At 59.5% G+C, this 57,671-nt stretch carries 42 protein-coding genes and 1 pseudogene (1 of these 43 cut by a window edge); 23 read left to right on the top strand and 20 right to left on the bottom strand.

Annotation, left to right across the window (positions count from 1 at the left end; genetic code table 11):
* Nucleotides 1-207: 207 nt before the first annotated feature.
* Entirely contained in the window at nucleotides 208-1,815 is a 1,608-nt protein-coding gene (locus JQK15_RS15700; protein WP_251007779.1) for a site-specific integrase, read from the bottom strand.
* Between the two features lie 203 nt (nucleotides 1,816-2,018).
* Here JQK15_RS15700 and JQK15_RS15705 point away from each other — a divergent pair, with 203 nt between their 5' ends.
* Nucleotides 2,019-2,987 (top strand): hypothetical protein, encoded by a 969-nt coding sequence (locus tag JQK15_RS15705; RefSeq protein ID WP_214866353.1) that lies wholly within the window; start codon nucleotides 2,019-2,021, stop codon nucleotides 2,985-2,987.
* A gap of 3,080 nt (nucleotides 2,988-6,067) precedes the next feature.
* On the opposite strand, the gene JQK15_RS15710 is transcribed toward JQK15_RS15705, so the two are convergent.
* From JQK15_RS15710 to JQK15_RS15720, 3 genes are all read right to left on the bottom strand, one after another.
* Entirely contained in the window at nucleotides 6,068-7,198 is a 1,131-nt protein-coding gene (locus JQK15_RS15710) for a replication initiator protein A (RefSeq protein ID WP_214866354.1), read from the bottom strand.
* Nucleotides 7,199-7,272: 74 nt separating this feature from the next.
* Nucleotides 7,273-8,346 (bottom strand): ParB/RepB/Spo0J family partition protein, encoded by a 1,074-nt coding sequence (locus JQK15_RS15715; protein WP_214866355.1) that lies wholly within the window; start codon nucleotides 8,344-8,346, stop codon nucleotides 7,273-7,275.
* On the bottom strand, nucleotides 8,343-9,539 hold the full coding sequence (locus JQK15_RS15720) for an AAA family ATPase (protein WP_214866356.1): 1,197 nt from the start codon (nucleotides 9,537-9,539) through the stop codon (nucleotides 8,343-8,345). Before JQK15_RS15720 ends, JQK15_RS15715 begins: the two co-directional genes overlap by 4 nt.
* A gap of 748 nt (nucleotides 9,540-10,287) precedes the next feature.
* Between JQK15_RS15720 and ligD the strand changes: the two genes are divergently transcribed.
* The 4 genes from ligD to JQK15_RS15740 are packed head-to-tail and all read left to right on the top strand — an operon-like array spanning nucleotide 10,288 to nucleotide 13,773.
* A complete protein-coding gene (gene ligD / locus JQK15_RS15725; protein ID WP_251007780.1) occupies nucleotides 10,288-12,021 on the top strand; it encodes a DNA ligase D in 1,734 nt (577 codons plus the stop codon).
* Nucleotides 12,018-12,827 carry an exodeoxyribonuclease III gene (xth, locus tag JQK15_RS15730; RefSeq protein ID WP_214866358.1) on the top strand — a complete coding sequence of 270 codons (810 nt, stop codon included), beginning with the start codon at nucleotides 12,018-12,020 and terminating at the stop codon, nucleotides 12,825-12,827. Before ligD ends, xth begins: the two co-directional genes overlap by 4 nt.
* Nucleotides 12,827-13,324: a cupin domain-containing protein gene (locus JQK15_RS15735; RefSeq protein ID WP_214866359.1), complete on the top strand. Its 498-nt coding sequence runs from the start codon at nucleotides 12,827-12,829 to the stop codon at nucleotides 13,322-13,324. Before xth ends, JQK15_RS15735 begins: the two co-directional genes overlap by 1 nt.
* Complete coding sequence (locus JQK15_RS15740; RefSeq protein WP_214866360.1) at nucleotides 13,321-13,773, top strand: GFA family protein; 453 nt, start codon at nucleotides 13,321-13,323, stop codon at nucleotides 13,771-13,773. The genes JQK15_RS15735 and JQK15_RS15740 overlap by 4 nt, the downstream gene beginning before the upstream one ends.
* Here JQK15_RS15740 and JQK15_RS15745 read toward each other — a convergent pair.
* Both JQK15_RS15745 and JQK15_RS15750 read right to left on the bottom strand, forming a co-directional pair.
* Nucleotides 13,770-13,997 (bottom strand): DUF3072 domain-containing protein, encoded by a 228-nt coding sequence (locus JQK15_RS15745; RefSeq protein WP_214866361.1) that lies wholly within the window; start codon nucleotides 13,995-13,997, stop codon nucleotides 13,770-13,772. The two genes, JQK15_RS15740 and JQK15_RS15745, sit on opposite strands and share 4 nt — an antisense overlap.
* Nucleotides 13,998-14,063: 66 nt before the next feature.
* Nucleotides 14,064-15,116, bottom strand: a complete 1,053-nt coding sequence (locus JQK15_RS15750) for an ATP-dependent DNA ligase (protein WP_214866362.1) — start codon at nucleotides 15,114-15,116, stop codon at nucleotides 14,064-14,066.
* A gap of 612 nt (nucleotides 15,117-15,728) precedes the next feature.
* Between JQK15_RS15750 and JQK15_RS15755 the strand changes: the two genes are divergently transcribed.
* Nucleotides 15,729-15,893, top strand: a complete 165-nt coding sequence (locus tag JQK15_RS15755) for a hypothetical protein (RefSeq protein WP_214866363.1) — start codon at nucleotides 15,729-15,731, stop codon at nucleotides 15,891-15,893.
* A 506-nt stretch (nucleotides 15,894-16,399) separates the two neighbouring features.
* Here the strand turns inward: JQK15_RS15755 and JQK15_RS15760 are convergent.
* On the bottom strand, nucleotides 16,400-17,470 hold the full coding sequence (locus tag JQK15_RS15760; protein ID WP_214866364.1) for an AI-2E family transporter: 1,071 nt from the start codon (nucleotides 17,468-17,470) through the stop codon (nucleotides 16,400-16,402).
* Between the two features lie 462 nt (nucleotides 17,471-17,932).
* Between JQK15_RS15760 and JQK15_RS15765 the strand changes: the two genes are divergently transcribed.
* Nucleotides 17,933-20,293, top strand: coding sequence for a PAS domain S-box protein (locus JQK15_RS15765; protein ID WP_251007781.1), 2,361 nt, complete (start codon nucleotides 17,933-17,935; stop codon nucleotides 20,291-20,293).
* Nucleotides 20,294-20,726: 433 nt separating this feature from the next.
* Here JQK15_RS15765 and JQK15_RS15770 read toward each other — a convergent pair whose 3' ends face one another.
* The 6 genes from JQK15_RS15770 to JQK15_RS15795 all read right to left on the bottom strand — a co-directional run bounded on the left by JQK15_RS15770 (nucleotide 20,727) and on the right by JQK15_RS15795 (nucleotide 27,324).
* Nucleotides 20,727-21,566, bottom strand: coding sequence for a transglutaminase-like domain-containing protein (locus tag JQK15_RS15770; protein WP_214866366.1), 840 nt, complete (start codon nucleotides 21,564-21,566; stop codon nucleotides 20,727-20,729).
* A 252-nt stretch (nucleotides 21,567-21,818) separates the two neighbouring features.
* Nucleotides 21,819-22,367, bottom strand: coding sequence for a lipocalin family protein (locus JQK15_RS15775; protein ID WP_214866367.1), 549 nt, complete (start codon nucleotides 22,365-22,367; stop codon nucleotides 21,819-21,821).
* Between the two features lie 437 nt (nucleotides 22,368-22,804).
* Nucleotides 22,805-24,100, bottom strand: a complete 1,296-nt coding sequence (locus JQK15_RS15780; protein WP_251007804.1) for a glycoside hydrolase family 32 protein — start codon at nucleotides 24,098-24,100, stop codon at nucleotides 22,805-22,807.
* A gap of 349 nt (nucleotides 24,101-24,449) precedes the next feature.
* Nucleotides 24,450-25,445 (bottom strand): class 1 fructose-bisphosphatase, encoded by a 996-nt coding sequence (locus JQK15_RS15785; protein ID WP_214866369.1) that lies wholly within the window; start codon nucleotides 25,443-25,445, stop codon nucleotides 24,450-24,452.
* A 27-nt stretch (nucleotides 25,446-25,472) separates the two neighbouring features.
* Nucleotides 25,473-26,312 (bottom strand): shikimate 5-dehydrogenase, encoded by an 840-nt coding sequence (locus JQK15_RS15790; RefSeq protein ID WP_251007782.1) that lies wholly within the window; start codon nucleotides 26,310-26,312, stop codon nucleotides 25,473-25,475.
* A 4-nt stretch (nucleotides 26,313-26,316) separates the two neighbouring features.
* Nucleotides 26,317-27,324: a LacI family DNA-binding transcriptional regulator gene (locus JQK15_RS15795; RefSeq protein ID WP_214866371.1), complete on the bottom strand. Its 1,008-nt coding sequence runs from the start codon at nucleotides 27,322-27,324 to the stop codon at nucleotides 26,317-26,319.
* A gap of 132 nt (nucleotides 27,325-27,456) precedes the next feature.
* Between JQK15_RS15795 and ptsP the strand changes: the two genes are divergently transcribed.
* The 4 genes from ptsP to JQK15_RS15815 are packed head-to-tail and all read left to right on the top strand — an operon-like array spanning nucleotide 27,457 to nucleotide 33,989.
* Nucleotides 27,457-29,958, top strand: a complete 2,502-nt coding sequence (gene ptsP / locus JQK15_RS15800) for a phosphoenolpyruvate--protein phosphotransferase (protein ID WP_214866372.1) — start codon at nucleotides 27,457-27,459, stop codon at nucleotides 29,956-29,958.
* Complete coding sequence (locus JQK15_RS15805; protein ID WP_251007783.1) at nucleotides 29,955-30,905, top strand: 1-phosphofructokinase family hexose kinase; 951 nt, start codon at nucleotides 29,955-29,957, stop codon at nucleotides 30,903-30,905. Before ptsP ends, JQK15_RS15805 begins: the two co-directional genes overlap by 4 nt.
* Complete coding sequence (locus tag JQK15_RS15810) at nucleotides 30,902-32,602, top strand: PTS fructose transporter subunit IIC (protein WP_214866373.1); 1,701 nt, start codon at nucleotides 30,902-30,904, stop codon at nucleotides 32,600-32,602. The genes JQK15_RS15805 and JQK15_RS15810 overlap by 4 nt, the downstream gene beginning before the upstream one ends.
* Nucleotides 32,603-32,639: 37 nt before the next feature.
* Entirely contained in the window at nucleotides 32,640-33,989 is a 1,350-nt protein-coding gene (locus JQK15_RS15815) for a carbohydrate porin (protein WP_251007784.1), read from the top strand.
* 138 nt (nucleotides 33,990-34,127) lie between these two features.
* Here JQK15_RS15815 and JQK15_RS15820 read toward each other — a convergent pair whose 3' ends face one another.
* A complete protein-coding gene (locus JQK15_RS15820) occupies nucleotides 34,128-35,279 on the bottom strand; it encodes an ROK family transcriptional regulator (RefSeq protein WP_214866374.1) in 1,152 nt (383 codons plus the stop codon).
* Between the two features lie 687 nt (nucleotides 35,280-35,966).
* Between JQK15_RS15820 and JQK15_RS15825 the strand changes: the two genes are divergently transcribed.
* The 6 genes from JQK15_RS15825 to JQK15_RS15850 all read left to right on the top strand — a co-directional run bounded on the left by JQK15_RS15825 (nucleotide 35,967) and on the right by JQK15_RS15850 (nucleotide 45,033).
* The gene (locus JQK15_RS15825) at nucleotides 35,967-36,947 is read left to right on the top strand and encodes an ROK family protein (protein WP_214866375.1); all 981 of its coding nucleotides are present in this window, start codon (nucleotides 35,967-35,969) and stop codon (nucleotides 36,945-36,947) included.
* Between the two features lie 31 nt (nucleotides 36,948-36,978).
* The gene (locus tag JQK15_RS15830; RefSeq protein WP_214866376.1) at nucleotides 36,979-38,328 is read left to right on the top strand and encodes a sugar porter family MFS transporter; all 1,350 of its coding nucleotides are present in this window, start codon (nucleotides 36,979-36,981) and stop codon (nucleotides 38,326-38,328) included.
* Nucleotides 38,325-39,833, top strand: a complete 1,509-nt coding sequence (locus tag JQK15_RS15835; protein WP_251007785.1) for a glycoside hydrolase family 32 protein — start codon at nucleotides 38,325-38,327, stop codon at nucleotides 39,831-39,833. The genes JQK15_RS15830 and JQK15_RS15835 overlap by 4 nt, the downstream gene beginning before the upstream one ends.
* Nucleotides 39,834-39,957: 124 nt before the next feature.
* Nucleotides 39,958-42,777, top strand: coding sequence for a TonB-dependent receptor (locus JQK15_RS15840; RefSeq protein ID WP_214866377.1), 2,820 nt, complete (start codon nucleotides 39,958-39,960; stop codon nucleotides 42,775-42,777).
* Between the two features lie 196 nt (nucleotides 42,778-42,973).
* Nucleotides 42,974-43,714, top strand: coding sequence for a dienelactone hydrolase family protein (locus tag JQK15_RS15845; RefSeq protein WP_214866378.1), 741 nt, complete (start codon nucleotides 42,974-42,976; stop codon nucleotides 43,712-43,714).
* A 704-nt stretch (nucleotides 43,715-44,418) separates the two neighbouring features.
* Entirely contained in the window at nucleotides 44,419-45,033 is a 615-nt protein-coding gene (locus JQK15_RS15850; protein WP_251007786.1) for a hypothetical protein, read from the top strand.
* Nucleotides 45,034-45,114: 81 nt separating this feature from the next.
* On the opposite strand, the gene JQK15_RS27675 is transcribed toward JQK15_RS15850, so the two are convergent.
* Nucleotides 45,115-45,408: a hypothetical protein gene (locus JQK15_RS27675; protein ID WP_214866487.1), complete on the bottom strand. Its 294-nt coding sequence runs from the start codon at nucleotides 45,406-45,408 to the stop codon at nucleotides 45,115-45,117.
* Nucleotides 45,409-45,662: 254 nt separating this feature from the next.
* Here JQK15_RS27675 and JQK15_RS15860 point away from each other — a divergent pair.
* The 6 genes and pseudogenes from JQK15_RS15860 to JQK15_RS15885 all read left to right on the top strand — a co-directional run bounded on the left by JQK15_RS15860 (nucleotide 45,663) and on the right by JQK15_RS15885 (nucleotide 52,702).
* Nucleotides 45,663-48,261, top strand: a pseudogene (locus JQK15_RS15860) (PAS domain-containing protein).
* A 121-nt stretch (nucleotides 48,262-48,382) separates the two neighbouring features.
* Nucleotides 48,383-48,619: an acyl carrier protein gene (locus JQK15_RS15865; RefSeq protein ID WP_251007787.1), complete on the top strand. Its 237-nt coding sequence runs from the start codon at nucleotides 48,383-48,385 to the stop codon at nucleotides 48,617-48,619.
* On the top strand, nucleotides 48,619-49,815 hold the full coding sequence (locus tag JQK15_RS15870; protein ID WP_214866379.1) for a beta-ketoacyl-[acyl-carrier-protein] synthase family protein: 1,197 nt from the start codon (nucleotides 48,619-48,621) through the stop codon (nucleotides 49,813-49,815). Before JQK15_RS15865 ends, JQK15_RS15870 begins: the two co-directional genes overlap by 1 nt.
* Complete coding sequence (locus JQK15_RS15875) at nucleotides 49,812-50,891, top strand: type III polyketide synthase (protein ID WP_214866380.1); 1,080 nt, start codon at nucleotides 49,812-49,814, stop codon at nucleotides 50,889-50,891. The genes JQK15_RS15870 and JQK15_RS15875 overlap by 4 nt, the downstream gene beginning before the upstream one ends.
* Before the next feature lie 42 nt (nucleotides 50,892-50,933).
* A complete protein-coding gene (locus tag JQK15_RS15880; protein WP_251007788.1) occupies nucleotides 50,934-51,596 on the top strand; it encodes a methyltransferase domain-containing protein in 663 nt (220 codons plus the stop codon).
* Nucleotides 51,593-52,702: an NAD(P)/FAD-dependent oxidoreductase gene (locus JQK15_RS15885; protein WP_214866382.1), complete on the top strand. Its 1,110-nt coding sequence runs from the start codon at nucleotides 51,593-51,595 to the stop codon at nucleotides 52,700-52,702. The genes JQK15_RS15880 and JQK15_RS15885 overlap by 4 nt, the downstream gene beginning before the upstream one ends.
* A 622-nt stretch (nucleotides 52,703-53,324) precedes the next feature.
* Here JQK15_RS15885 and JQK15_RS15890 read toward each other — a convergent pair.
* From JQK15_RS15890 to JQK15_RS15910, 5 genes are all read right to left on the bottom strand, one after another.
* Nucleotides 53,325-55,385, bottom strand: a complete 2,061-nt coding sequence (locus JQK15_RS15890; RefSeq protein ID WP_214866383.1) for an NAD(+) synthase — start codon at nucleotides 55,383-55,385, stop codon at nucleotides 53,325-53,327.
* On the bottom strand, nucleotides 55,372-55,896 hold the full coding sequence (locus JQK15_RS15895) for a CinA family protein (RefSeq protein WP_251007789.1): 525 nt from the start codon (nucleotides 55,894-55,896) through the stop codon (nucleotides 55,372-55,374). Before JQK15_RS15895 ends, JQK15_RS15890 begins: the two co-directional genes overlap by 14 nt.
* A gap of 705 nt (nucleotides 55,897-56,601) precedes the next feature.
* Nucleotides 56,602-56,802, bottom strand: a complete 201-nt coding sequence (locus JQK15_RS15900) for a hypothetical protein (RefSeq protein WP_251007790.1) — start codon at nucleotides 56,800-56,802, stop codon at nucleotides 56,602-56,604.
* Nucleotides 56,799-57,584, bottom strand: coding sequence for an SDR family NAD(P)-dependent oxidoreductase (locus JQK15_RS15905; RefSeq protein WP_214866384.1), 786 nt, complete (start codon nucleotides 57,582-57,584; stop codon nucleotides 56,799-56,801). Before JQK15_RS15905 ends, JQK15_RS15900 begins: the two co-directional genes overlap by 4 nt.
* 12 nt (nucleotides 57,585-57,596) lie before the next feature.
* Nucleotides 57,597-57,671, bottom strand: partial view of a DUF4142 domain-containing protein gene (locus JQK15_RS15910; protein ID WP_214866385.1) — the final stretch only. 513 nt of this gene lie beyond the right edge of the window; the window shows 75 of its 588 coding nt (coding positions 514-588); its start codon lies beyond the right edge, outside the window; the stop codon is at nucleotides 57,597-57,599.

Consider the following 57,671-nt stretch of genomic DNA (forward strand, 5'->3'; position numbering starts at 1 on the left):
CCCCATCAGGGCCAGCAGTCTGCACCGACTGCATCAACAGGCCGGACAGACGACTGCACCCGACAGAACGTCAGATCATCACCTTATGCTTGCAACGCGGAGCCATCCACAGACGACATTCCGAAATCAGCCAGCTCCGGCCGGAAAGCGGCCTCCGCTTTGGCACGTCTCTCTCCAAGAAGGGCAGCCAGCGGTCTTCCGACACCCTTACTTCATGCGGCTAAGCAATCGCCCTGCGGCACCATGCTCAGCAGCCAGATTGCGATTATAAGCGAGCGGCATTTTGGGCGAGCGCCAGCGCAGCGCGTCCATGATGCCGGCGAGATCTTCGCCGCTGGCAAAAAGGTCGTTGGTGATCCCGACGCGTGTCGAATGCGCGCTGATCCCCTTGTGCCAATGGACAAATTCCTCCGGCGTCAGGTCGGGCAGAAGCCCCTGCTCCCAGGCCCCTTTCAAGCGCGCCTTGAAAATCTGGGTGACCGCCTGGGGCCGCAGCGCTTGGGTTCCTACCGTCACCACGGTCCTAGGATCAATGCCAGTGCGACGGGGTTCCGGATCGCGGTCCGCGCCCAGGGCAAGACCGAGATGGCGTTCCGCTGCGCGGCGCCGTTCGCGCGCCTGCACCGCGCGCGGGTCTGCCGGTTTCAGGCGCTTGATGAAGAGGCGGCGGAAGATCGGCCCCGTCGTTACTTCAGGAACATCGGTGAGCCCCGCCAACACCGACAGCCAGGCCTGCAGCGCGAGCACGCTGCGCTCGGACAGAAAGGCGGTAGCCCCCTTCCCCTCCTGGTCACCCTTGTGCCGCGGTATGGCGAGCAGCCGGCTATGCGGATCACTGGCCGCCAGTATGTGGGCAAGCTCGATCGCCACTAGTTCGGAGGCGCGCAGCCCCGTATCATAGGCGATCGAGAGCAGAGCGAAGTCCCTCAGCCCTTTTTCATCGGCGCCACATGCCTTCAGCAGTGCCTGGAGGCTGACGCCGCGCGCCGGTTCCTGGACCGGGTCGCGCACAGCGCCCTTGAACCGAAGGGGCCGCGCCTGTGTCTGCGCAGTACCGAGGCGCCGGCGCAGCGCCTTCATCTCGAGGCGCACCAGGTCGTCCCTGGTCGGATCGTCGAGCTTGAAGAGCCGATGGAAGGTGGCGATCGCCCAGAGAATGCGCGAGAGGGTTGCAGGCTTGGCCCCCTTACCCCCTTGCCCGTCTGCCCGCGTCCGCAGAAAGGCGATCACCGAGGCTGGCTGTGCCGGCAGCGCGCTGACTCCCTGCCGCCGGCAGGCCTCGCCGAAGCCGCGCATGTCGGCGAGCAGGCCGCGCACCGTGTTGGCCGCGCTTGCGGCGAGCGTCGCCGCGACGAGATCATGGTCGAGTGCGGGCCGCCCTGTGGTCGGAAGATAGACGAGTACCGTCTCGAACCGCTCAAGCAGGGTCCGCGCCTGCCCGGCCTCGCGCGATGCGCGACGCGCGGCCATCTCCTGCTTGCGCGCGCCATAGGCCCAGCGCTGGCCCGGCGCCGGCAGCACAAAGGGGGCGGGAGTCTTAACAGGGTGCGCGGAAACGACGGGCGATGGGTCTGTCCCCGGCGGCAGGTCATCGCGATCGTCACCTATCGCCGGAAGAGTGGCCTTAGCCGCCTCCCCCGCCAGTGCATCATCTGCGTCCGCCAACGGCGCGCGATCGGCCGCATTGTCCGGGTCGACCGATGCGAGGGGATCCAGCGCGCCTGTATGCGCTTCAACCTCGCGCGCGTGCCCGTCCTCGGGCAACGCCAGAAAGGCGCGCAGCCCGCGCAGCGGCGGCCTCGGCGCATCATTCATTGCTGTTTCTCACCCAGAGCCATCTGCCGCCTTATATAAAGCACCAGATTTTGGATCAATGATAATGGCCCTTGTCAGTTATCCATTTTTTTAAACATCATTTATCGTTTTCTTAACAGCGTTTACAGTTGAATTACGCCTTATAATCGTCCAGCTAATATGGATATTATGACCGATTCCGCACCATGAAAAATGAGCTCCGAATGGAGGCAGAAAGCCATTTGCTCGCCTACGCAAAATCCCATGGCGCGTTGGAGCGCTTGGATGATCGGTACGCCATGTCTCCGGTCGGGCCGGCCTGGCGTGCACGTATGGCCTGGACCGAGCGACATGCTTTGGCCTGGGCGGACAGCTTCGATATCCCACGGGAGGCGCTCGTCTTCGGCAAGGGCGGACGGCTGCAATCCACGCAGTTTGATCTCACCAATTGTAAGGAGGCGATCGGAACGCCAATTAGTCGCAGGGCCATTCTGGAAGACCCGGAACAGCTTCTCACATGGCTTGGCTGGGGTCAGACCGGCGCCGGTCTGCGGTCGCGATGGGACACGCTTGCGGCTATCGAGGACTGGTCGAAAATGTGTGCGGCCCTCCCCCCTGCCCCGCCATTGATCATGGCTGCTCGCCTGTCGTCTCTTTGGCGCCTCCACGCTCCTCTTGGACGCGGGGATATCGTTGCCAGCCTGCTTATCGGCGACCGATGGAGCATGGGTCGCCGACAAGGATCGCAAGGTGGCCTTGTTGCGCTTGGCATGCGACTTAACGGCGGACGATGGAAAGTGGCGACGGCGGAGGAAGCTGAGCATCTGTGGCTCGGCGCTTTACGCGAGGGCGCAAGGGCGCATCTCGAAATTGAAAGCCGATTGCGCGCATTTGCCGTCCGTGCCCGGCACGTCCTCGAACGCCGCCGACGCAACGGTCATCTGGGTGACTTGCTGGCCTTTGCGATGGAGCGTCCGAACATTAATAGCAGCGATGTGGCCCTGCGGACCGGACTCAGCCACGCTGGTGCGATCAAACTTCTTTCCATTGCTGAGGGCGAAGGCCTGCTGATCGAAACGACAGGCCAGGCCAGCTATCGACGGTATGCAATACCACTTAGCGAGCCGGGAAGGACATATTCGGGGACCGAGCCAAGCTCCCGGAGTGGTGACGGCCTATTTACGATCGAATAACGCCAAAAATTGCCTTCGCCAGGAGCGTCCGTGAGAGCCAAAATGAGGGCGAGACGACCCATTTATCGTCAGCGCCTGAAAGGCTCTCCAGCCCCCTTTAAAACGCCCTAGGAGCATTTTCGTGTTTTGTTCTCGCCCCGCTAGCTCCCGGGAACTATTTGCGGTTGGGCTAAGATAGCGATCGGCAACAGTCGCCCTTCCAGGGGCCGCGTGATGTCTTTCTCGGTGCGGGCAGCAGCTGGGGCATAGTGGCCAGAAGAGGTCGTGCACCTGCCTGTGCCTTTACTGGTGGCTTCTGAAGGACCGATCGCACCGTATGGCACCATTATGTTCAAATCCGGCATGTCAACGCTGCCAGACTCGTAGCGGTCGGCTGATAACCAGCGTACGCTCGTTAGTGCCCACATTGCTCGGCCATAGCCACCTAGTTCGTAGTGGCGGATCGGTTGGTTCGGCAAAGTTGAGGCCGTACCGTTCCTACAGGTGTGGAAGGCGGAATAAAAAAGCAATGCGGTTGGCCGATATTGCTGCCATGCGCGGCTACCGACATCGCCAGTGTCTCTACATCCTACATTCTGGCGTCACAGCATCAGAGCCCTACGCCGGGTCTGGGCAGAGGCTAGCAAAGCGAGCTAAGCCTATCATCTGGACCGGCCTGCACGTCTGGCTCATGAGCTTTATTCGCCCTTGGCTCAGTTTCGAAGACACTGGTGCGCGGACGAACCGCTCAGTGTCCGCAGGCTTGTTCACCCTCCCCTACCGAGCTTGCGTGAGAGCTGACCATTGCTCGCAGACACGGTCTTGTCGACATATTTTACCAGTCCTGAGCGCGCGCTACTGGGCACAGCACCATAGGCGGTGGCGGCTCTGTCTTTCAGTGAAACAGCAAATGGCGTTTGGATCGTCATCGTCACGGCGACTGCTTTCTTGTCTCCGTTAGTAGCTGCGCGCAGTGCATTGCGAGCAAAATGATGTGACGATCTAGCCCGCCCTACCCCGGCGATCCGCCGCACGGACTGGCCTATTTGACGGCGGCCAACATGTTTTTGTCAGTCATTCGGCCCATGTTTGGCGGACGGCGCTCGTTAAGTCGGATCTGGCAGCGATCGAGCGGCTCAGCGCCACCCCAAGATATTGATGCCTCCAGGTTTAGCAATCTGCCCACGGACGGGCTGAACTCACGGTTCTACAGATTTTCGGTCTGCCGCTCGCTGCTGCCATCCAGATGCAACTCCCCTCCCCTTTCCCGGGCTGGCGCGACATTTGCTTTGTCGCTGCGGTCGGTGTCGTGGCTAAAGGGCGCGGGGCAATTCTCATTTGATTATTCTCATGAAGGAAGCGCCGCGAGGCGCGCCTTATAGCTTTAGAAGAATCTATAAGAAGTTAGCCGTGCCGGTGAACCCTGGCGAATCGCCGAGTCAGCGCGATTCGCTCATTATGGTCCGTTCCTAAAGTCCCGCTTCTCTGTTCCTGAAGTCCCGCCACCGGCGTTCCTGATACCCCGTAGATGCGTTCCTAAAGTCCCGTAACTCGTTCCTGATATACCGTGCTCGTTCATTAGGAGCCAAATCCCAGGCATGAGTAAAACATGTTTTACTCCCTCATAAGCTACCGAAAACTGGGCGTTTTTGTTCAAGGTCGGTCTGTTCAACTGGCTCTCTCATAGAACCGGCATGGACGCCAAAGGCCCTGGATGCAACAGGCAGCGACGCGGCTGTGGACCTTATACACGGTATTTGGGGAACGTCTTCTCCAACCACGCCGATCGGCGTAGAGCTCCGTCAATGCGCTGTGAAGCAAGGCCGTCGGGAGTTTGGGCCCCTTAGCCTGATATCGACTAACGGGACTTCAGGAACGGCTTATGAGATGCACGACGATTCCCGTTCCTGATATCCCGAAGTCGGTTTGTTGAGAGGAAAATCCGGAGCTCGGGTAAAACATGTTTTACTTTGCGATAACTGCCCGAAAAATGGGCGTTTCCTATGCTTTATAGGGCTATTGAGACGAGCGGATCGTGGGATCGGTACGTGCGCCCGGGCACTTGGCGTCAACGCACCGCTGCGCGGTGAACCGCGGACATCGGTACTGGGAAAACTTCCTCTCCAACGGCAGTGATCGGCGAATATCCCCATCAAATCGACGCTAGGCCAAGGGGCGAGGGCGAATTTGGCCATTTTTGGCTGAGACGGACCAACGGGACTTCAGGAACAGCCGTCTGAGAGAGTTGGCATATAGCATCGAATGTTCGGGATTTCAGGAACGGGGCTTTTAGATATCGCAACGCAGATACGCCATGCACCTGAGCCCCCTCCCCTCCCCTCCCCTCCCCTCCCCTCCCCGCACAAATTTCCTGCAGATGTGGCGCTGGTCACCGCCATCGGGGCGCCGATACGGAGCCGCAAAAAAATGCCCTGGGAAGATCAACTTTCCTAAGATTCCGGTGGGCTGATCTTGCTGTTGCTCTTCCCGTAGGGGAACACTCAGTTCGCTTTTACGGCAATCCGCTGAAGTGTTGCCACGCTGAGTTTCGAGAGTTGGCGCCCTTTTTGTGGTGCCATTGCTGAGCTGTAATCGCGGCACCGCGATCACCCCGGGGCGATGATGGCGCTGGATGCAGGCCGTTCCTGAAGTACCGCATCTAGCCGCCGTAGAGAATGCAGAGCGGGTGAATGTGTCGGGACAGTATAATGATGCTGGCGCAAGGGAGGCTACCGCCTACGTTTGATCATAGGGACGGCACGTGTGGAGAGGGCCGCTATATTGTGAGCCTGATCTAGACGGGGAGGGGAGGGGAAGAGAAGGAGCGATGCCCGCAGTCGCAGGAAACACGCTCATCATATTTGATCAGCGCTCCGCGCGACCAGCCTTGCCTGCTGCGGCGCACCTCCTCGTTTGGCGTTGAGAGACATAGGGCGGCCGGAAACAGGTGAAGACGACCCCTTAGCCAAGCGTTGTTGACCGGATCCAGCACGTCAGGGCAGGGACGGGGGGATAGGTCAGCGCTCCTCGACGCGGTATTTCAGGAACGAGGAACTTTTGATTTTAGAAGATGGATCACAGGCGTCGCAGCAACGACGGCTTCAGGAAGCGGGTCGTTGCTTCGCGCAAAAGGATGCAAAGATAGTTGTGATGTTTCTGGCGTCAAATGCGATGTCTCGGGCGCGCAAGAAGGCGCGGAAATCATCTGCAACGCTATTATGATCGCGCTGGGGCGCGGGCAGGTTAGCGCGCGCTATCGCTCCGAATGCTCCATACCCGATATGGCCTTGATCTGGAAAGCGTATGAGCTCGTCTTTGCCCCTGACGGCCTCCTTAGCTTTAGGAGACGGCGGGCTCGCCGATTTGGTGTCTGGGGAGGAGAGGGCAGGGGCCCTGGCCTCGGAGTCGCGCCTCGCCATGCGGATCATCGGCTCGGCTCCGTCCCTTTGGACAAGGTCGAGGCTATAGCCTGGCAATGCATTTTCCCTGACGATCTTCGCCATTTCAAATTTAAAACGACGATAGTCGCCCTCTGCTCCTGATTTCTCGAAGAGCGTAGGCATACTGATCGAGAAGCCTTCTGAGCCTGCACCACCTGCATGTTTGCGCGCAACACGGTAGAGCCAGCGCTCGCGTCCGCCTGTGAGTGAGAAATAGGCGGGATCGATCGCAAGAACGCCGCCTTCCATCAGGACGCCGTCATAGAACCATTTGGCGAGCGTGATTCGCATACCACGGACCTGGCCGTTCCTGTCTTTGAGCTGGCTATAGCTATCGATCCAGGAAAATGTTGTCTCTACGGCGTCGCCTGACCGGATGTTGGTCTTGACGGTGGTCGATTGAAGCCGATCAAGTGCATTGCCAAGCAGCTCATAGGAGCGTCCGCCCGCATCGCGCTTGAGCGTGGTGAGCATGTCATAAGGGACGATATGGAGCGTCTGGGGGATATCATTCGCGCCCCGTCGCTTGTGCTCGATCAAAACAGAGGCACAGTAGATCAGAATGTCGAGATCGTAAATTGTCGCCAAACCATATTCGGAGTTGGCGCTCACATGAACTGTGACCTTACGATCGGGACTCACATAGTCGATCGGCTTGAGCCGTTTGCGCTTGGAGAGCGAAAAAAAAGGCCGCTCCATGGTCTCGCGCTGATCGCGCATGGGCAGGCTGGTGAGCTGCGGTAGGAACAGATCAACCTGAATTTCGTCTCGGGCATCCTTCCGTGAAGCCATGTGCGTCCCTGAACCCTCTTAGAGTAAAACATGTTTTACTCTCGAATAAGTATCTGAATTAAAACGATAAAATCCTATCGCGATGTGAATTTTGCGCTTTCAATCACAGGCCGCAATGCGGCAAGGATTTCCTCGACATCAAGCCTGGTGCGAGGGTTTATCGTCAGCGTCATACCCTTGGTGCGACTGTCTGTAACAATTTCGCCGAATTCCTCGCCTTTGCTGGTGGCGAGGCTCGAGCGATGGCGAGGCGCGGCCTTAGCCTGCGGGCGAATATTAGCCGCTGCCAAACGCTGGAGGACCTGCGGGCCATCGATCATCGGTTCGCCCGCTGCCCGGCGACGCGCTTGTTCCGCCTTTATGACCGTGGCTTCCGCCATGATGGCGTCGCGCAACGCCGGCTGCTTGAGGAGCGGCGACAACTTCATGCCATGACGCACTTTGAGGTCGGAGAGAGCTGCAAATGCGTCTACCACCTCTTGTGGAAGCTCAGCCAGCTGCAAAAGATTGTGCAGGTTCTGCTTCCCGATAGCGAGCCGCTCAGCCATATGCGCCCGCACGCCACCATAATAGGCGTCGACTGCATGCTGGTAATTGCGGGCCCGCTCGACATCCGATACGTCCTCGCGTTCGCGGTTCTCGATGTCCGCGAGACGGAAGGCGCCTTCATCATCCAGCGTCTCGATACGCGCGATGAGATCGATCTGAGCATGATTATTCGCGCGTAACCAGGCGACCGAGAAATGACGCCTTGTTCCAACGATCAGTTCATAAGGCTTTTCACCATCCTGTGTTCTGCGAATGACAACCGGCTCGCGGTTACCATTCTCCTCCTTGATGGAGTCGATAAGCGAAGCGCAGCGCTCATAACTCAGGCTTGCATAGTCGCGTGCATTGCCCGGCCAAACGGTGCACTCGTCTGGACGGATGCGGATCGTGGGCCGTTTGACAGTCCGCGCAATCTCGTCGAACGCAACGCCGCGCCGCTCGAGAAAGGAGGGCGTTGCTGGCTCAGGTCGCGTAGGCGATGGACTTGCCGGGGCAGGGGCCACCGCCAAGCTATCCTGTTCAGCGACAGGCGCCACAGTATCGAGGCTGTCGATTGCGCTGGCCAAAAGGCTCCGGCGGCGTCCCCCGGCGGTGCTCATGCGGCCTCCGTCAGCCGGTCAGTGCCCAGCTGGGCAAGGCGAGAGGGCCATTGCTTGCAGATATCTTTCTCAAGCTCCTTGAACACCGTGTTGAGATTGTCCCTGCAGCGCGTGTAAGTCTGATGAGACCCGTAAGGCTTGTTGATTTCGTAGATCGAAGACATCGCGATGCCGGCATTCTTGATTTCTTCCGACAGCAGGATTGGGGTCGAAAGCATCTGCCCAGCATAGGTCTTCTCCATGACCTGCAGCATCTGCGCCTCGTTGGTGCGATTAGGCTGAAACATCGTGCACACGACCCTGATGAAGCCATAATCAATCGAACTATCGAACTTTGACACCAGGCTCATTGCCTCGCGGCAGGTCTGCATGAAGTGGATCGTCGAGAGATAGTCGAGCTGGCGGGCAGGCACCGGAATGAGGAGGCCGTCCGCCGCGCTCAGCGTATTAACGCCAAGAAAGCCCATGGCCGGCGGGGGATCAAGAATGATGACGTCATAATCGTGACGAACCTCCTCCAGACCGACGCGCAGCATTCTGAAGGCTCCGGCGATGGCGTGCGGCCCTTCCTCGATAGTGGCGGTCAGCTCCCACTCCGTATCCTGAAGCCCGAGATTGGCCGGACAGATGTCGATGTTAGGCCACGCGGTGCGCTTGATCGTCTTACGGAAGGAATCCGCCTCATCGATGCGCGGCGAGAGATAATTGGAAAGCGTGTGTGTCTCTTCGACCAACTCTTCTAGATTGACATCGAACATGACGCTCATCGAAGCTTGGGGATCGCAGTCGACGACCAGCACCCGGTAGCCCCGCAAAGCCAGATAGTCGGCCAGATGCTTGGACGTGGTCGATTTGCTGACACCGCCCTTAAAATTCTGGACCGCAACCACAACCGCGCGTTCCTCTGGGAGCTTGCCTGCCTTGATGCCGAGAGCCTCGCGGATCGCTATCAAATCCTCGACCGTGTAGAAGCGCCGGCCGTTATTTGCGGTCTTGGGCGCGGGCAGGCGACCGCGCGCCTCCGCCTTTGCCAGTGCCTCAGGAGTGCGTCCGAGGAATTCGGCAGCGACCGATGCGCCCATGGTGATGCTCAGCGTCTTGCGATCAGACGGATCGATGGCCGCTCGGCGCAATACGCTCTTGGCGTTTTCGCACGATGTGATCATGGTGTCCAAAATCTGGCCGGACAACATCGGCACGTCCCCTTGTTACGGTCTCGAATCAGGAGGGTTCGTAAAAAATGTCGAAATTGAACCCCCTATCCCGGACATCTATGTCAAAAAGGCGATGGTTAGTCAAACCTGCTGGCGGGCGGATGATATGCGGGACAGCCGAGCATTCAAGATATCTGTCGGGTACACAGCAGACAGCGGCGACCCGACATTTTTTTCGGCCTACCGCAATATCCCGACTGCAACCAGATGAGGCTTAAGCTTGCCGGCAAGGGCAATTGGCTGACGTGCCGAAATTTAATGGCGTTGGCGCGCACTATATCCTTACCTGGAGATTATGCAGAGCGGATTATCACCGAGCTGATCGGCCGGCTGACCAAAAAAGGCAGTCGAGATTGTGAGGCTGCCGGGTCCCAATGGAAGCTCTGGTGGTGGCCATTGTTCAAGGCCCAGCGCTGGCGCTGGTACAGGAGCGCAGCGTTGCGCTTGCCCGGGGTAAAGATCAGGAAGGACAATTCGCGACGTTCGATGCAGTTGCCATACTCGGCGAGCCCATGGAAGCACCGGTCCACACGCGCAGATATCGCGCGATGGAACGAGTCTGTCGCTCGCGCACTTTGCCTATTATGATCAGTAGCGGCCGTCCATCATGGCGCGCGTGACCCCGACGCACCGAAAAGTAGCTTCGAGGGGCGCTCCGCCGTTTCGAGCGGTGCAGCTTGCTACGCTGGTCGACACCGTTCCCACTGGCAATCGCTGGCTGCATGAGATGAAGTATGACGGCTACCGCGTGCTGCTGAGCGTGGGCAGCGGCGAGGCCATTGCCTATACGCGTTCGGGGCTCGACTGGTCGGAGAAGTTCGCCGGTCTGGTCGCAGATGCGGCAAAGCTCAAGGTCTCCTCCGCGCTCATCGATGGCGAGGCGGTGGTGCTCGATAGTGATGGTCGCTCGAGTTTCCAGGCACTGCAAAATGCGCTCAAGGGCGCTCCAGGAGCGATCGACTATTTCGCGTTCGATCTGCTGGAGCTCGACGGTGAGGACCTGACCCAGTTGCCGCTGACCGAGCGCAAGGCGAAGCTCGCGAAAATCCTGCCCAAGGGTAAGTCGCGGTTGCGCTATTCTGACCACATTACGGGCAACGGCGAGAAGCTGCTTCATCAATTTTGCGCTGCGGGCCTGGAGGGGGTCATCTCCAAGCAGGCTGACGGCCGCTATGTTGGTTCACGATCGGGCGGCTGGCTCAAGACCAAATGCATCAAGCGGCAGGAGTTCGTCGTAGTTGGCCGGACACCCTCTACTACATCGCGATTGTTCCGCTCGCTGATCCTGGGCGTGCATGAGGATGGCGTCCTGCGCTACGCCGGCAAGGTCGGCACCGGTTTCGACAACCAGGAGATCGTCGACCTGATGGCAATCATGGCGCCGCTCGAACAGGAGGCGCCGCCCGTCAAGGCGCCGCGTGCGGAAGTGCGCGGGGCGCACTGGCTGCGCCCAAAGCTGGTCGCGGAGATTGCCTTTACCGAGATGACCAGGGAGGGAACGCTCCGGCATCCGTCATACCTCGGCCTGCGCGAAGATAAGAAGCCTGAAGCGGTCGTGATGGAGAAGGAGGCGCCGGTCGAGGCGGCGATCGCTCAAGCCTCGTCGATCACCATCAGCAACCGCGACCGCGTCATCTTTCCCGAGGGCAAGTTCACCAAGGGCCAATTGGCGGATTATTATGCGCAAGTCGCTCCGATCATGCTGCCCTGGGTCGGCTCACGGCCCATCAGTCTCGTGCGCTGCCCCCAGGGACGTGCGAAGAAATGCTTCTTCCAGAAGCATGACGCGGGCAGCTTCGGCGACGCTGTCCGGCATGTCGCGATTCGCGAGAAAGACGGACATGACGAGCCCTATCTCTACATCGACACGGCAGAAGGGCTGCTTACCTGCGTGCAGATGGGCACCATCGAGTTTCACGGCTGGGGCTCCAGGATCGAGGATGTCGAGAAAGCCGACCGGCTGGTGTTCGATCTCGATCCCGACGTGGGCCTCGACTTCGAGAATGTGCGCAGCGCCGCCTTCCAGTTTCGCGAAATCCTCAAATCTATCGGGCTCGAGACCTTCCCGATGTTGACCGGCGGCAAGGGCGTCCATGTGATCGCGCCGCTGGTTCCGCAGGCGGAATGGCCGGAGGTGAAAGACTTCGCGCATCGGCTGGCCCACGCTGTCGCCCAAAGCGACCCGGAGCATTTCACCGCCGCCTTGCCCAAAGTGCAGCGCAAGGGCCGCATCTTCGTGGATTACCTTCGTAACCAGCGCGGCGCCACGGCAGTCATGCCATACGGGGTCCGCGCGCGCGAAGGCGCGCCAGTCGCCGTGCCGATCACTTGGAAGGAAATGGAGACGATCGACAAGCCTTCGCATTGGAGTATCCGCGACGGCGCTGAGCTGGTGAAGCGGGCCGGCTCGAAGGCGCTAAGCGGCTGGGGCCGCGCCGATCAGACATTGCCTGACCTATGAAGATCGCCACCTACAATGTGAATGGCGTAAACGGCCGACTGCCGGTGCTGCTGCGCTGGCTCGAGGAAGGGGAGCCCGATGTGGTCGTGCTCCAGGAATTGAAGGCGCCGCAGGAGAAGTTTCCGGAAAGCGCCATCCGTGACCTTGGCTATGATGTCATCTGGCACGGCCAGAAGTCCTGGAACGGCGTCGCGCTGCTGAGCCGCGTCGGGGAAATCCACGAGACGCGTCGGGGCCTGCCCGACGATCCCGACCCAAGCCAGAGCCGCTATATCGAGGCCGCCGTCAACGGGATCCTGATCGGCGGGCTTTATCTGCCTAATGGCAATCCGCGTCCCGGTCCGAAATTCGATTACAAGCTGCGCTGGTTCGACCGGCTGATCGAGCATGCCGCCGGGCTGCTGGAGAGCGGGCTGCCGGTGATGCTGGCGGGCGACTTCAATGTCATGCCGACAGATCTTGACGTCTACAAGCCAGAGCGATGGCTTGATGATGCCTTGTTCGCGCCCGAAGTCAGGGCGGCCTATTTCAGGCTGCTGGACCAAGGCTGGACCGACGCGCTGCGCACGCTGCACCCAGGCGAGGTTATCTACACCTTCTGGGACTATTTCCGGAACGCCTACGGCCGCAATGCCGGCCTGCGCATCGATCACCTGCTGCTCAGCCCCGCTCTTGCCGATCGACTGCTCGATGCGCAGGTCGACAGCCATGTGCGTGGTTGGGAAAAGACCAGCGATCACGCGCCGGTCTGGATCGAACTGGCCGACAAGCCCAAGCGCAAGCGAGCCCCGAAGGCGAAGATGTGATGGAGATCGAGAGCTTCCTCCTGAGCGAAAATGGCTGGGTACCTAACAATGCTCGGTTGCCCGTGGTCGTCTATCGCGGGGCGCTGGGGGGCGAAGGGAACGACTTGGCTGACCGGTTCGAGGCATTGTTCGACGAGCATGGCTGGACCCCGGACTGGCGCGACGGGGTGTTCGACTATCATCACTATCATTCGACCGCGCATGAGGCTTTGGGCGTATTCGCAGGCGAGGCGACCCTGGAGCTTGGGGGGCGAGGCGGGCGGAAGGTGTCCGTTACAGCTGGCGATGCGGTCATGCTGCCGACAGGCACCGGCCATCGTGCAGTTTCTGCAAGCGAGGACTTCCGGGTCGTGGGCGCCTATCCGCAGGGACAGACGTGGGACATTTGCCGTGACGCACCCGATGACGCAGGCCGCGCGCGGATGGGGGCGCTTCCTGATCCCAAGCGCGACCCAGTGACCGGCGCGGCGGGGGCACGAACCGGCGGTGAGCCATGAACGAGTGGACGGGCGGCTGCGCGTGCGGTGCGGTCCGCTATGCGCTTGGCTCGCAGCCTTTCGACGCGGGTTACTGCCACTGCCGGATGTGTCAGCGGACTAGTGGTGCACCCGTCATGGCGTTTGCGACGGTGCTCATTGACGAGTTTCACATCATCGAGGGACATCTGGCGCTGCGTCGATCATCAGATTTTGGCGAGCGGGGATTTTGCGGCGCGTGCGGCACCCCGCTCACCATGCATGTGAAGCACCAGCCAGACACGATAGATTTCACGATCGCGACGCTCGACGCGCCGGAAAGGGTCGTTCCGCGATTTCATATCTGGTGCGCAAGCAGCATCGGATGGTTCGAGATTGCCGACAAGCAACCACGCCATGCTCGGTTCAGACCTAATACCGTAGGATTGACTGCAGGCCGCGCCGAGCCCGGCGACATTACCCGTGACTAGGCTCGACCAAGCTTCGATTTGAGCGCGTCAATCCGCTGAGACGCATCGGCCTTGGTCAGATTTTCAGGTGGCAGTTCCTCGCCGGCTTCCTCGCTCAAGGTCGTCAGATAGCTTGCCTGCGCTCCGGTCATGGGTTCATCGCCGGAAACCCAGTCGTTGGGATTCTTTTCGGTATTGGAGCCGGGGCGGTCTTCGAGCTTGGGGTTGTGTAATTGATCGGTCATGATCGCTCTCTCGTTTCCTGTTTGTTCTATACAAACGGGAGCCCGGCTTTACAGTTCCCCAGCGCTTCAATTCGGTGCGATCAGCTCCATCAGTTCGGCGGGCTTCAGCTCACGGATGAGCTGGTCATAGCGGCATTGCCGGCCCGCTTTGTCCGGGCGCCAGCGATGGAAGCGCGTGCCGTGGCGGAAACGGCCGGCTGTTATCTGGTCGTAGATCACCTCAACGACCAGATCATGATCAAGTGAGATATAGTCGCCGCTCTTGTCCGGGTTCCAGCGACTTGGGCCTCCCGGCGACTTGCCCGTAAAGCCCGGGCCGCCTTCATGCGGCTCGAGGATCGCGCCAAGCGCCTTTCGCTCTGCTGCCGGGAATGCCGAGCTGAACCCGACAAGGTCCAGCTTTCCGGCTTCATTAAAGAGCCCGAGCAATAACGACGCGACCTCGCCCTTGGCATTGGTTCGATAGCCACCAACCACGCAGTCCGCAGTGCGCAGCTGCTTGACCTTTCGCATGACCCGCTCGCCCTGCTGATAGGGTTGATCGAGCGGCTTGGCGATCACCCCGTCGAGCGCGCTGCCGGTCGCGGTCAGCCAGGTCCTTGCCTGCTCAAGAGATTGCGATGCGGGAGACAGGATCAGGGCGGGGTTCGCGATTGTCTTGTGCAGCGCCTCGAGCGCGGTGCGCCGTTCCGCGAGCGGCTTGACGCTGAGATCGATCCGGCCGATCCTGAGAGCGTCGAACAGGATCAATTGCGCGGGCGTGTCGCGGGACAGTTTGGCGACACGCGAGGCGGCCGGGTGAAGCCGAGCCTGCAGCGCATCGAACGAAAGACGATCGCCGATCGAAATGACAAGTTCCCCGTCCAGCAGCAGGATCTTTTGGTCCAGCGTGCGAATATGCTCGATCACTTCCGGAAAATAGCGACCCAGCGATTTACCCGACTTCGACCAGATCGCGATGTCGTCGCCCTTCCGATCGACGAGGGCGCGAAAGCCATCCCACTTGGGCTCATATTGCCATCCCGGTGGCTCCGGAAGCGTTTTGACCAGCAGCGCCTCCATCGGCGCGAGCGGGGCGTCGGTATGTTCGGTCGATGGAGAGGATCGCGTGCGGGCCATGCTAGGATAACCCCAGATAGCACCGGCGGTTGCCCGACAACGGTCTCACCATATCGGCCAGCCTCCCAGAAGCCACTCCAATTACATAGCTGGGGTGGGACGACATGTTTGACAGACGTCCCCAAATGCTTGACCGCCATATTGATGATTTCCTGCGTTACAGCCTGGGGCCCTGGCCTACGGCAGCGAGGCGGGCTAACGCCATGCGCTGCATCGGAAGAACAAGATCGGGAGTTGGGCCGCTGTGCATGGCGAGCCGGCGGGGTTGTCGCGCATGTCAGATGCGGGATCATTCTATGCCGGTTCATTTAGTCGGCGAGACGATCGATGCCAAGCGCACGCATGCGCGTAGTCGTGCGAACTTATCCAGCTCATGCGTGGCATCTATGTTGAACAGGAGGCCGATGCCGAGGCCGCCTTACCTACTCATCCAGTCCGCACAGCGCTTTGTAGCTATCCCAAGGCCCATCTGTCGTCGGCGAGCGCGGAGCTGTTGATGCCCACACCGGATGGAGGGCTGCTCATCAACGGGCGTCGCAACCAGCGGACTCGCTCGCGCGGCCTAGAAATCATCCAGACCGAGGCACCGTCGTATCCTCCACGGCTGCAGCGGTGGTCGGCGCGTACCTCGGCGAGTTGCGGATCAACGCCTCTTCGCCGAGGCAGCGCCTTCTCGAAGCCTTGCCTCATGAATTTGGCAAACAAAACCCGGACGACTTCGTCGAGCTCGCGCTGCCTGGCTGCAGGAAGGTGGTCGCGGTCGGTACGCATCAATGATTTGCAACAAGATGAACTGGGTCCTTGCCGCCGCTCACCCCCCTAGGCGAGAGCCGCCGGCCGAACGTTGCGAGCTTGCCCTTGTTGGCGACCGCTAGGGCGAGGAGATAGGTGTCCGTCGCCTGCGCGGACGTAAGGATCTGACTGATGTTGACGTGTTCAGCCGTTAGCAGGCTGATATCGTCCGCCCAAAATCTGTGGCCGGGAAGCCCGCACATTTGTGACATGATCGTCGCGACTTCGGCTGGCGAGTCAGGCGTCGAGGGATGTCGGACATTGCCCACGATCCGGATAACGCCATTTTCCGTGACAAGACAGGTTGCCCATGCGTGCTACAGTCCCGATCGGGAAAGGTGGTAGCGATGGATATACAGTAAATTGGCAAACCGTACGCAATAGCGCTACTTACCATGTCCCAATGATGTGTCGCAACCAGACAGCTAATGCCCACGAATGTCGCAAGAGCAAATAGCTCTGGGGTATCTTTGGGTCCATTTAGCCATAGATCAAGGAGCAGGCGGCGGGCTCGCAAGGCGCTGCTCTGTCAGTATTTGCCATCCCGTCATGAACAGCGCACCCGCTAGCGGTCCTACCACTATGCCGCTCAAGCCAATCAATTCGATCCCGCCTAGCGTTGTGACCAAGACCAGCCAATCGGGAATACCGGTATCTCGCCCGACCAGCATCGGACGAAGAATATTGTCTGCAAGTCCGATAACGAAAACCCCAGAGGCGATGACGACAATGCCCTGCCATATCGCGCCTGTGGCAAGAAGATACACCGCGACCGGTCCCCAAATGATGGCTGGGCCGATCGCAGGTAGGAGGGCAGCTATCGCCATCAACATTCCCCAAAGGATCGCCGCTGGCAAACCCACGATCCAGAAGGTGATCGCGCCCAGGGCACCTTGAGCGAGCGCCACCAGACCCGAACCTTTAACAGTCGCGCGCACCACGGTGACGAACCGGGTGGCGATCCGCTCGGCTGCCGACGGCTCGAGGGGGAGGGCGCGCACAATGGCGGGCCCGAGGGTCTCGCCATCGCGCAGAAGGAAGAAAGTGACATAGAGGCCGACGCCAAAAGCGAGCATAAACGCCGCGGCATTTGCGCCAATGGCCAAGGCACGCTGCGTGAGCACGCTCACGCTATTGCTGACCGCTTCGGAAATCTTGGCCTGAGCGCGTTCAAATGTACCAAAGCCCGCATGTTCCACCAGAATCTGTATCCGACGCGGCAGGGCATTGTGGATCTGCTCGAAATAGAAGGCGAAATTGATCTGCCCGCTGCGGATTTGCGCATAGACACCCGTTGCCTGCTCCGCGACGAGGCCCCCTAAAATCAGCGAGGGGATGATCACCGACACAGTGATTGTCAGCAACGTAAGTGCAGACGCAAGGTTGCGGCGGCCCGGCCATCGCGCAAGCAGATGTTGATAAAGCGGCTGGAACAGTAACGCTGCGAGCGCGGCCCACAGGAGGGCGCTCAGGAAGTTCGAAACGACGAGCGTCAATCCGACTGTCACGACTGCCAGAAACAGGATCAGGCCGCCATTTTCAACTTTTTGCCTGACTATCATGTAACGTTCCCCCCAAGTTCGGCCAGATCACAAGCCTTAGCAAGATAACCCACGGTCGCCTGATTTCGTTTCGGCGAGGCGGAAATAAGCGGATGCAGGACAGGACGTGGCGCGGTTCGTGGCGGCGGAATGATAGCGCGTAAGAAGAGTAAAAGCGGCGGCATCCAGTCTGAATGTGAATGTTGGTCAAAGGCCTGGCGCATCGCTATTTTGCCTGGGCATTGCTGCTTCCAAGCCATTTGAGAAAAAGTGCGCGTTCCGCTAGATGTCAGAATCGCTAACCATGGGTCGGATCCGGCAGCTGGCGGCTTAGACACGCACATCAAAGGTCGCATTAAAATGCCGGATATAATGGTGGGACACCGCCTCTCCAATCCTTCCCACCAGGCATTCCTAACTGGTGGGGGCATGTGTGCGGATCTGATCGCGGCGAAGGATTGGTCTGCAAGTCCGCTAGGGGCGATGGACGAATGGCCCTCTCATCTGCGGACCGCTATTTCCATCATTCTCCGGTCGCAAGTGCCGATCGTGATGCTCTGGGGCAAAGAAGGCGTCATGCTCTATAACGACGCCTATTCGGTTTTTGCGGGTGGACGCCATCCCGAAGTCCTGGGATCAAACGTACGCGAGGGCTGGCCAGAGGTCGCCGCCTTCAACGATAATGTTATGGCGGTATGCCTCGCCGGCGGCACGCTGCATTATCACGATCAAGAGTTGACCCTGCATCGCAATGGCGCGCCGGAGCAGGTCTGGATGGATCTCGACTATTCCCCTGTCCTTGACTACGCAGGAAATCCAGCGGGCGTTATTTGCTTTCTAGCGGAGACGACGGACCGCGTCGCCGCTGAACGGCGAGAGGCATTCCTCTTGTCGCTCTCCGATGATCTGCGAGCCCTCAGCGCGCCCGCAGAGATCATGGACCTTACCGCTGACCGCCTCGGCCGGCTTCTTGGCGCTAGCCGCGTTTTCTATGCCGAGATCGCGAGTGGCGTCATGACGGTCAAGCGCGACTATGCCTGTGGGGTCAGCTCTATTGTCGGCGTGCATTCGCTCACAGACTTTGGCCCCGATCTGCTCGCTGCATACAAAGTCGGCACTCCTGTCGTGGTCCGCGACGTCGGTGCTGACTGGAGGCTTGGGGCAAGCGCGCGGGCGGGACTGCAGTCGCGCGAAGTGGGTGCCTTCGTGGACGTCGTGCTCTTCGAGGAAACGCGGTGGGTAGGTCTGCTGGCGGTGCAGAGTTCGACTCCTCGCACATGGACAATAGAGGAAGAGACTCTGGTCCAAGAGGTTGGCGAACGCGTCAAGCTCGCCATTGAACGGGCGCATGCGGAGCGCGACAGGCTCTGGAACCTATCTCAGGACATGCTTGCAAGGGCCAATTACGAAGGCATGATCTCTGCGGTCAATCCGGCATGGTCGCAAATCTTGGGCTGGACCGAAACTGAGCTTCTCACCCGTGGCTACGCGAGCTTTATGCACGCGGACGATGTGACCCCGACATTGGAGGCAATCGCGACAATGGCCGCCACGGGCCAGCCGACGCGCTTTGAAAATCGCATCGCTACCAGCGTTGGCGGATGGAAACCTATTGAATGGACGGTCGCACCCGAGCCTGACGGTGTTAATTTTGTCGCCGTTGGAAGAGACCTTAGTGATGCCAAGGCGAGGGAAGCCGAACTTGATTCAGCGCGCGAAGCCCTTCGACAGAGCCAAAAGATGGAGGCAATGGGCAGCTTGACCGGCGGCGTAGCCCACGACTTCAACAATTTGCTCACGCCCATCCTTGGATCGCTCGACCTTTTGATGCGCAAAGGCGTCGGCAGCGAGCGCGAGCAGCGGCTCATCGAAGGGGCGTTCCAGTCGGCCGAGCGCGCAAAAACGCTTGTCCAGAGGCTGCTTGCTTTCGCGCGTCGCCAACCACTTCAGGCAGTGGCAGTTGATCTGGGGCAGCTCGTCGAAGGGTTAAGGGGCCTGATCGGCTCGACCTTGGGCCCGGCAATCATATTGGATGTTGATGTTGCCGCTGACGTGCCTGCTGCAAAGGTCGATCCTAACCAGCTCGAGATGGCGCTCCTTAACCTCGCAGTGAATGCGCGCGATGCCATGGCGGACGGCGGACGGCTGACGATTGCCGCCAGCATAGCAGCGGTGCATCCCGGCAATTCAGACGGCCTGGCGCCAGGCCGGTATGTTCGTCTGTGTGTAAGCGACACCGGCATCGGCATGGATGCCGAGACCGTCAAACGTGCTGCAGAACCCTTTTTCTCCACAAAGGGCGTTGGCAAAGGCACGGGGCTTGGCCTGTCGATGGCGCATGGTCTTGCCGCTCAGCTAGGTGGTCGGTTGGCAATCAGCAGTACGCTGGGCCAAGGCACCAGTATCGAACTGTGGTTTCCGGCAAGCTCTGGCGCTGTGGAACCGGTCCGACGCAAAACCGAACCTTCCCCGATTGTCAGGGAACAGGGGGTGGCGATACTTGTGGATGACGATGCCTATGTCAGGACAAGCATAGCCGACATGCTCGAGGATATCGGTTACGTCATCATCGAAGCAGGGTCCGCCGAGGAGGCTTTGGACCTGATCCGAGGCGGGGTGGAACCGGACCTACTCGTCACGGATCATCTGATGCATGGCATGAGCGGGACCCAGCTCATTCATGAGATCAAGTCATTGCGTCCCTCTCTCCCAGTGCTGATCATCTCAGGTTTCGCGGAAGAGGAGGGGATCGATCCGGACATCCCTCGACTCACCAAACCCTTCTGCCATTTTGAACTGGTGGAAAGCCTGAAGGCTCTGGCCGCGGTACCAGCCGCGGCGTAACCAGATGCTGGTTTGTTGAGGAGGCCGCCTACGTTCGAGAAATCTCCATCTTGACGGTAAGGCGGACAACCGTCGCTTCAAGCATATGGGCGCGCTGCGCATGTCTTGCGAAAGGAGGCCCGAACTCGCCAGCGGTTGCCCGTCGTCGTCCTTCACGGCATGCCCGACGCCCAGCACCCTGCGCGCCAGGGTGACCATCTCACGGCTCACATTACGTCCTCAATGTGAAGCTATCTCGACGATGGTCAAGGCCGGGAGGCAATCGAGGCCGGAGCGCGAGTTGCCGGACTGCAAATAGGTCGCATAGGGATAGCAATATTCAACGCGCGTGATGACGGGCGTCCTTGCTAAGCGAGACTGCTCGAAGCGTCTTTAGGCCCATCAGCACGACAAGGGGGGCTAAGCGGAATGGGTTTAGTTGCACTCCAGATCCTCAGGCCGCCAGCCTGCACGGGCGGACCACATCATCCCTGACTTCGTCGGTATGGACCTTAAAGCCGATCAATTGAACCGAGCCGAAGGCAGTGGTTAACGCTGTGTCGGCCGCGTCGCGGCCACATGCCATGAGGATTCTGCCAACACGGGGCACTCGATGTCGCGCGTCGAAGCTGTGCCATTCGCCGCTCAGATAAACCTCGAACCAGGCATGAAAATCCATCGGGATGTCTACCGGATCTATACCGATGTCGCCGAGATAGCCGCTACAGTAGCGCGCGGGAATATTCATGCAGCGGCACAGCGCCACAGCCAGATGCGCGAAATCCCGGCAGACGCCCACGCCCTCCTGATATGCCTCATAGGCGGTACGCGTAGCGCGCGCATATTGATAGCCGTAGGCAAGATGCTGGTGGACGAAATCCACGATCGCCTGCACCCTTTGCCAGCCGGCGGGCACGTGACCGAACAGCCCCCAAGCGATGTTCGAGAGATGTTCGGTTTCGCAATATCTGCTGCCGAAAAGATACATCAACACATCAGGTGGGAGGTCTGCGACCTCATGCTGGAGGGCTCCAGGCGACTGACGGTCAACGGTACCGTCATCCTCGATCACGAAGTCACAGGAAAGCGTTGTAACACCCGGCGGCATCGTCATGCGCGAGCACAAATTGCCGAACGCGTCATAATAATGATCCATGGGTACGTCACGATCCGCAGAGATGACGTGACCGGTTTTCAAATCGATGACGCGTTCGGGACGGATGTTGAGCATAGCGATCATGGGTGTCGAGGCGAACGCACGGAACTTCAGATCGTAACCGGCTCTAATCAACATGGACTAACTCCAGGTACCAGTTGAGGACTGGCAACAGTGTGGACGTCCTGCCAGAATGCTTTAGTCGAGGGTTCGCTCCTTTAAAATCGCTCATGGCGAAAAAAGCTTCGAGCGCCGCCTTGTCCCTAGTTGATCTCTACTGTTCTCGCATCGAAGTTTTTGCGTTGGCGAGTTCAGATATGGCGCTCCCTGTGTCAGACCCTGTGCGACCCTTTAGCCCCTGCCGTGAAGGCAATATCTGTGATCAGGCTGTTACTGGCGGGTGGGCCTGACCAGCGACCAGTCATAACCCAGCCCCCGAACCCGAGCTTCGAGCGCCGCCATGGTATCGTCATCTGGATGCTTTTCCCGGGTCAGGACCCAGAGATAGCGGCCGGAAGGCTCCCCGACTATCGACCAGTCATATTGGTCGCCATGGTCGAGAACCCAGTAATTGCCGAAAAACGGGCCGAAGAACGAGACTTTGAGCTTGGCGCTGGTATGAGCGTCCACCACCTTCGCCTTGCCGACGGATTCTTTCCATTTCCCCGCGCCTACTGCGCTCTTGCCCCGATTGACCACTTTAACCGTGCCATCCGTGTTGAGAGAGTAGCGAGCGGTAACCAGATCCATATTTTTCTGAAACGGGGCCTCATAACGAAACTGCTCATACCACAGGCCCATATATTTCTCGACGTCCACCGGCTTTGCGGGCTGCGGTACGGCGCGATTTCCCACGGGTCCTGGCTTAGACATAGCCGCACAGGCCCCAAGGAGCACGGAAACTCCTAAAAAGCCGCCAATCGCTATTTTTCTTCGCATGGGTGCTCCTTCTTATCGACCATGGCTATACGTTCTCATCCAGGGAGGGTTGCGTATGATGAAGGTCACATCAGGGTGATTGCTGGTGGCTGCCGAACGACTTCTATGGCCGATTTGAGGGCAACTCTCAGAACTTTAACGGTCGTGGGCCGGCATTGCTCGCAGTCACAAGGCGGATAGACTGACGGTTTTTTTCAGGTCACGTCGCGGTTGTCGGGCCAGCGCATGTGGATCAACAAGATTGCAGACCTATTCGATGATTATGATCAGGTAAAGACTGTCAGCTCGAAGTCTGGCGCATAGGTAAGCCATTGTCGCTGCTCGGCTTCATCACCGCTCATTTCGGAGGACAGGCCGGGCGGGCGAGCTCAGGTCCTTCAACATGAGTTAAAGTCGACTGTGACCCAATGGCCTACATTTTCAGGCGACCTTGGGTGTCATCTGTAGCGACCGCACCTCGGTGATCGTTGGTCCGGAAAGGGCGACCATGCCCTCGATCTGATTGTAGCGGGGGTGGAGCTGGTAATCGCGGTGCTGCCAGCGCAGGACGGCGCCGGCAAGGCGGATGCTGTCCTCATGAGGAAGATGCCGACGAGATCGGCGGGGGGCTTCAATTTCCTGTTCACGCGCTGCAGCGGCTTGGTGCTGTGGAGTTTGACCCGGTGCCGTTTTAGGAAGATCATGTGAGCAAGTGCGTCGCGCTGGGCATCGTCCAGGCAAGGCAACGCGCTTCGGCCGGAAGCTGCGAAACTGGTCGTCGACCTGCCGACTGGCCTGCGTCGTGGCGGCATGGTCGGGCTGAAGGAAAAATCAGCTCCGCCATCTAGCCATTGGCCGTCGGGAGCGCTGGCCGTGAAGCTCGTGCCATCGAATTCGCCCACCCAGTACCAGGTTCCACCCGTGAAGCCGGAAGCCGTCCCATCTCCGCCTACCAGCAAAACCCATTTATCTGCCGAAGTTGTGCCGTCTGGATTGTATAGATGCAGTTTGAAGAGATGCGAGCATTCCATCACGCCACCGACGACCGTTGACAGAAAACCGCTGGAATAAGTCCAGTGCTTGAGATCTGGCGAAGTGTAGATGCCGATCTTGCCTTCCTCTGACAGCGTCATAATCCAATTACCGCTGGTCTCGTGCCAGAAAACCGTGGGGTCGCGAAATTGCCTGTTGCCTGGGAAATTGAGTAACACGATGTCGTGAAAGCTGAAGCTGGCACCCTCATCAAGAGAGTACCAGAGTGCGCAGGACTGGTTTTGCCCGGCGGCATTGTCTGCGGGCATGGTAACGAGTGCGATCAGTGCACCGGGGCCGAATCCGGCGGTATTGGTGACATCGACAACCGCGCTTCCGGTCCAGATGTCTCCAAAGGATGTTGTGCGGCGTGGGATCGATATACCTTGATCCTGCCAGGTGACTAGGTCTGTTGAGGTCCAGCGGCGCCATTCAGTGCCATCGGTGGGATAGGTTGGATTGAAGAGCGCCCAAATTGTCCAGCGATCTCCCATTCGCACGGGGCGCTGTGGGTCGTTGATCCAGCCTCCTGCCGGGGCCGCGATATGGTATTGCGGTCGTCCACTTATTGGGGTGGCTGTTGGTGAACCAGTAGAGACGGGAGCTCCACTCGATACAGGCATTGTGCCAATTGCAGGTTCTGCTTCGCCGCCGCAGGATGAAAGCATTGGAAAGCCGACGAGCATTTCCAATGTTTGCCTGCGCGAGTAAAAGGGGGGCATCGCCACCGGCCTACTCCTCTCTCAAACTTTCTTTGTTTTTTAATTGTCGTTGGCATGCACGCTTGTGGTGCATCGCAACGAGGTTTTTATTCCATTCAGGTTGAGGGAGGGGCCCGTGATATCTGCGTGCCGGTCAGATAGCTGCCTCTGACGGAATGCACCTTCATCATCCCTTCGTCCTGTGCGGCGTCATGCTTTCCATGACCGACGCCACTAAATCTATATATGTGATTTAGTGGCGTCAAGATCGCTGGCAGGATTGGGTGTTCGAGGCTTATTTTTAGTTAACATGTTGAAGCTATGGATATTATATAAAGGAAGAGGGCTCGCTCCTTTCTGTTTTGGGTGTTCAGTTTCTCAGCAGTGATGTGACCTCTTCCTTGTCACCCAGAATCACTCCAATGCGCTGATGAAGTTTTGATGGCGGGACTTCCATTAGTCGCTGTTCGCCATCGATCGCTGCGCCGCCTGCCTGCTCCACCAGAAAGGCCATCGGATTTGCCTCGTACATCAGGCGTAGTCTGGCCGTACCATCCGGGCGGGCGTCTTTAGGGTAGAGGAAGACGCCCCCTCTTTTCAGGATGCGGTGAACATCGGCTACCATTGAGGCGGTCCAGCGCATGTTATAGTCCTTGCCCAAAGGCCCTTCCGCGCCCTGAATTCGTTCGTCGACATAGCGTATGATTTGCGGCGACCATTGGCGGCGACGCGCCATGTTTATGGCAAATTCGCGATTGCCCTGGGGCATCTGCATGGGACCGTCGGTCATCCGCCAAGAGCCGATTTCACGATCGAGAGTGAATTCATAGACGCCAGATCCGATTGTCAGAACCAGCAGCGTTTGCGGTCCATAGATGGCATAGCCAGCTGCGACCTGATGCATGCCGGCTTGCAGAAAGTCCTGCTCTGTTACCTCGCGCCCTGAAGCATTTTCGGGTGCCTTGAGCACGGAGAAGATCGTACCGACGCTCAGGTCGACATCAATGTTGCTTGAGCCGTCGATCGGATCGAACAGCAGCAGATATTCGCCTTTGGGATAGCGGTTGGGGATGGGATAGAGGGTCTCCATCTCCTCGGAAGCCATGGCTGCCAGATGGCCCCCCCATTCATTGGCATCGAGCAATAGCTCATTGGCAATGACATCGAGCTTTTTCTGAACTTCTCCCTGAACATTCTCGCTGCCAAGGCTACCAAGAACTTCACCCAGTGCGCCTTTGGATACCGCGTGACTGATCGTCTTGCAGGCGCGTGCGACCGTTTCGATGAGCAGGCGTAATTCGCCTGGCAAAGCCTGGGCCTGGCGTTGCTGCTCGATCAGGAACCGGCTCAGGGAGATGGCTTGCATGGAAGGCCTTTGCATTGAAGGGGGAGGTTAATCAGCTATTCGTGCAGCTACGTCTGCGCCGTGGGCATATCGCGCTGCTTCACGGATGTCGTCGGCTTCAGGTCTCACGCCTGTGTATAGAATAAATTGCTCCACCGCCTGCAGGACGATGACCTCTCCGCCGGAAATCACGCTCTTTCCAGCAGCTCTGGCTGTGCGAACGAAAGGGGTGTCGACCGGTTGGGCAACGACGTCGAAAGCGGTGCTGCAGGCAGCGATCTGCTCTGCGCGGAATGCCAAGGCGTCCTGGTCCTTGCCCTCCATACCCAATGGCGTGACATTGATCAGCAGCGGCGCGCTATCGGGTGGTAGATCAGCCTGCCAGCAGAAGCCATATTGGTCTGCGATCGCCTGACCGGCTATTTCGTTGCGCGCGATGATCGTGCCGTTGACGAAGCCTGCATCTCTAAGCGCAGCAGCAACGGCTTTCGCCATTCCGCCACTTCCCCGGAGCAGAAATGGTACTGGTTCTTCGACCCGCTTCTCGAGAAGCTGGCGAACCGCAACATAATCCGTGTTGTAGCCAGTCAGGTGGCCATCATCATTGACGATGGTGTTGACGCTGTCGATCGCACGGGCTGAGCATTCAAGGTCATCGATCAGAGGAATGACCGCTTCCTTGAAGGGCATGGAAATGGCGCAGCCACGTACGTTCAATGCGCGGATGCCGCCGATTGCAGCTGCCAGATCCTGTGTACTGAAACTTTTATAGACATAATCCAGCCCCAAAATCTCATAGAGGCAATTGTGGAAGCGGGACCCGGCGTTACCAGGGCGACCTGACAGCGACATGCACAATCTGGTGTCCCTGCCGATTGGCGGTTTCATATCCTCATTCCCCATTATGGCTTGCTGGTTTTTGACGACGGATCGTGGATCCCCGGGTGATGAGACGCCCGCTTAGAACCACCTTACGAGCGGCGGCGTTGGGATGGTCGAGGCGGTCGAGCAGCATGGCCATGGCGGTGCGCCCGATCTCCTCCACGGGTTGTTCGATAACGCTCAGCCCATCAGCTGCAAATTCCGTCCAGCTGTCATTGTCGAAGCCGGCCAAGGCGAAGTCGCCAGGAACGCTCAGGCCCAGCGCATGTGCCGCTCGCAACACCGACATCAGCATCAGGCCATTGCTCGCAATGATCGCTTCGGGCCGATCAGGCGCTTGCAGGAGAGCGCTGACCAGCTTCTCCGCTTCACCCTCTCCATGCGGCACAGACAAGGATCGCGTGGGGATGCCGATCATTTGGGCCGCCTGCTCAAAACCGGCGCGGCGTTCGGCACCCGTCGTGCTGGCTGCGCCGAACAGGCCGGTAATCGATCTGAACCCCTGCGCATGCAGATGGGCAACCAGTGTGCGAGCCATCGCATCATTGTCGAGCACGACACAGTCCGTGGTCGTCCCGGCTACGCGATCGATCAGGATGATGGGATGCTCTGCCTTTGTCTGCGATGCCTTCTTTGCGCCTTGCCGAGTGGGCGCCAGGATCACCCCTGTCACCCGTTCCTCCTGCATCAACTGGAGATACATCGCCTCTTTGGCGGGATCTTCATCCGTATTGCACAATATAACCCGCAGGCCGCGTTCATAGGCGATATCCTCGACCGTGCGAGACACTGCAGTGAAAAAGGGGTTGCGGATATCTGCAACGATGAGGCCGATCGTGTTGCTGTGGCGCGAACGGAGCCGACGGGCTGCGAGGTTGGGCCGGTAGCCTGTTGACCTGACCGCGGCGAGCACTCTGTCGCGCATGGCTGGATCAACCGCACGCCCCGAAAGTACCCGGGAGACGGTGGCAGGCGATACTTCGGCCACTCGCGCTACGTCCTTGATGCCGACCGTCATGGGAAAATCGTTTTCCTCATCCTCTCTCAATTCCGCCCGAGATATGGCCGATCGCGGGGGGTAAATGCAAGCGTATTGACAGAATCATGAGAAAACGTTTTCTTGAGAGAAGAGAGAGGATACTGAAGAGCCATGACTGCCGACCTCCTAAGTGTACTTCGCCATGAAGACCTGATCCGCATCGACGCGCAGGCGTCCGACAAGGAAGCCGCCATCCTGCAGGCTGGCCAGATACTGGTCGCCGCTGGCTGCGTTTCGCCCGGCTATGAACAGAGCATGGTCCGGCGGGAGGCGGTGGCAAACACCTATTTGGGGTCGGGCGTCGCCATTCCTCATGGCCTGGGTGAGGACAAAGGGCTGGTGCGCCACGATGGGATCGTGGTTCTGCAACTGCGCGAAGGGATTGAGTGGAATCCCGGGCAGCGCGCCCATCTGGTTGTCGGTATCGCTGCCAGCTCCGACAGTCATATCGCGATCCTGCGCCGCCTCACCCGCCTGATTCAGGATGAGGCGCGTCTTGCGGCCCTTCTCGCCACCGACGATCCGGCGGATATTGCCGCCGCCCTCCATGAAGACGCCAACCCCAGCGAGGCCCGTCCCGCTGCCGAGGATCTGGCCGAGCGGATCGAATGGACGGTCGACTATCCTGCTGGTCTGCATGCCCGGCCCGCCTCAGCCTGGGCGGAAGCAGCCAAGAGCCTGGCGACGCCCTTACGCATCCGACATGACGAAGACATGGCCGATCCGCGCAGTATCGTCTCGCTGCTGCAACTGGGGCTGAAGGCAGGCGAACGCGCTACCATTTCGTCGAGCGACAGGAACACGCTGGACCAGTTCATGCGTACCGTCACCAGCCTCACGGTTCGTGAGAAGGCCGATGCCGCCCGTGCCGCCGAAAAGGCGAAGGCTCCGGTGCGCGGCTGGCAACCGGCCGGCAATCCCGCGATGATCGCCGGGGTCGCCGCCAGCCCGGGCCTCGCCATCGGTCCCGTCCATATCCTGGCCTCAGCGGAACTGGACGTGCCCGACCAGCCGGTCGATCTGGTCGCGGGCGGCGCGCTGCTGAACGATGCGCTGGTGCGCACCCGGGCGCAGATGAAGGCGCTGGTCGATGACACCACCCGCCGTCTGGGGGCGGAGGATGCCGCGATCTTTGCGGCGCAGGCCGGGCTGCTGGACGATACTGACCTTATCACGCTTACCTGCCAGTTGATGGTGGAGGGCCATGGCGTCGCCTGGTCCTGGCATCAGGCGATCGATCGCATGGCAGGACAGCTTTCGGCACTGGGTAATCCGGTGCTGGCTGCACGCGCCGCCGATTTGCACGATGTCGGTCGGCGCGTGCTAGCCCAGATTGATCCGGCGCTCAGCATTGGGACATTGGCTGACCTGCCCGACCAGCCCTGCGTGCTGGTGGCGACCGATCTGTCGCCATCGGATACGGCGACGCTCGACACGCGCCGCGTGGCCGGCATTGCCACCGCACTGGGCGGGCCGACGTCGCACAGCGCGATCCTGGCACGGACGCTGGGCCTGCCCTCTGTCGTGGCGGGCGGGGCCGATCTGCTGACGCAGGCGGCCGGCACGACCGCCATCGTCGATGGCGACAGCGGCCGTATCTGGCTCGATCCCTCGGCGCAGGACATTGCCTCCGCCCGCGCTTGGATCGAGGAGATCGCGGCACGACGCGCTGCCGAAGAGGCGGAGCGAGCTCTGCCGGCACGGACCAGCGACGGTCATGATATGGTGATCGGCACCAATGTGAACCGCCCGGATCAGGTGGCCTTCGCGATGGCGCAGGGCGGCGAGGGGGTCGGGCTGATGCGCACCGAATTCCTGTTCCTCGAACGCGGCGACAGCCCGAGCGAGGAGGAGCAATGCGCCATTTATCGCGGGATGATCGAGGCTTTGGGCGATCGGCCGCTGATCGTCCGTGCGCTCGACATTGGCGGCGACAAGCAGGTGCCGCATCTCGACCTGCCTAAGGAGGAGAATCCCTTCCTGGGGGTGCGCGGCGCGCGCCTGTTGCTGCGACGGCCCGACCTGCTGGAGCCGCAATTGCGCGCCCTGTATCGCGCGGCGAAGCTGGGCGGCGACCTATCGATCATGTTCCCGATGATTACATCCTCGGCCGAACTGTTGATCCTGAGGGAACGTTGTGAAGCGATCAGGGCGGAGCTGAATGCGCCGACAGTGCCGATCGGCATCATGATCGAAGTCCCCGCGGCCGCCGTTCAGGCCCATGCGCTGGCGGAGCATGCGGATTTCTTCTCGATCGGCACCAATGATCTGACGCAATATGCACTCGCCATCGACCGTCAAAATCCGGAATTGGCGAGCGAGGCCGACAGCCTGCACCCGGCCGTTCTGCGCCTGATCGCCATGACCGTGGAGGGCGCGCGCCGCCATGGCCGCTGGGTCGGCGTGTGTGGCGGCATTGCCGGCGATCCGTTCGGCGCTGCGTTGCTGGCGGGGCTTGGGGTCCATGAATTGTCGATGACCCCGCGCGACATTCCTGCCGTAAAGGCACGCATCCGCGCCAGCAGCCTTGGCGATCTTCAGGCCCTTGCCGCGCGTGCGCTCGACGCCACAAGCGCCGCCGATGTACGCGCGCTGGACGGGGAGGGGGCATGATGGCCGTCTTCACCGTCACGCTCAATCCGGCGATCGACCAGACGGTCATGCTCGAGCGTCTCGTTCCCGGGGAGGTCCATCGTGCGGGTTCCGTGCGGCAGGATGCTGGCGGCAAGGGGATCAATGCAGCCAGTTGCCTCGCCGACTGGGATGTGCCCGTTACCGTCATGGGTCTGTTGGGCAGGGCCAATGCGGCGCCCTTCGATGCGCTTTTTGCCGCCAAGTCGATCATTGACCGCTGCCAGCGCCATGGCGGCAGCACGCGTGTCAATCTGAAGCTGGTCGACGCCCATGGCACGACCGACATCAACATGGATGGCTCACCGGCAAGCCAAGTGCATATCGATGCCGTCATTGCGGCGCTGGATGAACAGGTCCGGGCGGGAGATCTTGTCATCCTCTCCGGCAGCCTGCCACCCGACTGCCCGGCCGATATCTATGCCTCCCTTACCGCCATGCTGCGGGCGCGGGGCGCCCTTGTCCTGCTTGACAGTAGTGGCCCGGCGCTGCGCCATGCGCTCGCCGGCCCCGTTCTGCCGACTATCCTGAAACCCAATCTGCATGAACTGGCCGAATGGCATGATGGTCCGGTCGATGCGCCGCATCAGATCGTCGACGTCGCACGCGGGTTGCTGGATCGGGGTGTAGACCTGATCGCCGTGTCGATGGGGGCGCAGGGCGCGCTGTTCCTGACCGGCTCGGAAATGCTGCGCGCGCGCCTGACCGCGCACAGCGTTGAAAGCACGGTCGGTGCAGGCGATGCCATGGTTGCCGGTCTGGCCGCCGCCCTAATCGCAGGGGCGGGGCTGGATCGTATCGCGCGTCTGTCCACCGCCTTTGCCGTCGGCAAGTTGGGCCGTGCCGGACCGCATCTGCCGACAAGGGATGAGATCGAAGCCCTGGCGGCCAGCGTGGAGACGGATTTTCTGATGGGAGAGACGCAATGAGCAGGATTTTCGCGGTGGTGGATGCCGGCGAAGCCGGTGTCGCCGGCGTCCTGGCCGGCGAAGCGCTGCGCAAGGCCGCACAGGCCAGTGGGCAGGCCATCGAAATCGAATTGCGGACCGCACAGGGGATCGTCAATCCCTTGCCGAGCGACGCGGACGGCGATCTGCTGCTGATCGCTCCGGACGGCGTCGACGGCCCGTCGGAAAACCGACCGCATCGCCGCCTGACGCTGGAGGCGGTTCTGGCCGATCCCGTCGCCGCGCTGCACGGGGGCAAGGTCGCGAACGTGTCGAATGCCGTGCCGCGCATCGTCGCCATCACCTCCTGCCCGACCGGCATCGCCCATACCTTCATGGCGGCCGAGGGGCTGACCGAAGGCGCGCGCCAGCTTGGCTATGCCATTCGGGTTGAGACGCAGGGGTCGGTCGGTGCGGGCAATGCGCTGACGGCCGAGGAAATCGCGGCCGCCGACATCGTGCTGATCGCCGCCGATCGAGAGGTGGATCGCAGCCGCTTTGCCGGCAAGCGCGTCTTTGCCGGCAATACCAAGCCCGCCATCACCGGCGGCGCGAAGCTGATCGAGCGGGCGCTTGCGGAGGCGACCATACAGGGTGGCGAAAAGGTAGCATCGCAATCGGCCGATTCTGCCGCCGCCGCATCGGGCGCGAAGCGCGCGGGCCCTTATAAACATCTGATGACCGGCGTGTCCTTCATGCTGCCCTTCGTGGTGGCAGGCGGCCTGCTCATCGCGCTCGCTTTCGCGCTGGGCGGCATCCACGCCAATAATGCGGCGGCGCAGGGCACGCTGGCCTATGCCCTGTTCGAAATCGGCGCCAAGGGCGGCTTCATGCTGATGGTGCCGGCGCTGGCGGGCTATATCGCCTATTCGGTTGCGGATCGCCCCGGCATCGCACCGGGCATGATCGGCGGCATGCTGGCCACCAATCTCGGCGCGGGCTTCCTCGGCGGCATCGTCGCCGGCTTTATCGCGGGCTATGGCGTCGACTGGCTCAATCGCCTGATTCAACTGCCCAAGAATTTGCAGGGACTGAAGCCGGTCCTCATCCTGCCGCTGCTCGGCACGCTGCTGACCGGGCTGCTGATGCTCTATGCGATCGGCACGCCGGTCGCCGCTGCGCTGGCCTTCCTGACCGACTGGCTGCGCAGCATGCAGGGGTCGAGCGCGTTGATGCTGGGGCTGATGCTGGGCGCCATGTCGGCATTCGACATGGGCGGGCCGGTTAACAAGGCGGGCTATGCTTTCTCGGTCGGCCTGATCGCCAGCCAGGTCTATACGCCGATGGCCGCCACCATGGCGGCTGGCATGACGCCGCCGCTCGCCGTCGCGCTCGCCACCCGCCTGTTCCGCAATCGCTTCACCCCTGAAGAGCGCGAAGCCGGCGCGGCCGCCGCGGTCCTCGGCCTGGCATTCATCACCGAAGGGGCGATCCCCTTTGCCGCACGTGATCCGCTGCGGGTCATTCCGGCGCTGATGGCAGGTTCGGCTGTGACCGGGGCCATCTCCATGGCGATGGGCGTGGAGCTAAAGGTGCCGCATGGCGGGCTGTTCGTGCTGCCGATCCCCGGCGCGGTCACCCATGTCGGCGTCTATGCGCTGGCCATTCTGGCCGGAACGCTGGTGAGCGCGTTGCTGGTCGGGCTGGTCAAGCGACCCATATCGGAAATCAAGGCCTGACGCCCCGAACGCGTCACCATAATCGGAGAGGCTGTTCATGTATTTCAGGAAGATGGGTGCCGCCTGCATGGCCGGCGCAATGGCCTGTACCGTGCCTGTTGCACTGGCACGAGATCAGGTGGTTGCCGATCTCGATCCGCCATCGGTCCAATCGGAGCCGCCGGCCCAATGGCAACCGCTGGCGGCGGAAGGGGTGACATTAGCGCTCAGCTATACCGGTGAGGCGGCGACCAATGTCTCGGGCGGTCTTCGCCATGACGCGGCCCATGCCGGGCAGGTCTATGTGGGCGCTGATCTTGATCTTGACCGGATGATCGGCATCGATGGCGCGACGCTGCATTTTGCTGTCACCAATCGCCATGGCAAGAATCTGGCCGCCATGGCGATCGGCAATAATACGTCGGTGCAGGAAATCTATGGTACCCAGAATACCCATCTGGCGATATTGACCTGGCAGCAGAGCTTCCTCGACGGGCGACTGGATATCGAGGCGGGGCGTAGTCAGGCGAACATCCATTTTCTAAACTCGCCGCTCTACTGTCATTTTCAGACCAATTCGGCCTGCGGCAACCCAGCCTTCGTCTTCAAGAACAGCAATTTCACCTATTTTCCTGCATCCAGCTGGATGGCCCATGCCAAGCTGCATGTAACGCAGCAGGTCATGCTGCATGCCGGCGTTTACGAAGTGAACCCAGACCGCAAGCGCGCAAGCGACCATGGTTTCAATTTCAGCACGAAAAATGCGACTGGGGTGATCATCCCCTGGGAACTAAGCTATGGCCGGGATTGGCCGGACAGCAGATTGCCGGGCCATTATATTCTGGGCGGCTGGTTTGATCGTGGCGATTATGCTGATCCACTGCGGGACGACCAGGGTGGCATCGCGATCCTGACCGGGCGGCAGGCGGCGACGCGGAACGGGCGGTCGGGCCTTTATGCCCGCTTCGATCAGCAGCTGACCCGTCCTAATCCCGCCTCGCCGCGGGGGCTGAGCATCTTTGGCGTGGCGATGACCAACCTGTCCGGCAAGGTCGAGGAAAGTCGTTATCTGGGGATGGGGATCGTACAGACCGGCACCTTCGCCGGGCGCGATCAGGACACGATCGGTTTCGCCATAAACGATCAGCGTTTCAGCGACTTGGCGATGCAGCGGATGACCGCCGCGCGGGTTGCGGCGGGCGGGCGCGCCGATATTCGTCGCCATCAATATATGATGGAACTGGCTTATGGATTTGAGGTCAACGCGGCAATCCGTCTGTCGCCCAACCTGCAATATATTCTGCATCCAGACCAGACCGGGGCGCCCGATCGCACGCGGAATATCCGGAATGCCTTCATTCTGGGTTTCAAATTTACCGTGGATGCCATGCCACTATTGTTCCGCTAATACTGCCATTATTGCATTCATATTCAATTATCATTTCGGTGATTATGTGATTTAACCGCCAATAGGCTGCATTGGAATGCGACTGGCGCGGAATTACACTTCCAAAAATGAGAACATCTGGTGAAGAAAAATCGAGGATTATACTTCCGCCAATGGGACGACGGCATCGCTTTTGAGCAAGGAAATCAGGTTCGGTGCGTAGGTCGAAAATAGCGGAAGGAGGCCAGCGCCCATCGCGGGAGCCTTTTCCCCATTTTCGCCAATCTTCAATTCTGGACAGAAGAAATCGCGGGGCGCGGTCTTTTGAATAGTATTTTTGACGCGCTCTGAGAGATTGCGAAGCTGGGCTTGCGATAGTCCGCCCCCGATGACCACGGCATCAAGGTCTAGTAAGCTATTCGCGCTAATAATCACGAATGCCAGTGCCTCAGCGCAGCGATTCAACCAAGCTTCCCAAGCCGGATCATGTTCGTCCTGCCCACTGGTGGTCATCTGGTATAGGGAGGCGGCGTGTAGCAGGAAGTCTGTGCTGGTGCCTTGAGGAATTGGCATTGAGGCAAGAGCCCCAGCATTGCCGTTTTTACCGCGCTTGATCTCTCCATTCAGGATAAGACCACCGCCCACGAAACTCCCGATATGAACATAGAGGAAATTGGTCAGCCCCACGGCTGATCCCGACATGAGTTCGGCAAGGGCGCCTGCATTACCGTCATTTTCGAAGATGACCGGGCCATCCAATTCCTTCTGGAAAAACTCTTCGAGCTCTGGTGCTGCCCAGGCAGCGGCCTGCTGGGCCGCGATGCCCGCCTCTTCGCGCCATTCCCCGATGAACCAGGGCATGGCGATGCCGAAACCCAGAAAGCCTTCGCGCTGTTCTTCCCGCAGCTGCGGCAAATGTTTTCGCGCAAAGCATTGGATAAGCTCCACGGCACTGGCTGGGCTGGGATAGGATGTGGTCGTGCTTTCGCATGCGATGATGCGGCCATCAAAATCGAGCATGGTGCAAACCAGCCGGTCGCGGCCGATTTCAGCTCCGATGGTGCAGCCACTGCCTCCGTTGATCCGGTAGATGATCGAGGGCTGTCCCATGCCTCCTGTGCGCTTCCCGGCCTTTATCAGTCGCCCTTCGTCCGCAAGGCTTTCGACAATTCGGACAGCCGCCTGCGGTGAGAGGCCGGTTATCCGGGAGAGGTCGGCTTTGGAGGCTCCGTTGAGCCGTCGTACCGTCGAGAGAATGAGGCGCTCATTATACCGCCGCACGCCCACCGCATTGCTGCCACGCTTATTCACCTGCAACTCCGCTCAACATATCGGCAGCAAGATGATGCGCGATAGGGGTGGTGATTTGGAACAGCCCTGCTCCAAATGGCAAGGGCGAGTGACGACAAGAGCTGCTTGACAGACTAAATCACATCGATAGATTTAATGGGTCAGGTAGCAGATTCGAGCTTGAGACTATGGCAGGGCGGGCAGCATAGTTCCTTGTCATTTGGCTTCGTTCGGACCTGCGGGCGCGCGGCGGCTGAGAACCTCTCCTTTCTTCCTCTGCGAGCGCCTGACCAACCCGACAAAGCTCGTCCAAATCAGACGGGAAGTGCCCAGTTTCCAGACTGCACGCTGGAAATGTAAGGGGGGAGGATAGGGGCTTTCAGCTCTGATCCTCCCCCATTTTTTGGCAGTATGGGTTCCTCTCACAATCGCGAAGAATGTTATTGACAGACTAAATCACATTTGTAGATTTAATGGCGTCGCAAGGTCGACTGGCAAGCACGAATACGTGCTGCAGGACAGGGAAGAGGATGATCGTGGAGGCTGATCCACATGCTTTGTTCCGCAGTTTGCATGGCGCCTCGACGGTGTCCTGTTTCTGGTCATGTGTGGAGCAGGCGGCCCGCCATGCCCACAGTCAATTCTTTCTCCTTAAAGCTTCATCCCCGGCCCTGTTGGGTGCGGAACAGCTTGTCGTGCGAGTAAAACATGCAGAATGACGATCTTCTTCTGGGCGGTATTGAAGCGGGGGGCACGAAATTCCTCTGCGGCATCGCTGACCGCAATGGGCGCATAATCCGGCAGCAACGGATCGCCACTATGCTCCCTGCGGACACGCTGGGCGCGGCCAGCGCGTTCTTCGAGCAGGCCGAACTGGACCTGGGACGATTGTTCGCTTTTTCGATCGGCAGCTTTGGTCCCCTGTCTCTCAATCCAGTCGCAAAGGATTATGGCTCCATTACATCGACGCCCAAGGCAGGGTGGCAGCATGTCGACCTGCTTGGTCATTTTGCGCGGTCGATCGATGCGCCGATGGCGCTCGATACCGATGTCAACTGTGCGGCAGTCGGCGAAAAGCTGTTCGGCAGCGGACAGGGCCTCGACACCTTCTGTTATGTGACGGTTGGGACCGGCATTGGCGTGGGTCTGCTGATCGATGGCGCGCCCCATGGCGGTGCCAATCACCCCGAAGCGGGGCATATCCGACTGCCGCGTGCTGAAGGAGACGAACTTTTTTCGGGCATTTGTCCTTTTCATGGCGATTGCCTTGAAGGTCTGGCTTGCGGCCCTGCAATGCGCGCCCGCTGGGGTGTTCCAGCTGAGCAACTTCCCCCAGATCATCCTGGCTGGGAGATTGAAGCGGACTATCTTGCCGGACTATGCGCGACACTGACCTACATCGTGCGCCCGGACCGTATCATCATCGGCGGCGGCGTCATGGAGGCTCCCGGCATGTATGAGCGCGTCCGGCGCGCTCTGATCGCTAAACTTGCCGGCTATGACGCCAGCATGTGCGTCCTCGATATGGACGACTATATCGCAGCGCCCACGGCGGGTGCATCGGCGGGACTGACCGGCGCGCTCGCGCTCGCTTATCGGACCGCAACACGCCAGTGGCCGATGCACTGGTCTGTCGAACTTGCGTCATCTTCCAATCAATCCTCTCTCTTAGGAGCTGCAGTTGCATAGTCCCTCTTTATCGGATCACGCGGCTCACAGGATGGCAGCGCCAAGCGATGCTCGGGTGACCGGTGCAGTCGTCCTGAGCGCAGCCGGCGCGGCGCTCGGTGGCCTCTTATTTGGTTTTGATACTGCCGTGATTTCTGGAACGACCACGGCGCTGCAGACGCGGTTTGGCCTGAGCGATGGCATGCTGGGCTTTACAGTTGCATCCGCTCTGATCGGGACCGTACTCGGCTCGCTGGTGGCCGGGGCGCCGGCTGACCGGTTCGGTCGGCGCGCGGTCATGCTTGCGGTCGCGATCTGCTACGTTGTGTCGTCGCTTGGCACAGGCCTGGCGGGCAGCTGGGGCACGCTCCTGGCCTTTCGGTTCCTGGGAGGTCTCGCGATCGGCGCTGCCTCGGTGGTTACGCCGATCTATATTGCCGAGGTCTCCCCGGCACGTTTCAGAGGGCGGTTGGTTGCGCTGAACCAGCTCAACATCGTGATGGGCATCTTGATAGCCTTTCTCTCTAATTATCTGATCGCCAATCTCGCCCCTGCAGAGACTGCCTGGCGGTGGATGTTCGGCATCGTCACTCTTCCCTCAGCACTGTTCCTCGCCGTCAGTCTCCTATTGCCGGAAAGCCCGCGCTGGCTGGCGATTCATGGGCGGGGTCCGCAGGCGCTGCGTGTCATGAAAAGGCTGGGATTTCTCGATCCGGCGAATGAACTTCGTCATATCCAGGAAGCTGAGGTCCGTCTTGATCGATCAATCGCACCAGGCCTGTTTCAGGCCGCCTATGCTCGCCCGGTCGCCTGCGCCATCGCAATTGCGATGTTCAACCAACTTTCGGGTATCAACGCGCTGCTTTACTACGCGCCGCGTGTCTTTGAACTGGCTGGAGCTGGCGCCGACAGCGCGCTGCTGCAGTCTATCGCCATTGGCGGGACCAATCTGGTGTTTACCATTTTAGCGCTGTTTCTGATCGATCGCTTTGGTCGCAAGCCGCTCCTGTACACCGGGTCGATCTTATGTGCTGTAGCCCTGCTTCTCGTGGGCTATCAGCTGGAAAGCTCTGATCCCGACGGAACGTTGATCCTTGTTGGTCTGTTGGGTTTCATCGCTGCCTTTGCGGTGTCGCAAGGTGCAGTCATCTGGGTATTCATTTCCGAGGTCTTTCCCAGTGCTGTGCGCGGCAAGGGACAGGCGCTTGGTAGCACGACCCATTGGGTCATGGCTGCTGCGATCACCTGGGCCTTTCCCGTCTTTGCAGCCCGGGTGGGCGGTTGGGTCTTTGCCTTCTTCGGCGCAATGATGCTGCTCCAGTTCGTCTGGACCTGGAAAGCGATGCCCGAAACCAACGGTGTCGCGCTCGAAGACATGGATCTTGGGAGCGCGCAGGCATGATCAGGACGCTTTTCATGATGACCGCTACAGCTCTGATGGTTCCAGCTGCGGCCCAGGCGCAGCGAGCAGATCCTCGCCCCGCCTATCATTTTGCACCCAAGCGCAACTGGATGAATGACCCCAATGGCCTCGTCTATTTCGAAGGCGAATATCATCTCTTCTATCAATATAATCCCCACGGTGACCGTTGGGGGCATATGAGTTGGGGGCACGCCGTCAGCCGGGATCTTGTGACCTGGGAGGAATTGCCGGTCGCGATCCCGGAGACCGCCGACGTCATGGCGTTTTCCGGCAGCGCAGCGATCGACTGGAAGAATAGCAGCGGCCTGGGACGCAATGGGAAGCCGCCGATGATCGCGGTCTATACCGGTCATAATCCCAAAGCCAAGCTGCAGTCCCAATATCTTGCCTACAGCAATGACCGCGGACGAACATGGACCGTACATGGCGAGGTGCTGAGTGTGGGGTCGCCGGAATTTCGGGATCCCAAGATTTTCTGGCATGAACCGACAAAGTCTTGGGTCATGGTCGCTGTCATGGCGATCGAGAACCGCGCCGTCATCTTCACGTCGCCCAATCTCAAGCAATGGACCTTTGCCAGCAGTTTCGGTCCGGCGGGCGGACGGGGACGAAATTGGGAATGCCCCGATCTCAATCTCCTTCCCGTTGAAGGCGGAAAGCCCGGAGAGCAGCTTTGGGTGCTCAGCGTCAATCTGGGCGACCAGGCTGTGGGCGGCGGTTCGGGTGGCCAATATTTCGTGGGCGACTTTGATGGTCGTCGCTTCACGCCTGTCGAAGGGTGGGGTGGGGAGCCGGCCTGGACCGATTATGGCGCCGATTTCTACGCTGCGGTCACCTGGAATGATCTTCCCAAGGACGATCCTCGCCGCATCTGGATCGGATGGGCCAATGACTGGCGTTATGCCGAGGCGATACCCACTTATCCCGCTCGCGGAATCATGACTGTACCGCGCAGCATTTCCCTGAGGAAAACCGCCGAAGGCTATCGTCTGACACAGCGGCCAGTGCAGGAACTGGAACATTTGCGAGGCGGCATACAGACCGTGCGTCAACTGTCGCTTGGTGAAGAACCGGTTCCGCTTTCCGTCGAGGGTGGTGCCATTGATCTTCAGGCCAATCTTTCATTGGGACAAAGCGAGCAGGTGGCGATCACGCTGACCGATGCCGAGGGTTATCAGATGGTGGTCGGCGTCAATCCGACAGTGAACGAGGTCTTCATCGATCGTTCGCGCTCTGGCCCACATTTCCACGACGGGTTTGCAAACCGTCATGTGGCGCCAGTTGACCTGAGTAAGGGCAGTGTGTCTCTTCGCCTGCTCGTGGATGAATCGATCGTCGAACTGTTCATCAACGATGGTGAGCAGACGATCACTGATCGTTTCTTCCGCGGGTCAGGAGCCTTGCGCTGGAGCGCTTCTGCGCGCGGCGCACCGGCAATCATGGATATCACTGCATGGCCGATCAGGCCGGAGGCGTCCCGCTGACGATCACGGCACAGGAGAGCTGACAAGCTCGATCACCATCGGATGATTTTGAATTTCCGCTGCATGGACAGTCGGAACGCGGCTTCGCGCGGCCTGCATAGCAATAAACAAAGGGAGGATAATCATGAACTTCAAGGCAGTGGCACTACTTGGATCAACGTCGCTTGCATCGCTTCTTTTGGCTGCGCCGGCCATCGCTCAGGATGGAGGCGGTAACGCGCCTTGGGCAAAGAAGAAAGGCGAGGAGACGATCGACTCCGCGTCGGTTCCAGACATCGTCGTCACTGGTTATCGCGCTGCGCTGGGCTCTGCGCAGGACATGAAGCGCCAGTCCGACGCGATTGTCGATGCGATCGTGTCGGAGGATATCGGCAAGCTTCCTGACAATAATGCGGCTGAAGCGATTTCGCGCGTCGTGGGTGTGCAGGTCCTACGCTATAATGACGAGGCGGGTGTGGTCCTTGTCCGTGGACTTCCGGACGTGAACACGACCTTCAACGGCCGGGAATTCTTCACCGCTGATGATCGCGTACTGCATCTGCAGGATTTTCCGGCTGGCGTGGCCGCAGGTTTGGAGGTCTACAAATCGGGCACGTCCGATCTCATCGAGCCAGGGCTTGCCGGCTTGATCAATCTGCGCGCGCGTCGGCCGTTCGACGTCAAGGATACGCAAATTGCCGGCGAAGTGCGTGGATCCTATAATGACCAGTCCAAGGCCTTCGACCCTTCCGCCAATCTCCTGCTGACCAAGCGCTGGGATACGCCGATCGGCGAGATCGGTGCGCTCGTCAATTTCAGCTATGTTCGGATGACCTATCGCAACGCCGATCGCTATGCAGATTCCGCTATCATCAGCCCGCTGGGCTTTGGTGCTGATGATCCCGCCGATGATATGACCGTCACGACGCCAGGCGTGGGCAATTTCCGTTTTCCCGCCAATGCCGGCAATTTCTACGAAAAGGGCGTTCGGCACCGTCCCGCGATCAATGGCGCAATCCAGTGGCGACCGACCCCCGATCTGGAAGTCTATGCGGAAGGCCTTTGGCAGGCCTATCGCGGCAAGGTCCTTCGCGATGGATTCAACGTCAATTTCGAGCGTCGCAGCATCGATGGCATCGCCCCGACACTGAGCAATGTGGTTCTGGTCGAGGGCGAGCCCCTCAAGGCGGCAAGCTTCACCAAGACCGGCGGCTATGTGCCCGAGTTCTTCCGGTCCACCCAGGACGACCAGACCGACACCTATCAGGCGGCACTGGGATTCAAATGGAAGACCGACCGAGCCACCTTGTCTGGCGACTTCGCCTACACCTACAGCAAATATGAGGCGGACGAAGACAGCGTCGATGGCCAGCTCGCCAGCGCGCCGACCATTAATGTCGAATGGGACGTCAAGGGTTCGGCCATCTTCGATCTGGGGGACTTCGACAAGACGAACCCCGCCAACTATATCTGGCGCGGCTATTATCAGCGGCATTTCGTCACCAAGGGTGATGGCGTGCAAGGACGGCTCGACCTCGATCTCGATACCGACTTTGACTGGCTGCCCAAGATCCAGGTCGGCATTCGGGCGAGCGACCGCACTGCGCTCATGCAGAATAACAACCGCTACGCCTATACAGCTGGCCTGGGTCTCCCGCTCGCGAGCCTGCCGACAGGCGCGCTTGAACTCATCAATGATGGCTTCCGCGGCGATCCGCAGCGCTTCCAGAACTGGCTGGCACCGACCCGCGGTTCCATCCGGGACAATGTGGAAGCGCTGCGGCAGCTGGCCTATGCGTCTGTGCAGCAACTGACGATCATGTTCCCCAATGACGGTGGCATCCGCGACGCCGTGACCAATTTCGCGACCGAGGAAATACCGTTCGATCCGCTCAATGGCTTCACTGCCAAGGAAAAAAGCTATGCGATGTACGGCCAGGGCAAATATGAGTTTGACCTTGGGGATGTCGCTGTCGACGGTACATTCGGCGTTCGCGTCGTCAACACCGATGGCCGCTATTCCGGCTTCTCACGGGTAAACGGCTCTGATGGCACATCCCAGATCGTCCCGCAGGTATCGCGCCAGAACTATCTTGATGTCCTGCCTTCGTTCCAGACCCGGATCCGATTGACGCCCGAATTCCAGGTGCGACTGGCCTATAACCAGACCCGCACGCGGCCAAGTTTCGGCCAACTCAACCCATCCCTCAATATCACCCGTAACAGCCCCGGTCCTGACGGCTCGCCGCCGCAATATGCCGCCTTTGGCAACGGCGGTAATCCGAACCTCAAGCCGCTGACGTCGAAAAATTATGACGCGACGCTCGAATATTATTTCTCCAAGAACGGGTCGGCGACACTCGCGGTGTTCTACCGGGATCTTGAGGGCTTCATCAGCAACTACACCCGGGACGTGATGGACCCGGATTATGGCCGTATCCAGATCAACCGCCCGGAAAATGCCGGTAAGGGCGAAATCAAAGGCGCTGAAGCGTCCTTCCAGACCTTCTTCGATTTTCTGCCAGGTTTCCTCTCCGGCTTTGGCGTCCAAGCCAACGTCACCTATCTCGACGGCACCAATGCACTTCCAACGGTGTTGGGCGAAGGCGCTCGCCAGGTACGGATTACCGGCCTTTCTAAATGGGCATATAATCTGACCGGTTTCTATGAGAAGGGTCCGGTTTCTGCGCGTCTGTCCTACAATCATCGTTCGAGCTTCATCAACAGCTACAACCGGAACTCGAACGAGGATCAATATGCCGGGGAAATTACCCGCGGCATTTCGCGCCTCGATTTCTCCGCCTCCTATGAAGCGATTAAGGGAATCACGATCGTCGGCAATGTCAGCAATATCCTGGGCAAACCGTTCAACAATTATCGCTACTATAACGAAACTCAGTATTTCCCCCGCGATCTTAGGGTTGAGGGGCGTTATTTCAGCCTCGGTGTCAGGTTCAAGATGTGAGCCAGAGGCATTGTTGTAGGGGGGGCGGGAGGCACTTGTCTCAACCTCAAAACCGAGAGAGCGAACTCATGAAATTGTTTTCATCCGATCGTCTAGTTTGACGTACAGAAAGACTACCTATGCGGTTCGGAATGCGGTTATGCGCAGTACTCAGCAAAACACTATGTGGATAGTATGAAAAAGTTCATGGGGATTTATGATCATTCGCAGTGACGAAATTGAAGATGTTGTGACCGATATGGGTGGCGTGATGCGTATGCATATTTTTCGCCCTGCTCGAGAGGGGCGGTTTCCTGCTCTACTATTCTTTTCGGAAATATATCAGGTCACCGCCCCAATCAGAAGGATCGCTGCATTTTTAGCCGGACACGGTTTCCTGGTGGCCGTTCCGGAAGTCTATCATGAATATGAAAAGGCGGGCACGGTGCTGCCGTATGATTCTGAAGGCACCGACAGAGGCAACGCGCTCAAGTTTCTCAAGCCAGTCAGTGCCTTCGATGCAGATGCTCGTGCCGGTATTGATTTCCTGACGGCTCACCCGTCGTCGAGCGGACAAGTCGGCACGATCGGCAAATGCCTTGGGGGCCATCTGGCTTTGCGTGCGGCATTGGATACCAGGGTAAAGGCGGCAGCCTGTTTTTATCCAACGGACGTCCATAGCGGGACATTGGGGGAAGGACGAAGCGACGACACATTCGCCAGATTGATCGAGCTACACGCTGAAACGCTGTTCATATGGGGACGGCAGGATCCTCATATTCCATTTGAAGGTCGCGAAAAAATTCGGTTGCGGCTTGAAGCCGTCGGGGCGAACTATGAATGGCTGGAGTTCAATGCAGCCCATGCTTTCATGCGCGACGAAGGTCCTCGCTATGATCCTGCTCTGACTATGCGCGCGCTCCTGGCTTCCATCGCGCTATTCCAGCGAACATTGTAAATAAGAATAGGCGGTGATGCCATCTGCGATCTCATGTTAGCTATTAAATTGATTTCAAAATGTGAGAATAAGCTGTGGGGCGTGGCGGAAATAAAGATAATTTAGCGCGCCTTGCTGCACTGTCGACCGGCGGCGCGCTCGGCCGGCTGATCCGCGCCGTCGAAACCTTCGGCTTCCATTTCGCCATTAGCGACGTGCATCGGTCCCAATTTTGTTCCGGGTCTGGCCCATCCGGTAATGATCGCGGGCAGCGGGCGGACCCGTCCAGCTCTACTTGGCTTCGCCAGCAACCAGCTGCGCCTTCCTTGCGGGTGCGCACTGTGTAGCGCCCTTATGCCTGTGTTCGCCGGCGTGTGCCATCACCCCTGCCGCTGGCGTGTCTGTGGCGCACACAGGTCCCCCCAGCAGCCCCGGGCGGGGCACTCCTTCGTACCTTTCGGCTCGCTCTTCCCTGCGATGACAAGCGGCAGCTCTTGTTGACTCTCGGCGTGTCTGGAAAACGAAGTTTGGTAGCCATAAGGAAGCGACCAGGGGTGAAATGCGTGCCGGAGATAATGTTCAGCGCTGTACCTCCGCTAGAGGTGCCGTGTGTCGCTGCTGACACTTTACCCTGAAGCGATGGGTAAAGTGTCACTGGTGATTAAAGCGGAAGAAAGGCGACAAAAGGGATTCACTTTTCGTTCTTCATGTGCTTGGATTCCTCCATGTTTCAGCCGGACCTCTTCACGCAGGACGTGGTCGCTAAGGGGGATGATCTCGCAGCGGATATTGCGACGCTGCGCGTCGCGAAAGCGCGCAAGGCCTCGTCGCCGGCCCTGGCCGACGACGAATATCTCGATCTTCCAGCCGTGCTGGAACGCCTTGCCCGCATTTCCTCGCGGCCACGCTACACCTTCATGGTTCTGAACCTGATCGCACGGGCTGCGGGTGGGTCAAACAGCGCGGGGCCCTATGTTGAGGACAAGGGACGAGCGGTGCCGGTGCGCGACTGGCTTAGCAATGCACTCTTGCCAATGGCGCAGAGAGATGCCCGCCGCCGCGCCGTCGTCGATCAGGTGCGCAGGGACCTCACCTGCAAAGGCCTGCTCCCCCCGAACCAGGATGCAGCAGAACGCCTGATTGCTGACGAAGTGCGCGAACGACTGCTACATTCCGGGCGCACTAATGTCAGTCGTGCTGTTTCGGATCTGGTTCGCGCGGGCCTTATACACCGTCACTACCAGGGATATCGCGTCGACCATTGCAATCGCGGAGCGCAGCGCGAAGCCGTCTACACGATTACCCCTGCGGTCCACGCGGCGCTTGGTAAAAATTGCTAGGGGAGCGCTGGAAGGAAAGATTGGGCCATTTGGTCTGCCCGGCTCGAATAGCTGATAGTGAATGTGCTGGCACCCCGCTGTTTAGGGCGTCAGCTTTTCAGAAGCGTGCAACGATGCGTCGCTCACTTCTGTTCTCAAAGCATCACCAAGGATGTAGGCCTGCGGTTCGATGCCGTTGAGCTTGGCGGTCTCGATGACGGGATCGATGGCGGCCGCCCGTTCGCCGCCAGCCTTCGATCCGGCAAAGATTCCGTTCTTCGCGCGCTGCATGCCACGGCGCTGCGCCCCATCGAGAGCACAGCCCTTGAGCCTGGGAAAGCGCGTCGCTCGCGTCAACATGATATGCGCCGCTTCGAACAAGGCGGTCTGCACCATTGTATCGCCGATTTCGCTGACACCGCCAACACAGTCCGTCGCTGCAGGGACGACCTGCTGGGCCGAGCTCGAACGTGAGCAATAGAGACATTGCCAAGGCTTGGGCTTGACCGCAGTGGAAACAGCAGGCGTCGCCTCCGTCTCCGGGCCTGTGCTTGGCCACCCCCAAACTAGCCAGCGAAACTCAGATGGAACCGCGTTCAGTTGCCCAAGTTCTGGGACAAGCGAGAAACAAATGCGGGATCAAGGCCGGAATGACCAGAACAACGAGAGGCGGATACAGCAGCCCCGACGCGCAAAGAATTGAAGCCGAGGTCCTGGGCCTCGACGCTGGAACAGACCCGTTTGTTGCCGCTGTGCGCGCGACCCGCATGCCAATGATCATAACCAATCCGCGTCTCGACGATAATCCTATCGTGTTTGCTAATGACTCTTTCTGCCGGCTGACAGGATACAAGCGCGACGAAATTCTCGGACGCAACTGTCGATTTTTGCAGGGACCTGAGACCGATCCGGCGCATGTTCAGGCGATCCATGACGCTGTGGAGGCGGTTCGTCCTATCGAGATCGACATTCGCAACCACCGCAAGTCAGGCGAGCCATTCTGGAACCGGCTTCTGCTCGCTCCGGTATTCGACGAGAGTGGAAAACTTGCCTACTTCTTTGCAAGCCAGGTCGACGTCACGCTTGAGCGTGAGCGGCTCGAAGGGCTCGAGAGCTCGAACGCTCAGCTCTTGGGGGAGATTACGAGCCGGCTCCAGCGCCAAAGCGAACAGGAGCGTGAACTCGATTTCGCACTTCGCGCGGGAAAGTTTGGGACCTGGAGTATCAACTTTGAGACCGGGGAGCTCACCTCTTCTCCCGCCTGCAGGGCGCTGTTCCAGGTGGACACGGGAAAGCCCTTCACATTTGAGGACCGGCTGGCTGCGATCCATCCCGCTGATCGCGCGGCTAATATTGATGCCATCGAGTTGACGCGCCGCACCGGTGCGGAATTCGACATAACGTATCGGATCGTGACGCCCAAGGGGGGAGTGCGTTGGTTGACCTCCCGGGGACAGCCATTTTTCAATGCCGAAGGCAAAACATTACGGCTTGCAGGCGTATCTTCGGACGTCACGGATCAGCGACGCGCCGAGCGGATGCGCATTGCGCTGGTGGAACTGAGCGACGTCGTGCGCGATGTGAAGGACCCAGCCGACATCTCCTTTGCTGCGGCGCGGATTTTGGGCGAGGCTCTTGAAGTCAGCAGGGCGGGTTATGGTGTCATCGATCCGGGACATGAGACGATCACGATCGAACGTGACTGGAATGCACAAGGCATATCATCACTGGCAGGTGTGCTCCACTTTCGTGACTACGGATCCTACATTGAGGATCTCAAACGCGGCAAAGACGTCATTATCGCCGATGCCGATCTTGATCCACGCTCGAGCGAAGGGGCCGACGCTCTCAAGGCCATAAGCGCACAGGCCGTCGTCAACATGCCGCTCACCGAGGAGGGCGGCCTTGTCGCATTGCTCTACCTCAATCACGCTACCGCGCGAGAATGGCTGGATGACGAGATCGCTTTTGTGCGAGAGGTTGCAGAGCGGACCCGGGTTGCCATCGAGCGACGACGGGCTGAAATCGAGCTGAGCGAACTGGCAGCCTCTCTTGAACAGCAAGTGGCGGAAAGAACGAGAGACCTCCTAGCCGCGCAAGAGGCTCTGCGTCAGTCGCAGAAGATGGAGGCTGTCGGACAACTGACCGGTGGACTGGCCCACGACTTCAATAATCTGCTCACTGGTATCACCAGGGCTTGAGATGATCCAGATGCGTCTGACGCAGGGACGTGCCGGAGAGGTGGATCGCTATGTGCAGGCGGCGCAGGGCGCCGCACGGCGAGCGGCTGCGCTTACGCACCGATTGCTGGCTTTTTCCCGTCGCCAGACACTCGCGCCAAAGCCGACATGCGTTATCGATCTGGTCAATAGCATGATGGATCTCATCGTACGCACTGTTGGTCCCGCTATTGAAGTGGAAGCCGTCCACGGCGTGGGGCTCTGGCCGGTTCTTGTCGACCCGAGCCAGCTCGAGAACGCTCTCCTCAATCTTTGTATCAATGCGCGAGACGCCATGCCCGATGGCGGTAAGATCACGATCGAGACTGGTAATCGATGGCTTGATCGCCGTACAGCCGCCGAGCGCGACATGGAGCCGGGTCAATATGTCTCGCTCTGCGTTTCCGATACCGGCACGGGCATGAGCAAGGAGACGATCTCCAAGGCTTTTGATCCATTCTTCACGACGAAACCTATCGGAATGGGAACGGGTCTTGGCCTCTCGATGATCTATGGCTTCACGCGCCAGTCAGGCGGTCAGACGCGGATCTATTCCGAGCTTGGTCAAGGTTCGATGGTGTGTCTTTATCTTCCACGCCATGTGGGGAGGGCGGACAGACCGGTAACGGTGGATGCTCAGCCGGTGCTTGCGCACCAGGCGCGCGAAGGCGAAAGCGTCCTTGTCATCGACGACGAACCCACGGTACGAATGCTCGTGGTCGAAATTCTCGAGGGGCTCGGCTATGGCGCGATCGAGGCCGTTGATGGTGCTGCAGGCCTTAAAATCCTAAATAGCGACGTCCGAGTGGATCTGCTAATAACTGACGTGGGTCTACCAGGAGGAATGAACGGCAGGCAGGTCGCGGACGCGGCACGTGTGCAACGCCCCGACCTCAGAATTCTCTTCATCACCGGATATGCGGAAAACGCCGTGTTAAGTCATGGGCATCTTGATCCTGGAATGCACGTCCTGACCAAGCCTTTCTCGATGGATGCCATGAAACAACGCATCACAGAATTGTTGCGATGAGGCGGGACCTTTGACGCGCCTGACTGCAGCATCCCTAAGGTACGAGAGACGCTTGACGTGCGCATCTTCAGTCCGCAGATTATAACGCAGCACGGGCCTGAGTTCGGCGGAGAGCAATAAAATGTCGATCAGCCCAGATGCCATCCTCGACATTTTCGAAACCGAGACCGGCCTCCCTCGCGACAAATTCCGGCCGGACGCGACCTTGGCAGAACTCGACATTGCCTCGCTCGACCTTGTCAGCATTGCCTTCGAAGTCGAAGATAAGTTGGGGGTCGAGATAAAAACGGACGACCTCAAGGCCGATATGACCGTCGGCGCGCTGATCGAGCAGATCCAGCTTTTGCGTTCAGCCTGATGGCAGAAGCTGTCGTCCTCACCGGCATGGGCTGCATCAGCGGCCTGGGTGTCGGAGTGGCGAGAAACTGGTCACGAACGCTCGCCGGAGAGAGCGCGATCCGACCGATCGAACGGAATGGAATTACCGGCGTCGCTGCTTGGATTGCGACACAGGACAAACCAGATCCAGCAGTCTGGCGCCGTTTCGGACGGCTCGATCCACTGTCTCTATTTGCATTGGTTGCCGCAACGGAAGCCGTGGCACAGGCCGGCCTTGAAGGCCATTGTGTGCTGGAGGACCGAACGGCCATACTGCTGGGCTGTGGCAGTGGCGGCAATGCAACGATCGACGAGGCATATGAGCGCCTCTATGCCCATCAGTCAAAGGTTCATCCCCAGACCATCCCATCCTCGATGATCTCCGCACCAGCCTCTCATGTGGCCATGGCGCTGGGCGCGCATGGCCCGACCTTCGTCCTGGGCAGTGCCTGCGCCTCATCGGCCCATGCACTTGGAGAGGCGATGCACATGATCCGTTCTGGTCGGGTGGACGTCGCCATAGCCGGGGGAACGGAGGCTTGTCTGACGCCAGGATCATGGACGGCATGGTCGGCGCTGGGCGTGCTGGCATCCGACACATGCCGCCCTTTCTCCCGCGATCGGCGCGGCATGGTGCTGGGAGAGGGAGCCGCAATATTGGTGCTGGAAAGCGAGGCGCATGCCCGGTCGCGAGGCGCAACGATCTTGGGCGAATTGGTCGGCTATGGCGCCAGCAGTGATGCCGCCCATATCACAGCACCCGACTGCGAGGGCATCATACGCGCCATCCGGGCTGCATATGCGGATGCAGATGTCGATCCCACTTCGCCTGCGCTCATCTCTACCCATGGGACGGGAACGCGGCTCAACGATGCGTCAGAGGCGCAAGCGCTGCACGCCTTCTATGGCGCTAACCTCAAAGCGCATCGTGCCGTGGCGACCAAATCCAGTCATGGTCATATGATTGGAGCGACCGGCGCGATGGAATTCCTGCTTGGAATGGTGGCGCTTCGCGAAGGATGGGCACCGCCTGTCCTCCATCATCTAGGCCCAGACGATGGCTGCGACATGGTGCCATTGATATTGGAAGCGGAGAAGATCGGCCAGCGGCTGCTCGTGTCGAACAGTTTCGCCTTCGGCGGTCTCAACGCGGTGCTCATCGGACGATTGGCATGACGGCGGTTGCACACATCAACGCCATCGGCACTGCCAAGCCGCCGCACGAGGTCCATGACGCTTTCGTGCGGTTTGTAGCAGGTCGCATAGAAGCCCCCAAGACGCGACGGCTGTTCGAGCGGATGGTGGAGCGTGCTGGCATAGAACAACGTTTCTCCTATCTTGAGCCCGTTACGCTCGATGATGGAACGATCACGGATAGCGACGGCTTCTATGGTCCTGGGGAATGGCCTGGGACAGACGCGCGCATGGCTCGCTACGAGCGCGACGCTCCGCGTCTTGGCCTGGCCGCCATCAGTGCCTTGGGTGATGCGCTTGACCCTGGCTCGGTGACCCATCTGGTGGTCGCCTCCTGTACCGGCTTCATGGCCCCGGGCCTTGATCAGCGGATCGCTGCGGCGCTCGGCCTCGACCCTGGTGTGGAACGGACTGTTGTGGGGTTCATGGGCTGTTATGCCGCCGTCAATTCGTTGCGGCTGGCGCATCATATCGTCCGCTCGCAGCCGGCTGCGCGCGTGCTCGTGCTGACGCTGGAATTGTGCACGCTACATTTCCAGAAGACGCTCGATCTCGAGCGGCTTTTGGCGATGCTGCTATTCGGCGATGGCGCGGCCGTCGCGCTGGTGAGTGCCGAGCCGCGAGGTCTTGCGCTTGATGATTTTCGTGCAACCACCTTGCCCGGCTCAGCAGAAGCGATCCGATGGACGATCCGCAATCAGGGTTTCGACATGCACCTGGGCGGCGAGGTCCCGGGGCATATCGGGAATGCGCTGCGGCAGGAGATGAAGCGGAACGACGCCGACGGGCTCCTACGGGGACAAAAAAATTATGATCTCTGGGCCGTTCATGCCGGTGGCCGATCCATCCTGGACGCGGTGGAGCAGGCACTGGAACTGTCGCCCGATGCACTGGATACGTCTCGCGCGGTTTTGCGGGAGCAGGGTAACATGTCCTCCGCCACATTGATGTTCGTGCTGGCACGCATGCTGGCAGAGCAAGCGCAGGCGCGCGGCATCGCCATGGCATTTGGACCAGGATTGGCTGCCGAGAGCTTCCGCTTCACGCGGCTTGGTTGATCCATGGTCGACCTCTCCGCGCGATCTGATCAACTGGAGTGGATGGACAGTGATAATGTGCCGGCAGAGCAGTTCGCTGCCTGTCTCACCGATCTGGCCAGAGTCAACACTGTCACCCTCGCCCGACCGCCGACGCTAGGCTTCGTGGCGCAGGCGCTGGAAAAGACGTCGCCGGGTCATGTCCTGACCCTGGTGGATATAGGCTATGGCGCGGGAGACATGCTGCGCGCCATTCGCCGCCTGGCCGAGCGCAAGGGACGGGCGATCCGCCTGATCGGCATCGACATCAACCCGCGTAGCCTGCCCGCTGCCCGAACCCACACGCCGCCGGAAATGGCGATCGAATATCGAACCGGCGACGCGATGGCGATGGATGAGCCGATCGACCTCATCATCAGTTCGCTCGTCACGCATCATATGAGCAATGAGGAAATCATACGCTTCCTCCGTTGGATGGAAAATCGAGCGCGGGTCGGCTGGTTCGTGAACGACCTGCATCGCCATGCGCTGCCTTATCATGGCTTTCGTCTGCTTTCGGCGGCGATGCGCTGGCACGCCTTCGTACGGCATGACGGGCCGCTCTCCGTCGCCCGCGCTTTTCGTCACGAGGACTGGCTGGGGTTGCTGGAGCAGGCAGCCCTTGCAGACAAGGCCACGCTCCGCTGGCATTTCCCTTTCCGTTATTGCGTGTCGCGCTGGCAGTGAAGCCAGATGCACTGATCGTGGGCGGCGGACTGTCCGGGGCTGCAGCGGCAATCTGCCTCGCTCGGGCGGGCCGATCCGTCCATCTACTGGAATCGCAGGAGGGCATTCACCACAAGGCGTGCGGCGAATTTCTGTCCGTCGAGGCGCAACAGCATCTAACGCATATCGGCCTCGACCTCGACGTTCTGGGCGCCTCCCAAATGCGCTTCATGCGGCTGGTGACGAACGGTGGGATAGCCGAGGCCCGTCTTCCGTTCTTGGCACGAGGCCTCAGCCGATCGCGGTTGGACGAGGCGTTGATCGACATGGCTACAAAGTCCGGGGCATATGTAGAGCGGCCGGTCCGGGCGCTTGATCTCCTGCCGGGCGGCATACGCACGAATCTTGGCGAGCGGCAAGGTCGTGCCATTTTGCTGGCGACCGGCAAGGTCGGTTTGCGCACCTTGCCAAAGATGGTGCCCGAAAATGCGCATGTTGGTTTCAAGATGCACTGGCGCCTGCCTGGAGCCGCGCTCGCCCGACTTGAAGAGTTGATCGAATTGACACTCTTCCCCGATGGCTACGCAGGTCTCCAATTGGTGGAGGGCGGCATTGCGAACCTCTGCCTTGTCCTGCGGCGGGAACGGCTGACAGCGCTGGGCGGAAAATGGGAGGATGTTCTGGCAATGATCGCGCCGCTTTCGCCAGGCCTTCGCGCCGTTGCGGATGGGGAGCCGTTGCTCGCCCGACCTGTAACCATCGCCAATCTATCCTATGGCCGCATTCACGCATCACAAGATGCTGAAGACATTTATCGGGTGGGTGACCAGGCCGCAATGACGGCCTCGCTCACAGGTGATGGTATGGCCATCGCACTACGCAGCGGCTGGCTTGCGGCGCAATCCATTCTCGCAGGACAGCCCGCGCCAATCTATCATGAAAGGCTGCGGGCGATGGTCGGGCCGCAGGTTCGGCGAGGTATGGTCTTGCAGCGTCTCGCCGAAATATCCTGGTTGCCTGGCACGGCCATTGGCCTGATGCGAACTTGCCCTGCTATGCTCCAATGGATGGTGCGCATGACGAGATTGCCCGATATGAAGCAGGAGGAAGGCGCGGCCCAAGAATAGACTGTCAATCCCAAGGCATTTGTATGGTTAAAGAGTGAGCGGGGCTAAGGAAAATTTGCGTGGCACCAGTAAGGGACAGGCGGGCTCTCTACAAGCAACGTGCGGCGGCAGGCCCCGCGACGGCTCAGAGCAACCAAAAACGGCAAGAAAGAACAATTCTTCACTGACCTGGACTGAGCTTCGAAGATGGTGAGGCTAAAGGGGGGGGCGACGCGTGCCAAACCAGCGCATTGAGAGTGCAAATGGTGGTCGGGCCTGGGCCCACAAAGGCTATGGTCGGGATCATTCCTTCACAATTCATCATCGCCTTGTTCGCTCCCCGATGCGCAGCGATAATCGGGCTGATCCAAGTCGGTCGCCTATAGCCTTCCACAAGATGCAGATCACCTTTAACTGAACGCCTTGGACGGAAGGGCCGACAATTAAGGAAAAGTTCACGATGCAAAAGGTCGGACTAGATAGATTGCTCGGTCTGGCTTTAAATTGACCAGTTCTTGGACGCTAGCTCTCTTGTAATGCCCTATAGGATGAAAGCGGCTCGGGACCTGTCAAGTTGGGCATTTGAAAGCAAATCGGCGCTTTCTTGAAAAGCAGCGCTCACAGACCTGGTTTCGATCATGCTTTAAGATGGTCGGTCCGGCAGCTTTTTCTCCAATTCCTCCAGCCACAACGCTGCGCTGCTATCGGAAGGCGCCCGCCAGTCGCCGCGCGGCGATAGGGCGCCTCCAGAGGAGATTTTAGGACCGTTGGGAAGCGCTGAACGCTTGAACTGGCTCATACCAAAAAAGCGGCGAAGAAAATTTTCCAGCCAGTGCCGGATTTGCGCAAGACCATAGGCTCGCCTCGCATCGTCAGGATAGCCTGCCGGCCAATCCCCAACCGACGCATCGCGCCAAGCGTGCCAAGCCAGAAAAGCCACTTTCGATGGCGGCAGCCCTTGGCGAACTATATGGTGCAGAAAAAAGTCATTGAGGGCATAGGGGCCGACCTTCGATTCTGTGCTTTGCAGTTCGCCTGGCGCGTCGGCTGGCACTAGCTCGGGCGAGATTTCGGTGTTCACGATAGCGTCGAGCACCAATTTGGTTGCATCGTCGAACTGGCCGGTCGCAACGCACCAGCGGATCAGGAACTGGATCAACGTTTTTGGCACGCCGCTATTGATGGCGTAATGGCTCATTTGGTCGCCCACACCATAAGTGCACCAGCCAAGCGCCAGTTCGCTCAAGTCCCCGGTTCCCACAACGAAGCCGTCATGCCGGTTGGCGAGCCGGAACAGATAGTCCGTGCGAAGTCCCGCCTGCACATTCTCGAAAGTCACGTCGTAAACAGGATCGCCGTGTGCGAACGGATGGTCCATGTCGACCAGCATCTGTCGAGCGGCAGGCCGGATATCGATTTCCTCGCCAGCAACCCCCAGAGCGTTCATCAGCGCCCAGGCATTGCCCCTCGTGGCCTCACCCGTGGCGAAGCCCGGCATGGTATAACCAAGGATTGCGGAGCGGGGCAGACCAAGTCGGTCGCATGCCTTGGCGGCGATGATCAGCGCGTGGGTGGAATCCAGACCACCAGACACGCCGACAATAAAATGCTTCCCTTGCGTCGCGCGGAAGCGGGTCACGAGCGCCTCCACCTGGATATTGAAGGCTTCGTAGCAGTCGGCATCGAGTTGCGAGGGATCGTCAGGCACAAACGGGTAGCGGCGGACCGGCCGGCAGAGGCCAATGTCGCCTGTTCGAGGCTTGAAAGGAAAGGTGATGGACCGAAAATGTTTCTCGGGATGGGCCGCGGCACCAACGCTGTCATTAAAAGTCCCGTTGCGCATTCTCTCCAGCCGCAGGCGCTCGAGATCTATATCAGCATATAGGAGTTTGGGCTGCGCAGCGAAGCGTTCAGACTCGCCAAGCAGATCACCCATTTCATGCACCATGGCCTGCCCGTCCCACGCAAGATCGGTCGTGCTTTCTCCCGCGCCCGCTGCTGAATAGGCGTAGGCAGCGATGCAACGTGCCGACTGCGAGGCGGACAGTAGGTGGCGGTCACGCGACTTGCCGATCGTGATGTTGGAAGCTGAGAGATTGCAGAGCAGCAATGCACCGGCGAGCGCGCCCATCGTGGATGGCGGGAGCGGAGCCCAGAAATCTTCGCATATTTCTGCATGCACGGTGAAATCGCTTTGGCCTGCGGCAGTAAACAGCAGATCAGTGCCGAACGCCGCGCGGTGGCCCGCGACGTTGATTTCCAGCCCTGTCAGACCCGCACCCGAGGCGAACCAGCGCTTTTCATAATATTCTCGATAATTTGGCAGGAAGCTTTTGGGCACGACGCCCAGCAGTCGTCCGTCGGCGATAGCGAGCGCGCAATTATAAAGGCGGCCCTTCCGCCGCAGAGGTGCGCCTACCAAAAGAAGCGGAAGATTCTTGCTGGCGTCGATCAGCGAACCGACTGCTGTCTCAACTCGGTCGACCACGGCTTCTTGGAGATGAAGATCGTCGATCGCGTAGGACGAGAGGCAAAGTTCGGGAAACAAGACCAAGTCGGCCCCGCCACTTGCGGCTTGTTGCGCCAGCTCCAGTATTGAGGCGGCATTAGCCGCTATGTCGCCGACGCTGGCACGCGACGTCGCCGCGGCGATGCGGACGAGACCATGGGAATGAATGGACTTGAAAGCGTCACTGTCCGTCAACGGCCTGCCTCATCATGCCAAGCGCTACGCGCAGAGATTTTATGCGTATCGGCCCGCGTCCGATCTCGCCGAAATGCTCAACCCGATGTAAGGTCTCGCCGGCCCGCCGCGCACAAGCAAAATGAACAAGGCCTGCTTCCTCGCCCTTCGGAGCTTCTCCTGCAAAGCCTGTCACGGCCAGCGCGACGTGCCCAAGGGAATGTTTTAGGGCGCCCTCAGCCATGGCAATCGACACCTCCTTGCTCACCGCTCCGCACCTCTCGATCTGCTCCTTGCCGATGCCCAGAAGATCGCATTTCGACTCTTCGCTATAAACGGCAAAGCCGCGCTCGAAGGCGTGACTTGCACCCTCTATATCGGTAAGCAGCGATGCCAGCAGCCCGCCAGTGCAACTCTCGGCTGTCACCAACTGTATCTGGCGAGCGCAGGCTGCCTCCAGCAACCTCTTTGCCGCATCTTCCACGTCGGGTGGAAGAACGGGCGACAAAGTTTCGGATGCTTGTGCGCTCAAGGGATCAAACAGTGCATGTTTGTGGGTGCTGTTCGCCCACCTGGGCGACTATCGCTCGCTCTCCTGCCGAGGACAGAGCGGCCTGGGCCATGGCCCAATGTGCCGGTCGACCCGGGCGGCGCGGCGCCGTCTGGCGGGTTTCGACTCGAAAAATTAAAGGGGCCTGAGCCTTCAGCAGGAGACACGCCTCCCTTTTGGACATTCTTTGTCATGATATTTTCCTTCCCATCTTGAAAGGAGATGCTCAGCGTTCGTTCCCCATGCACCCGCTCAAATAGGTTAATGTCAAAGCGAGTTGATGTGATTGCCCTAATTTCATTCAAGCTTTGCAATGAAGCGGATATAGTCGAGCTTTATTCCCTCAAAAACAGGATGCCTCGTCTTGAGCAGAGAAGTCATGGGGTTGCTCACGTTTGATGATCGCCGCATGCACTTGCGGAAAAAAGCAGCAGGCGTGAGCCAAGGAAATACTCCCGCTCATCAAGTCGATTTTCGGCCGTCAGCTTGAATCGCTTTGAGATGCTCACGGGAAAAAGGACGTCAGCCTCGTGAAGAAGATGAGGCCGACACCGCTATATAGATCGACATTTCCCGCACGTGGCGTGAGGACCTGTACTTATCGCCCAATGGCGCGCTTGCCGGAGTAAGCATTAAAATTGACTTACGGGCACTCACCATCGACATTATAAAGCTGCCCGCATATTCTCAAGGTCTGGAATCATCCCGGTCTTTTTCGGGATAATCTTCGGGCATCACAGTATCGACATTGGGGCGGTCCTCCACATCCTCCTGCGGCTTGGCGCCGCCGGTGCGAGGATCTGCCTTCTCGCGACCGGGCAACGTATCGCCACCGGGACCTCGCGGTGTTCGTGAATCCTCGCGGGGGTCTATTTCGTCCATCATCATTCTCCTTCAGGTGCAGATCCAGGCTCGGCCATTGCGCGATGCCGCTCGGCAAGGATGGAGGCGGGCGTCACATGAGCCGCTGCCGCCTGCAGCTTGTTCTTCCAGCCCGAAACGATACGCTCCTTGCCCGCCATGAGAGCGTCCCAACCATCCCTGGCGACCTTGTGCGGGTCGTCCTTCTTCTGGCTGCCCACGCTGGTATCTAGCATGTCGGCCCGATCGAAAAATTCCGTCTCCGTGGGACCAGGCATCAAGGTAGTGACGGTAACGCCGCTCATTTCCTTGATCTCATTGCGGAGCGCGTCTGCAAAGCTGTCTATGAAGGCCTTCGATCCATTATATACCGCCTGGAAGCTGCCCGGAATGAAGCCAGCGATTGAACCGGTTATCAGCACCTTGCCTTCATTGCGGGCGACCATGACTTTGAGGACCTTGTGCAGCAGATAAAGGGTGCCGGTGATGTTGGTGTCGACCACTCGTCGCCACTCGGCGACCTCTTGCTCCAGAAAGCCATGGCCCAGCCCTTTTCCGGCATTGGCGCAAAGCAGATCAATTGTTCGTCCATCAGTCGCTGCCAGCAGCTGGTCTACGCCTTCGACGGTGGATAGGTCGGCTTCGAGTGACTTTACCTCGACGCCATGACGGCGAAAATCGGTGGCTGACGCATCAATCAGCGGTTCGTCCGCTACAACCAAAAGGTCATAGCCGTCTTGTGCGGCAAGATGGGCAAGCTCGAAGCCAATGCCCGTCGACGCGCCGGTAATGATCGCGAATTTACCCATCGATAATTTCCTTTATGATCCCAGCTTCTCCAGCATTTCGACATGGCTGCGAACAACCGGGACGATTTCGCCGGCCGCCTGCTTCAA

It is taken from the genome of Sphingobium sp. BHU LFT2, assembly GCF_018604485.1.
In the GTDB taxonomy this organism is placed as follows: Bacteria; Pseudomonadota; Alphaproteobacteria; order Sphingomonadales; family Sphingomonadaceae; genus Sphingobium; species Sphingobium yanoikuyae_A.

Excerpts from the sequence above, each read along its gene's own strand:
- JQK15_RS15795 (WP_214866371.1), bottom strand. The coding sequence starts at position 27,324 with ATGACGGTCGGCATCAAGGACGTAGCGCGAGTGGCCGAAGTATCGCCT.
- JQK15_RS15785 (WP_214866369.1), bottom strand. The coding sequence starts at position 25,445 with ATGCAAGCCATCTCCCTGAGCCGGTTCCTGATCGAGCAGCAACGCCAG.
- JQK15_RS15840 (WP_214866377.1), top strand. The coding sequence starts at position 39,958 with ATGAACTTCAAGGCAGTGGCACTACTTGGATCAACGTCGCTTGCATCG.
- JQK15_RS15710 (WP_214866354.1), bottom strand. The coding sequence starts at position 7,198 with ATGGCTTCACGGAAGGATGCCCGAGACGAAATTCAGGTTGATCTGTTC.
- JQK15_RS15880 (WP_251007788.1), top strand. The coding sequence starts at position 50,934 with ATGGACAGTGATAATGTGCCGGCAGAGCAGTTCGCTGCCTGTCTCACC.
- JQK15_RS15775 (WP_214866367.1), bottom strand. The coding sequence starts at position 22,367 with ATGCGAAGAAAAATAGCGATTGGCGGCTTTTTAGGAGTTTCCGTGCTC.
- JQK15_RS15770 (WP_214866366.1), bottom strand. The coding sequence starts at position 21,566 with ATGTTGATTAGAGCCGGTTACGATCTGAAGTTCCGTGCGTTCGCCTCG.
- JQK15_RS15740 (WP_214866360.1), top strand. The coding sequence starts at position 13,321 with ATGAACGAGTGGACGGGCGGCTGCGCGTGCGGTGCGGTCCGCTATGCG.
- JQK15_RS15790 (WP_251007782.1), bottom strand. The coding sequence starts at position 26,312 with ATGAAACCGCCAATCGGCAGGGACACCAGATTGTGCATGTCGCTGTCA.
- JQK15_RS15715 (WP_214866355.1), bottom strand. The coding sequence starts at position 8,346 with ATGAGCACCGCCGGGGGACGCCGCCGGAGCCTTTTGGCCAGCGCAATC.
- JQK15_RS15830 (WP_214866376.1), top strand. The coding sequence starts at position 36,979 with ATGGCAGCGCCAAGCGATGCTCGGGTGACCGGTGCAGTCGTCCTGAGC.
- JQK15_RS15760 (WP_214866364.1), bottom strand. The coding sequence starts at position 17,470 with ATGATAGTCAGGCAAAAAGTTGAAAATGGCGGCCTGATCCTGTTTCTG.
- JQK15_RS15705 (WP_214866353.1), top strand. The coding sequence starts at position 2,019 with ATGGAGGCAGAAAGCCATTTGCTCGCCTACGCAAAATCCCATGGCGCG.
- JQK15_RS15870 (WP_214866379.1), top strand. The coding sequence starts at position 48,619 with ATGGCAGAAGCTGTCGTCCTCACCGGCATGGGCTGCATCAGCGGCCTG.
- JQK15_RS15900 (WP_251007790.1), bottom strand. The coding sequence starts at position 56,802 with ATGATGATGGACGAAATAGACCCCCGCGAGGATTCACGAACACCGCGA.
- JQK15_RS27675 (WP_214866487.1), bottom strand. The coding sequence starts at position 45,408 with ATGGTGCAGACCGCCTTGTTCGAAGCGGCGCATATCATGTTGACGCGA.
- JQK15_RS15850 (WP_251007786.1), top strand. The coding sequence starts at position 44,419 with ATGTTTCAGCCGGACCTCTTCACGCAGGACGTGGTCGCTAAGGGGGAT.
- JQK15_RS15700 (WP_251007779.1), bottom strand. The coding sequence starts at position 1,815 with ATGAATGATGCGCCGAGGCCGCCGCTGCGCGGGCTGCGCGCCTTTCTG.
- JQK15_RS15780 (WP_251007804.1), bottom strand. The coding sequence starts at position 24,100 with ATGCCCCCCTTTTACTCGCGCAGGCAAACATTGGAAATGCTCGTCGGC.
- JQK15_RS15845 (WP_214866378.1), top strand. The coding sequence starts at position 42,974 with ATGATCATTCGCAGTGACGAAATTGAAGATGTTGTGACCGATATGGGT.
- JQK15_RS15745 (WP_214866361.1), bottom strand. The coding sequence starts at position 13,997 with ATGACCGATCAATTACACAACCCCAAGCTCGAAGACCGCCCCGGCTCC.
- JQK15_RS15905 (WP_214866384.1), bottom strand. The coding sequence starts at position 57,584 with ATGGGTAAATTCGCGATCATTACCGGCGCGTCGACGGGCATTGGCTTC.
- JQK15_RS15805 (WP_251007783.1), top strand. The coding sequence starts at position 29,955 with ATGATGGCCGTCTTCACCGTCACGCTCAATCCGGCGATCGACCAGACG.
- JQK15_RS15750 (WP_214866362.1), bottom strand. The coding sequence starts at position 15,116 with ATGGCCCGCACGCGATCCTCTCCATCGACCGAACATACCGACGCCCCG.
- ptsP (WP_214866372.1), top strand. The coding sequence starts at position 27,457 with ATGACTGCCGACCTCCTAAGTGTACTTCGCCATGAAGACCTGATCCGC.
- JQK15_RS15810 (WP_214866373.1), top strand. The coding sequence starts at position 30,902 with ATGAGCAGGATTTTCGCGGTGGTGGATGCCGGCGAAGCCGGTGTCGCC.
- JQK15_RS15815 (WP_251007784.1), top strand. The coding sequence starts at position 32,640 with ATGTATTTCAGGAAGATGGGTGCCGCCTGCATGGCCGGCGCAATGGCC.
- JQK15_RS15875 (WP_214866380.1), top strand. The coding sequence starts at position 49,812 with ATGACGGCGGTTGCACACATCAACGCCATCGGCACTGCCAAGCCGCCG.
- xth (WP_214866358.1), top strand. The coding sequence starts at position 12,018 with ATGAAGATCGCCACCTACAATGTGAATGGCGTAAACGGCCGACTGCCG.
- JQK15_RS15865 (WP_251007787.1), top strand. The coding sequence starts at position 48,383 with ATGTCGATCAGCCCAGATGCCATCCTCGACATTTTCGAAACCGAGACC.
- JQK15_RS15720 (WP_214866356.1), bottom strand. The coding sequence starts at position 9,539 with ATGTTGTCCGGCCAGATTTTGGACACCATGATCACATCGTGCGAAAAC.
- JQK15_RS15765 (WP_251007781.1), top strand. The coding sequence starts at position 17,933 with ATGGACGAATGGCCCTCTCATCTGCGGACCGCTATTTCCATCATTCTC.
- JQK15_RS15825 (WP_214866375.1), top strand. The coding sequence starts at position 35,967 with ATGCAGAATGACGATCTTCTTCTGGGCGGTATTGAAGCGGGGGGCACG.
- JQK15_RS15835 (WP_251007785.1), top strand. The coding sequence starts at position 38,325 with ATGATCAGGACGCTTTTCATGATGACCGCTACAGCTCTGATGGTTCCA.
- ligD (WP_251007780.1), top strand. The coding sequence starts at position 10,288 with ATGAAGTATGACGGCTACCGCGTGCTGCTGAGCGTGGGCAGCGGCGAG.
- JQK15_RS15735 (WP_214866359.1), top strand. The coding sequence starts at position 12,827 with ATGGAGATCGAGAGCTTCCTCCTGAGCGAAAATGGCTGGGTACCTAAC.